At 71.7% G+C, this 47,659-nt stretch carries 42 protein-coding genes; 19 read left to right on the top strand and 23 right to left on the bottom strand.

Annotated features, from left to right (window positions below; translation table 11 throughout):
• From ACFYOY_RS11785 to ACFYOY_RS11770, 4 genes are all read right to left on the bottom strand, one after another.
• On the bottom strand, positions 1-392 hold a 392-nt coding region (locus tag ACFYOY_RS11785; RefSeq protein WP_388586266.1), incomplete at its 3' end, for an Hsp70 family protein.
• Positions 393-567: 175 nt separating this feature from the next.
• The gene (locus ACFYOY_RS11780; protein ID WP_388586263.1) at positions 568-3,021 is read right to left on the bottom strand and encodes a SpoIIE family protein phosphatase; all 2,454 of its coding nucleotides are present in this window, start codon (positions 3,019-3,021) and stop codon (positions 568-570) included.
• A gap of 19 nt (positions 3,022-3,040) precedes the next feature.
• The gene (locus ACFYOY_RS11775; protein ID WP_351898910.1) at positions 3,041-4,243 is read right to left on the bottom strand and encodes a PP2C family protein-serine/threonine phosphatase; all 1,203 of its coding nucleotides are present in this window, start codon (positions 4,241-4,243) and stop codon (positions 3,041-3,043) included.
• 42 nt (positions 4,244-4,285) lie between these two features.
• Entirely contained in the window at positions 4,286-5,329 is a 1,044-nt protein-coding gene (locus ACFYOY_RS11770) for a DMT family transporter (RefSeq protein ID WP_388586259.1), read from the bottom strand.
• Positions 5,330-5,503: 174 nt separating this feature from the next.
• On the opposite strand from ACFYOY_RS11770, the gene ACFYOY_RS11765 reads away from it, so the two are divergent.
• Positions 5,504-6,124 carry a TetR/AcrR family transcriptional regulator gene (locus ACFYOY_RS11765; protein ID WP_351898923.1) on the top strand — a complete coding sequence of 207 codons (621 nt, stop codon included), beginning with the start codon at positions 5,504-5,506 and terminating at the stop codon, positions 6,122-6,124.
• 49 nt (positions 6,125-6,173) lie between these two features.
• Here ACFYOY_RS11765 and ACFYOY_RS11760 read toward each other — a convergent pair whose 3' ends face one another.
• The 3 genes from ACFYOY_RS11760 to ACFYOY_RS11750 all read right to left on the bottom strand — a co-directional run bounded on the left by ACFYOY_RS11760 (position 6,174) and on the right by ACFYOY_RS11750 (position 8,893).
• Positions 6,174-7,013, bottom strand: a complete 840-nt coding sequence (locus tag ACFYOY_RS11760) for a glycosyltransferase family 2 protein (RefSeq protein ID WP_388586302.1) — start codon at positions 7,011-7,013, stop codon at positions 6,174-6,176.
• A 239-nt stretch (positions 7,014-7,252) separates the two neighbouring features.
• Positions 7,253-7,867, bottom strand: a complete 615-nt coding sequence (locus tag ACFYOY_RS11755) for a hypothetical protein (protein ID WP_351898934.1) — start codon at positions 7,865-7,867, stop codon at positions 7,253-7,255.
• Positions 7,868-8,119: 252 nt separating this feature from the next.
• Complete coding sequence (locus ACFYOY_RS11750) at positions 8,120-8,893, bottom strand: SDR family oxidoreductase (protein WP_388586256.1); 774 nt, start codon at positions 8,891-8,893, stop codon at positions 8,120-8,122.
• 173 nt (positions 8,894-9,066) lie between these two features.
• Between ACFYOY_RS11750 and ACFYOY_RS11745 the strand changes: the two genes are divergently transcribed.
• Positions 9,067-10,689: an alkaline phosphatase D family protein gene (locus ACFYOY_RS11745; protein WP_351898946.1), complete on the top strand. Its 1,623-nt coding sequence runs from the start codon at positions 9,067-9,069 to the stop codon at positions 10,687-10,689.
• Positions 10,690-10,766: 77 nt separating this feature from the next.
• Here ACFYOY_RS11745 and ACFYOY_RS11740 read toward each other — a convergent pair whose 3' ends face one another.
• Positions 10,767-11,780 (bottom strand): Gfo/Idh/MocA family oxidoreductase, encoded by a 1,014-nt coding sequence (locus ACFYOY_RS11740; RefSeq protein ID WP_351898950.1) that lies wholly within the window; start codon positions 11,778-11,780, stop codon positions 10,767-10,769.
• A 91-nt stretch (positions 11,781-11,871) separates the two neighbouring features.
• Between ACFYOY_RS11740 and ACFYOY_RS11735 the strand changes: the two genes are divergently transcribed.
• Both ACFYOY_RS11735 and ACFYOY_RS11730 read left to right on the top strand, forming a co-directional pair.
• On the top strand, positions 11,872-13,203 hold the full coding sequence (locus ACFYOY_RS11735; RefSeq protein WP_388586251.1) for a multidrug effflux MFS transporter: 1,332 nt from the start codon (positions 11,872-11,874) through the stop codon (positions 13,201-13,203).
• A gap of 5 nt (positions 13,204-13,208) precedes the next feature.
• On the top strand, positions 13,209-14,267 hold the full coding sequence (locus ACFYOY_RS11730) for a serine hydrolase domain-containing protein (RefSeq protein WP_351899400.1): 1,059 nt from the start codon (positions 13,209-13,211) through the stop codon (positions 14,265-14,267).
• A gap of 127 nt (positions 14,268-14,394) precedes the next feature.
• Here ACFYOY_RS11730 and ACFYOY_RS11725 read toward each other — a convergent pair whose 3' ends face one another.
• Complete coding sequence (locus ACFYOY_RS11725; RefSeq protein WP_351898956.1) at positions 14,395-15,399, bottom strand: small ribosomal subunit Rsm22 family protein; 1,005 nt, start codon at positions 15,397-15,399, stop codon at positions 14,395-14,397.
• Between the two features lie 70 nt (positions 15,400-15,469).
• Positions 15,470-16,360, bottom strand: a complete 891-nt coding sequence (locus ACFYOY_RS11720; RefSeq protein ID WP_351898959.1) for a glycerophosphodiester phosphodiesterase — start codon at positions 16,358-16,360, stop codon at positions 15,470-15,472.
• A gap of 169 nt (positions 16,361-16,529) precedes the next feature.
• Here ACFYOY_RS11720 and ACFYOY_RS11715 point away from each other — a divergent pair, with 169 nt between their 5' ends.
• Positions 16,530-17,264, top strand: coding sequence for a bifunctional DNA primase/polymerase (locus tag ACFYOY_RS11715; protein WP_351898962.1), 735 nt, complete (start codon positions 16,530-16,532; stop codon positions 17,262-17,264).
• A gap of 115 nt (positions 17,265-17,379) precedes the next feature.
• Here ACFYOY_RS11715 and ACFYOY_RS11710 read toward each other — a convergent pair whose 3' ends face one another.
• The 5 genes from ACFYOY_RS11710 to ACFYOY_RS11690 all read right to left on the bottom strand — a co-directional run bounded on the left by ACFYOY_RS11710 (position 17,380) and on the right by ACFYOY_RS11690 (position 22,307).
• Positions 17,380-18,285, bottom strand: coding sequence for a hypothetical protein (locus ACFYOY_RS11710; RefSeq protein WP_351898965.1), 906 nt, complete (start codon positions 18,283-18,285; stop codon positions 17,380-17,382).
• Positions 18,236-19,213, bottom strand: a complete 978-nt coding sequence (gene efeU / locus ACFYOY_RS11705; RefSeq protein ID WP_351898968.1) for an iron uptake transporter permease EfeU — start codon at positions 19,211-19,213, stop codon at positions 18,236-18,238. Before efeU ends, ACFYOY_RS11710 begins: the two co-directional genes overlap by 50 nt.
• A gap of 60 nt (positions 19,214-19,273) precedes the next feature.
• Entirely contained in the window at positions 19,274-20,533 is a 1,260-nt protein-coding gene (efeB, locus tag ACFYOY_RS11700) for an iron uptake transporter deferrochelatase/peroxidase subunit (protein ID WP_388586246.1), read from the bottom strand.
• Between the two features lie 11 nt (positions 20,534-20,544).
• On the bottom strand, positions 20,545-21,678 hold the full coding sequence (gene efeO / locus ACFYOY_RS11695; RefSeq protein ID WP_351898974.1) for an iron uptake system protein EfeO: 1,134 nt from the start codon (positions 21,676-21,678) through the stop codon (positions 20,545-20,547).
• 269 nt (positions 21,679-21,947) lie between these two features.
• Positions 21,948-22,307 (bottom strand): ATP-binding protein, encoded by a 360-nt coding sequence (locus ACFYOY_RS11690; RefSeq protein WP_388586243.1) that lies wholly within the window; start codon positions 22,305-22,307, stop codon positions 21,948-21,950.
• 481 nt (positions 22,308-22,788) lie between these two features.
• Between ACFYOY_RS11690 and ACFYOY_RS11685 the strand changes: the two genes are divergently transcribed.
• Together ACFYOY_RS11685 and ACFYOY_RS11680 are read left to right on the top strand one after the other, a co-directional pair.
• Positions 22,789-23,778 (top strand): hypothetical protein, encoded by a 990-nt coding sequence (locus ACFYOY_RS11685; RefSeq protein ID WP_388586240.1) that lies wholly within the window; start codon positions 22,789-22,791, stop codon positions 23,776-23,778.
• Complete coding sequence (locus ACFYOY_RS11680) at positions 23,763-24,302, top strand: N-acetyltransferase (RefSeq protein WP_351898982.1); 540 nt, start codon at positions 23,763-23,765, stop codon at positions 24,300-24,302. The genes ACFYOY_RS11685 and ACFYOY_RS11680 overlap by 16 nt, the downstream gene beginning before the upstream one ends.
• Positions 24,303-24,371: 69 nt before the next feature.
• Here ACFYOY_RS11680 and ACFYOY_RS11675 read toward each other — a convergent pair whose 3' ends face one another.
• Positions 24,372-25,016, bottom strand: coding sequence for a biliverdin-producing heme oxygenase (locus ACFYOY_RS11675; RefSeq protein ID WP_351898985.1), 645 nt, complete (start codon positions 25,014-25,016; stop codon positions 24,372-24,374).
• Between the two features lie 148 nt (positions 25,017-25,164).
• Positions 25,165-26,022, bottom strand: a complete 858-nt coding sequence (gene map / locus ACFYOY_RS11670; protein WP_351898988.1) for a type I methionyl aminopeptidase — start codon at positions 26,020-26,022, stop codon at positions 25,165-25,167.
• Positions 26,023-26,110: 88 nt separating this feature from the next.
• On the opposite strand from map, the gene ACFYOY_RS11665 reads away from it, so the two are divergent.
• A complete protein-coding gene (locus ACFYOY_RS11665; protein WP_351898991.1) occupies positions 26,111-26,335 on the top strand; it encodes a hypothetical protein in 225 nt (74 codons plus the stop codon).
• A gap of 319 nt (positions 26,336-26,654) precedes the next feature.
• Here the strand turns inward: ACFYOY_RS11665 and ACFYOY_RS11660 are convergent, their stop codons facing one another.
• Positions 26,655-27,974 (bottom strand): MFS transporter, encoded by a 1,320-nt coding sequence (locus ACFYOY_RS11660; RefSeq protein ID WP_388586236.1) that lies wholly within the window; start codon positions 27,972-27,974, stop codon positions 26,655-26,657.
• Between the two features lie 450 nt (positions 27,975-28,424).
• Positions 28,425-29,030: a hypothetical protein gene (locus tag ACFYOY_RS11655; RefSeq protein WP_351898996.1), complete on the bottom strand. Its 606-nt coding sequence runs from the start codon at positions 29,028-29,030 to the stop codon at positions 28,425-28,427.
• A gap of 261 nt (positions 29,031-29,291) precedes the next feature.
• Between ACFYOY_RS11655 and ACFYOY_RS11650 the strand changes: the two genes are divergently transcribed.
• From ACFYOY_RS11650 to ACFYOY_RS11625, 6 genes are all read left to right on the top strand, one after another.
• Positions 29,292-30,419: a sialidase family protein gene (locus tag ACFYOY_RS11650; protein ID WP_351898998.1), complete on the top strand. Its 1,128-nt coding sequence runs from the start codon at positions 29,292-29,294 to the stop codon at positions 30,417-30,419.
• Positions 30,416-31,771: an ABC transporter substrate-binding protein gene (locus tag ACFYOY_RS11645; RefSeq protein WP_388586233.1), complete on the top strand. Its 1,356-nt coding sequence runs from the start codon at positions 30,416-30,418 to the stop codon at positions 31,769-31,771. The genes ACFYOY_RS11650 and ACFYOY_RS11645 overlap by 4 nt, the downstream gene beginning before the upstream one ends.
• Before the next feature lie 5 nt (positions 31,772-31,776).
• Complete coding sequence (locus ACFYOY_RS11640) at positions 31,777-32,709, top strand: carbohydrate ABC transporter permease (RefSeq protein ID WP_388586231.1); 933 nt, start codon at positions 31,777-31,779, stop codon at positions 32,707-32,709.
• Positions 32,706-33,689: a carbohydrate ABC transporter permease gene (locus ACFYOY_RS11635; protein WP_351899008.1), complete on the top strand. Its 984-nt coding sequence runs from the start codon at positions 32,706-32,708 to the stop codon at positions 33,687-33,689. Before ACFYOY_RS11640 ends, ACFYOY_RS11635 begins: the two co-directional genes overlap by 4 nt.
• Positions 33,690-33,736: 47 nt before the next feature.
• Positions 33,737-34,474 carry an NADPH-dependent F420 reductase gene (npdG, locus tag ACFYOY_RS11630; RefSeq protein WP_351899011.1) on the top strand — a complete coding sequence of 246 codons (738 nt, stop codon included), beginning with the start codon at positions 33,737-33,739 and terminating at the stop codon, positions 34,472-34,474.
• Positions 34,475-34,577: 103 nt separating this feature from the next.
• Positions 34,578-34,799 carry a hypothetical protein gene (locus tag ACFYOY_RS11625; protein WP_351899014.1) on the top strand — a complete coding sequence of 74 codons (222 nt, stop codon included), beginning with the start codon at positions 34,578-34,580 and terminating at the stop codon, positions 34,797-34,799.
• Here the strand turns inward: ACFYOY_RS11625 and ACFYOY_RS11620 are convergent.
• On the bottom strand, positions 34,796-35,593 hold the full coding sequence (locus ACFYOY_RS11620; protein WP_351899020.1) for a site-2 protease family protein: 798 nt from the start codon (positions 35,591-35,593) through the stop codon (positions 34,796-34,798). The two genes, ACFYOY_RS11625 and ACFYOY_RS11620, sit on opposite strands and share 4 nt — an antisense overlap.
• Positions 35,594-35,813: 220 nt before the next feature.
• Between ACFYOY_RS11620 and ACFYOY_RS11615 the strand changes: the two genes are divergently transcribed.
• Positions 35,814-39,233: a BTAD domain-containing putative transcriptional regulator gene (locus tag ACFYOY_RS11615; RefSeq protein ID WP_351899027.1), complete on the top strand. Its 3,420-nt coding sequence runs from the start codon at positions 35,814-35,816 to the stop codon at positions 39,231-39,233.
• A 121-nt stretch (positions 39,234-39,354) separates the two neighbouring features.
• Here the strand turns inward: ACFYOY_RS11615 and ACFYOY_RS11610 are convergent, their stop codons facing one another.
• From ACFYOY_RS11610 to panB, 3 genes are all read right to left on the bottom strand, one after another.
• On the bottom strand, positions 39,355-40,179 hold the full coding sequence (locus ACFYOY_RS11610; protein ID WP_351899033.1) for an ABC transporter permease: 825 nt from the start codon (positions 40,177-40,179) through the stop codon (positions 39,355-39,357).
• Positions 40,176-41,186, bottom strand: a complete 1,011-nt coding sequence (locus tag ACFYOY_RS11605) for an ATP-binding cassette domain-containing protein (protein WP_351899039.1) — start codon at positions 41,184-41,186, stop codon at positions 40,176-40,178. Before ACFYOY_RS11605 ends, ACFYOY_RS11610 begins: the two co-directional genes overlap by 4 nt.
• A 132-nt stretch (positions 41,187-41,318) precedes the next feature.
• Positions 41,319-42,179: a 3-methyl-2-oxobutanoate hydroxymethyltransferase gene (gene panB / locus ACFYOY_RS11600; RefSeq protein WP_351899045.1), complete on the bottom strand. Its 861-nt coding sequence runs from the start codon at positions 42,177-42,179 to the stop codon at positions 41,319-41,321.
• 220 nt (positions 42,180-42,399) lie between these two features.
• Here panB and ACFYOY_RS11595 point away from each other — a divergent pair, with 220 nt between their 5' ends.
• The 4 genes from ACFYOY_RS11595 to ACFYOY_RS11580 all read left to right on the top strand — a co-directional run bounded on the left by ACFYOY_RS11595 (position 42,400) and on the right by ACFYOY_RS11580 (position 47,247).
• Positions 42,400-44,025 carry an MFS transporter gene (locus ACFYOY_RS11595; RefSeq protein WP_351899050.1) on the top strand — a complete coding sequence of 542 codons (1,626 nt, stop codon included), beginning with the start codon at positions 42,400-42,402 and terminating at the stop codon, positions 44,023-44,025.
• Positions 44,022-44,630: a TetR/AcrR family transcriptional regulator gene (locus ACFYOY_RS11590; RefSeq protein ID WP_059143148.1), complete on the top strand. Its 609-nt coding sequence runs from the start codon at positions 44,022-44,024 to the stop codon at positions 44,628-44,630. The genes ACFYOY_RS11595 and ACFYOY_RS11590 overlap by 4 nt, the downstream gene beginning before the upstream one ends.
• Positions 44,631-44,804: 174 nt before the next feature.
• The gene (locus ACFYOY_RS11585) at positions 44,805-45,830 is read left to right on the top strand and encodes an endonuclease/exonuclease/phosphatase family protein (RefSeq protein WP_351899060.1); all 1,026 of its coding nucleotides are present in this window, start codon (positions 44,805-44,807) and stop codon (positions 45,828-45,830) included.
• Between the two features lie 211 nt (positions 45,831-46,041).
• Entirely contained in the window at positions 46,042-47,247 is a 1,206-nt protein-coding gene (locus ACFYOY_RS11580) for an MFS transporter (protein WP_351899067.1), read from the top strand.
• The last annotated feature ends 412 nt before the right edge of the window (positions 47,248-47,659 follow it).

The raw sequence follows: 47,659 nt of genomic DNA, 5'->3' as shown, positions 1-47,659 counted from the left end.
TCGCCCAGCTGCTTCCCCGCATCGTCGGCCAGCTTGCGCAGCACCTGGGCACTGATCTCCTCCGGCGAGTACAGCTTCCCGCGCACCGAGAAGCGGGCCAGGCCCTGCTCGTCCGGGACGACGTCGTAAGCCACCGCCCTGGCCTCACCGGACACCTCGTCGTAGTGCCGGCCGATGAACCGCTTGGCCGAGTAGATGGTGCCCTTGGGATTGAGAATCGCCTGGCGCCGGGCCAGCTGCCCCACCAGCCGTTCACCGGTGTCGGTGAAGGCCACCACCGACGGCGTGGTGCGGCTTCCCTCGGAATTCGGAACGACCGAGGACTCACCACCCTCCCACACGGCGATCACCGAGTTGGTGGTACCCAGATCGATTCCGACTGCCTTGGCCATGGCAACTCCTTCCGAGGGCGGCCGCGGGCTGCACTCATGGCCCGGTCGGCCGCGGGAGCGGGATCGGTTAGCAGGCCCTCTAGATAAAGAGTGACAAATCGGACCGCGGCTGGTCCAGCGCCCAGAGGCCGAATATCGGCGCCCCGAGTGCACCCACGGGACAGGGCATCCGTGGTCAGTCCGGGGCGAGGTCCTGCTCGACCCAGATCGTCTTGCCCTCCGCGCCCTGCCGGGTGCCCCAGCGCGTCGCCATCTGCGCGACCAGCATCAGGCCACGGCCGCCCTCGTCGAAGACCCGGGCCCGCCGCAGATGGGGCGCCGTGCTGCTGGCGTCGGAGACCTCGCAGATGAGGCAGCGGTCGCGGATCAGCCGCAGCCGGATGGGTGGGCGGCCGTAGCGGATCGCGTTGGTGACCAGTTCGCTGACGATCAGCTCGGTGGTGAAGAGCGCCTCCTCAAGACCCCAGGCGAGCAGTTGCCCGGTGGTGTTCCGGCGGGCCTCGGCGACGGCGGCCGCGTCCGCGGGGATGTCCCAGGTGGTGACCCGGTCGGAGGCGAGTGGCCGGGTGCGGGCGAGGAGCAGGGCGATGTCGTCGTCGGGACGGGCCGGGAGCAGGGCCCGCAGGACGTTGTCGCAGAGCGCCTCCAGGGACGGGGCGGGCCGGCTGAGGACCTCGCGCAGCGTCTCCAGCCCCTCGCCGATCTCGCGGTCGCGGCCGTCGATCAGGCCGTTGGTGTACAGGGCGAGCAGACTGCCCTCGGGCAGCTCCGTGTCCATGACCTCGAAGGGCAGCCCGCCCAGCCCCAGCGGCGGACCGGTGGGCAGGTCGAGAAGATCGGCGGTGCCCTCCGGGCCGGCCACCAGCGGTGCGGGATGGCCCGCCGCGGCGATGGCGCAGTGGCGGGAGACCGGGTCGTAGACCGCGTACACACAGGTGGCGCCGAACGGCCCGAAGCTCTCGGGCTGCTGGTCCGAGGACAGCCGGGTGACCAGGTCGTCGAGATGGGTCAGCAGTTCCCCGGGCGGCAGATCGATATCGGCCAGGGTGCGCACGGCCGAGCGCAGCCGCCCCATGGTGGCGGCCGCCTGGATGCCGCGCCCCACGACATCGCCGACCACCACGGCGGCGCGGGCGCCGGACAGCGGAATCGCGTCGAACCAGTCGCCGCCCACCCCGGCCGAGGCCCCCGCGGGCAGATAGCGCGAGGCGATCTCCAGCGCCGTCAACTCGGGCAACTCCTGCGGCAGCAGGCTGCGCTGCAGGGTTTCGGCCGTCCTGCGTTCCCGCAGATAGCGGCGGGCGTTGTCGACACAGACGGCCGCCCGGGCGGTGAGCTCCTCGGCCAGCATCGTGTCGTCCTCGCTGAAAGGCGCCGATGTGCGGTGGCGGGCGAAGAAGGCCGCACCGAGGGTGACCCCGCGGGCGCGCATCGGCGCCACGATCACCGAATGCGCTCCGTGTTCGCGGATACGGGTGGCCCGGCCGGGGTCCCTGGACTCCCAGTGCGCCAGCAGGTGCTCGGTCACCTGGTGCCGCGCGGCCCGGCCCTCGATCAGGCACGCCGCCGTGGGGGAGTGCTGGGGATGCGTGGCCAGGCCCCCGACGTCGACCACCGCCTCCGGGGTGCCCTCGAGGATGGACCGGTGGGCCGCGCGCCGCAGGGTGATGGGCTCGCGCAGCGGCCCCGCCGGGGGCTCGTCGCCCTGGTGGAGGAAGGTGAGCAGATCGACACTGGCGAAGTCGGCGAACCGGGGGACCGCCACCTCGGCCAGCTCCCGGGCGATCCGGTCCAGGTCCAGAGTGCTGCCCAGCCGCGCCCCCGCCTCACTGAGCAGCAGCAGCCGCTGCCGGGCCTCCTGCTCGGCGGTGGTGTCGCGGGCCGCGAAGCATACGCCGCACAGCCCGCCGGTCCGGCCCGCCAGCGGGGCCAGGGAGACCGACCAGGCGTGCTCATGGCTCTCGCCCGGCCTCCGCAGGCGCGTCTCCAGTTCGAGCCGTTCGCCGCTCTCCAGCACCTGCCGCATGGCCCGCTCGACCCGCTCGCTCTCCCCGCGGCCGACCAGCTCCGTCAGCCGCAGCCCGCGCATCTGGTCCTCGCTGCGGGCGGTGGCGGCCTGCATATCGGCGTTGGCCCGCGCCAGCCGCAGCTCGGTGTCGAAGAGCGCCAGGACGCACGGGCACTGGGCGAACGCGCGGTCCGCCGGTGCGCCCGGCTCCTGGGAGAGCGATTCCCGGGGGAGCGGCTCCCGGGGGAGCGGCTCCCGGGGCGCGGCGCAGACCAGCAGCCAGCCCGCGGATCCATCGCCCACCGGGCCCCGCTGGGCCAGCAGCTCGACCTCCACCCGATGGCCGTCCCGGTGGCACAGCGCGACCCGTCCGCTCCAGCGGGGCTCGTCCGCCCGGCACGGTCCGGCGCCGCCCGCGGCGTCCCCGAGGGTCTTCTCGGCGTGCAGCTCGCCCGCCGCCCGTCCCACGACGTCCTCGGCGCCATAACCCAGCAGCCGCCACGCGCCCTCGCTCCACCCGGTCACCACGCCGTGGTCGTCGACCGTGGCCGTGGCCAGGTCGGGGGCGCCGGGCAGGGGGTTCGGCCGGACGCGGCGGGTGGCGGGGTCGGGGGGCGTCATCGGATATCGCCTCGACGGCTCAGGGATCCGGCGGTCGCCACTCGATCATCAAAATCGTGGCGTCGTCGCTGAGTCGGCCGTGCCCGTGGTCGAGGATGGCGTGGATGAGCAGCCGGAGCACTTCGGGGGCGTTCTCCCCGGCGGCCGTCGAGCGGATGATGTGGTCGGCGAAGCGCTCCAGGCCGAACTGCTCGCCTCCCTCGTCGCGCGACTCCACGACCCCGTCGGTGTACAGCAGGATCCGGTCGCCGGGCTCCAGGGCCGTCTCATGGATCCGACGGGGGGCCTCCGACAGCCGCGTGGGCAGCCCCAGCGGCGGTTCCGAGGTCCGCTCCAGCTCCTTGTCCAGCAGCCGCTGGCGGCGGATGACCAGCGGGGTGGGATGGCCGCAGTTGGACCAGCGCAGCGCCCCGCTCGGCATGTGCAGCCGGAGGAAGACGCCCGTGCAGAACTGGTCCGGAAGCCATTTGGCCAGGGCCTCGTCCACGGTGGTGACCAGCTCCGCCAGGTCCGCGCCGGTGCGCCGGGCGTTGCGGCTGCCCGCCATCGCCACGGAGGTGGTCAGCCCGGACGCCAGATCGTGGCCCATGGCGTCGAGGATCGTGGCGTGCAGGACGTCCTCGGTGAACGAATGGTCGAAGGCATCGCCGCCCAGCTCGTACGCGGGCTCCAGAACGGCCGTCGAGATCACCCGGCCGGTGCCGATCGAACGTGGCGGGAGGAAGGCCCGCACCATCTCCGTGGGCAGCTCCATGGTCCGGGTCCGGGTGCGCCGCGCGAAGGTGTCGATGGACGTGCGCTTGGACGTGATGACCAGGGAGAGGAGCGAGGCCAGCGTCCGGCAGCGCCAGAGCGTGAGTCCGTCCAGGGAGTCCATCCTCAGCTTCAGCACCCCCAGCCGCTCCGCGCCGTTCATCAGCGGCAGCCACACGTCCAGCCCGCCGTCGTCGTCCTCCTTGACCCGTACGGTGCCGGTCCGGTAGGCGAATCCGGCCAGGGAGTCGTCGAGGTCCAGACGCCGTACGTCCTCGTCGAGCGGTATCAGCAGCCGCTGCTGGAGGTCGATCAGGTAGACGACCGCATGGCCCATGTGCATGGCCGCGGTGTAGCGGTCCAGGGCTCCCGGGAGCTCCGCGGGTGAAGCCTCGTGGGACGCCCGGAGCAGCTCGTCCAGCGACTGCTCGGCAGTCTCGGCCGAGGTCGACACGCTCGCGTCCACCATGCGGTCCACCTTACGGCGGCGGGCCGCCCGGCGCCCGGACGATCACGGAGGCGTGGGCACCGGCTCCCGCGCCGACTCCCGTACGGGTTCCCGCACGGGTTCCCGGGGGACGGTGGCGGGCTCGCGCACGGCCCCATCGGGTGCGCGGCTCTCCGGTACGGCTGCCTCGCGTGCGGTGGCCCGCCGTACGGTCGCGGCGGCTTCCCGTACGGCTACGGCGTCCCCGCGCACGTCCGCGCTCGCCTGGGGAGCCCGGGAGAGCAGGACCACGCCGCGGGCGGCCGCCGCCGCGCCGGCGGCGGCCAGGGCCCAGCCCGCCGGGCCGCCCCGGAAGCGCTCGTCCAGCAGGACGATCCCGATGGCGGCGGCCGCCACCGGGTTGGCGAGGGTCAGGGTGGCAAGCGGTGCGCCGAGGCCGCTGCCGTAGGCGCTCTGGGCCAGTAGCAGGCCGCTCACCGCGAAGACCGCGACCAGGACGGCCACGATCACGGCCCGCCAGGACACCAGGGCCGCCCCGGGGGCGCGGGAGTCGGCGAGCGCGACCGTGAGGGTCTGGGTGAGCGCCGAGGCGACGCCGGAGGCGACCCCGGACGCGGTGGCGTACCGCAGACCCCGGCCCGGCGTCCCGCGCCCTCTGCGCCCCGGCCGGACGCACAGCCCGATGAACGCCAGGACGACGCCCGCGAGCGCGACCGCCTGCGGCAGGCTGAGCGTGTCGCGCGGGGTCTCCCCTGCGGTGACCGGCAGGAGGGCGCCGAGGCCGAGCAGTGCGAGGGCCACACCCCGCCACTCGTTCCGGGCCACTCGCCGCCCCGCGAGCCGCGCGCCCAGCGGGACGGCCGCGACCAGGGTCAGCGCGCCGAGCGGCTGGACCAGGGTGAGCGGTCCGTACCGCAGCGCGGCCACATGCAGCAGGGCACCGGTGGAGTTGAGGCCGACCGCACCCCACCAGGCGCCGCGCAGCAGCAGGCGCGGCGTACGGCCGGGCCGCCCGTCGGCGGCCAGCCGCTCCTGGGCCACCGCGGCGGTCGCGTAGGCGACGGCCGAGGCGAGCGCGAGCGCGACGGCTATGACGGTCGGGTTCATCCACCGTGCCTTCCTCTGGGCGCCCATCTGCCTGGCGCCATCGGCACACAAACGTATCGATACGAGAGTGTACCGGTTCGGAACTGTATCGGTACATGGGTGTATCGGTACGCGGATGTGTCGGTACACTGCGTGGTCGGGGGGCCGGAGTCCGGTGACCGAGGAGGAGAGCCGATGGCGACGCAAGGCCCGGAGACGGCCGCGCCGCAGCGCCGTTCAAAGATCAGCCCCGAGCGGGAGCAGGAGTTCTACCAGGCGGTCCTCGATCTGCTCCAGGAGGGCGGCTATGAGGCCCTCACCATCGAGGCGGTCGCCGCCCGCACCCGCGCCAGCCGCTCCACCCTCTACCGGCAGTGGTGCACCAAGCCCCAGCTCGTCGTCGCCGCGCTGCGCTCGTGCAAGCGCCCCTTCGCGCTGGAGGGCATCGACACCGGCTCCCTCGCGGGCGATCTGCGCGCCGTCGCGGCGGCGGTGGGGGAGGCGGGGGAGGTGTGTGGCGGTGACACGGCGCTGGTGTACGCCGTTGGGCACGCCGCGCTGCAGGACCCCGATCTGCTCCAGGCGCTGCGCGCCGCGCTGATCGAGCATGAGGTGAAGACGATCCAGGCGATGGTCCGCCGGGGCGTGGAGCGCGGCGAGGTGGCCGCGGACAACCCGGCCGTCGAGTTCGTCCCCACCCAGCTGATCGGCGCGATGCGGGTCCGCCACCTGCTGGAGGGCCGGTTCGCCGACCGCGACTATCTGACGCGCTTCCTCGAAGCGTCGGTCTTCCCCGCCCTCGGGCTGGCCCCATAGGGCCGCCGGCCACGCCGCCGGGCCGTCAGTCCTTCAGTCCGCCACCCCGTCAGATCACGGGCGGGCGGCCCAGTTTGGTCATGTGCCACACCGTGCGCCAGCGCATCGGGCGGCGGCGACCGCAGGAGGTGCGCAGGCCCTCCAGGAAGCCGCCCGCCCAGGCCCGCAGCCCCGTCAGGGAGCGGGTGCGGGCGAGCGTGAGCAGCGTCCAGGTGCCGAGGTAGAGCGGGACCAGCGGCAGCGGCAGGTGGCGGCGGGCAAGCCAGACCCGGTTGCGGGCGGTCATCCGGTGGTAGACGGCGTGCCGGGCGGGGGAGGTCCGGGGGTGCTGGAGCAGCAGCTCGGGGGCGTAGACGACCTTCCAGTGCGCGTCGAGCGCCCGCCAGGCGAGGTCGGTCTCCTCATGGGTGAAGAAGAATGCGTCCGGCCAGCCGCCGATCTGCTCCAGCATCGCCACCGACAGGGCGTGGCCGCCGCCGAGGAAGGTGGTCACCTCGCCGCCGCGCATCGGATCGGAGGCGCGCAGCCGGGGTACGTGGCGGCGCTGGGTCTCACCCGTCTCGTCGGCGATGCGGAAGCTCACGATGCCCAGGCGCGGGTCCTCGGCGTACAGATCCCGCACCCTGCGGAAGACGTCGGCGTCCACCAGCAGCCCGTCGTCGTCGAGGTCGATGACGACGTCCACGTCGCCGAAGTCGCGCAGCCGCCGCCAGGCGACGTTACGGCCGCCCGAGACGCCGAGGTTCTCCTCCAGCTCGACCGCGGTCACCTCGGCGGGGAACTCCGGGAGCGGGGAGCCGTTGCCGACGACCACGATGCGGGCCGGGGCCACGTCCTGCTTCGCGACCGACTCCAGCAGGGCGGCCACCTCTCTGGGCCGGTTGCCCATGGTCAGGACGGCGATACCCAGGCGTGGTTCGGAGACGGCGGACACGGTGGGACTCCAAAGCTCGGGTGCGATGCCCGCGATCGTATCCGTTCACCCGGAAGGACACTTCCGTACGGCTGATGTTCATCAAGGACCGAGCGGCCGACCTCAAAGACCGAGCAGAACGAAAAGACCGAGCAGAACGAAAAGACCGAGCAGAATACAAAGACTGAGCAGAATACAAAGACTGAGCGGAGCGATCAGCCGTCGAGCGCGGCGACCGCCTCCTTGGCTGCGCTGATGGCGCCCTTACGGATCGCATCGCCGTCGGCGGCCTTATGGCTCTCGAAGTCGCCGCCGTTGTAGGTCACGGTGACCGTGGCATTGTCCTGGTGGACCGTCACCACCGCCTCGCGTATGCCCTGGTTGTCGTCCTCAGTGGTCTTCTCGGTCACCGACGCGTCGTCGCCGAGGCCGGGCACCGCGCTGCCGCCCTCGCTCCCGCTCTTCTTCCCGGCGGTGCTCTTGACGTCGTAGGCGATGTCCAGCCAGCGGTACTCGAAGTCGTCCAGGGCGTGCCAGGAGCAGCCCGTGCGGCGGCCCAGGTCGCTGGACTTCAGCTCGTTCCCGGCCGCTTTGGCGCCCGGCACCAGGTCCTTGATCGTCGACTCCGGGAGGGTGGTGCACGCCTCCGCGGGCGGCTTGGCGTAGCGCGGCGCGGCGGCGCCGGTGGCCGGGGCCGAGGTCTGCGGGGAGGGGCCCGCCGGGGTGGCGCCCGCGTCCGAGTCGTCCGACGTCGTCATGGCCACCCCCGCGGCGGCGAGGACGGCGACGGGCAGCAGACGGGCGACCAAGGTGAGCGGCAGAGAACGCACGGCGGTCTCTCTTCGTTCGGATGGCGGTCGTGGGGCGGTGGTGAAAGGTGTGGCGCGGTGGGAAACGACCCTGCCATATGGAGCGGGCCTCGAACAGTCCGGGGGTGGGAGAGGGTGCCGGTCCGGGGGTGGGTGAGCGGGTGCGTCGGCCGTGGGGTCGGAGCCGCTGTGCCGATGGAGTGAATTGCCCGGATCCTCACATTATCTCCACAATTGGAGGGTTATCTAAGACGGGTGACGACCTCTCATCCGTCAGCCGCGGCCGATGTACGGCATCGCCGTCGCCATGACCGTCGCGAACTGCACGTTGGCCTCAAGCGGCAGCGACGCCATATGCCGCACCGTGCGCGCCACGTCCGCGACGTCCATCACGGGCTCGACCGCCACCTCCCCGTTCGCCTGCGGTACACCGGCGGACATCCGCTCGGTCATCTCGGTCGCCGCATTGCCGATGTCGATCTGCCCGCAGGCGATGCGGTGCCGGCGCCCGTCCAGCGACAGCGACTTGGTGAGCCCCGTGATGGCGTGTTTGGTGGCGGTGTACGCCACGCTGTCCGGCCTGGGCACGTGTGCCGAGATGGAACCGTTGTTGATGATACGTCCGCCGTGCGGCTCCTGATCCCGCATCAGCCGGAACGCCGCCTGGGCGCACAGGAACGCGCCCGTCAGATTGGTGTCCACGACCGACCGCCAGTCCTCGTGGGCCAGGTCCTCCAGGGCCACACCGCGCGGGCCGAAGCTCCCCGCGTTGTTGAACAGCAGATCGAGCCGTCCGAACCGCTCCCGCACCGCCGCGAAGAGCGCCTCCACCCGCTCCGGCCTGGCCACATCCGTCGGCACCACGGGGGCCGGTGGACCGCCACCGGCCAGCCGCGCCGTCTCGGCCAGCGCCTCCTCGCGGCGCCCCGCCAGTACCACCGACCAACCCGACTCCAGGAGTTCGAGCGCCACCGCCCGGCCGACCCCGGAGCCCGCGCCCGTCACCACCGCCACTCTCGACACCACCGACACACGACCGTCGCTCATGGCGCCGCAGCGTACGCCACGTCAGTTCGCCGCGTGGAGGAGTCGATTCGCCGCAATGGTCCCTTCCGGCAATGGACCTCACCCAGCGGTCATATCGATGTCGTGTGCACGCAAGCGGCCGGCCGTCCCCCGACACTGCAATTCCCCTGACGCCACGAGCCAGGGGAGAGCACATGGCACACGACTCGCACCAGCAGGCCATACGGGACGCTGCCGCACGACTGGGACGCCGCCGCTTCCTCACCGTCACCGGGGCCGCCGCCGCACTCGCGTTCACCACCAACCTGCCCAGCGCCCACGCCGCGCAGGTGTCTCCGCGCGCGCTCGCCGACAACCCCTTCACGCTCGGCGTGGCCTCCGGCGACCCGCTGCCCGGCGCGGTCGTGCTGTGGACCAGGCTGGCGCCCCGCCCGTACGAGCCCGCCAACGGTCTGCCCGAGGAGGGCACCGTCAAGGTCGACTGGGAGATCGCCCGCGACGAGAAGTTCCGGCGCGTCGCCCGCCGGGGGACCACCTCCGCGCACGCCGAGTTCAACTACACGGTGCACGTGGACGCGGGCGGGCTCGAGCCGGACCGCGTCTACTGGTACCGCTTCCGGGCCGGGAACTGGACCAGCCCGGTGGGCCGCACCCGCACCACCCCCGCCCTGGGCGCCAAGGTCCGGGACGTGCGGTTCGGCCTGGTGTCCTGCCAGGCGTACCACGACGGCTACTTCACCGCCTACCGCCACCTGGCGGACGAGGACCTGGATGCCGTCTTCCACGTGGGCGACTACCAGTACGAGTACGCGGTCAACTCCGTGGGCGGCGCCCGCAAATACACCGACCGCACCCTCCCCGCGGTGTTCAACGCCGAGACGATGACCCTCGAGGACTACCGGCTGCGCTACGCGCTCTACAAGTCCGACGAGGACCTCCAGGCCGCCCACGCCGCCTTCCCCTGGTACGTCACCTGGGACGACCACGAGACCGAGAACAACTACGCGGGCGACATCGACGAGAACGGCGGCCCCTCGGACGAGTTCCTGATCCGCCGGGCCGCCGCCTACCGGGCCTACTGGGAGAACATGCCGCTGCGGATGCCCCAGCAGCCGGACGGCGCCGACATGCGGCTCTACCGCCGCTTCCACTACGGCAAGCTGGCCCAGTTCGACATCCTCGACACCCGGCAGTACCGCTCCAACCAGGCGTACGGCGACGGCTGGCAGTACCCGGGCCCGGAGTCCGAGGACCCCGCGCGCACCCTCACCGGCTCCGCCCAGGAGCGCTGGCTGTTGAGCGGCTTCCAGAGCTCCACCGCCACCTGGAACGTGCTGCCGCAGCAGGTCACCTTCTCCCAGCGGAAGAACACCACGGCCGCGCGCTCCCAGCTCTCCATGGACTCCTGGGACGGCTACCCCGCCTCCCGGGAGCGGATCCTGACCGGTGTCGAGCAGGCGGGCCTGGAGAACTTCGTGGTGCTCACCGGCGATGTCCATGTGCACTACGCCTTCGACATCAAGAAGGACTTCGACGACCCGGGCTCCCGGACCCTGGGCGTGGAGTTCGTCGGCACATCCGTCAGCAGCGGCAAGGACGGCGCCGACAAGCCCGACAACTGGGCCACCTACATGGCCGCCAACCCGCATATGAAGTTCTACAACGGCCGGCGCGGCTATGTGACGGTCTCGCTGGACGAGGAGCGGGCACGGGCCGACTACAAGACCGTCTCCGCGGTCACCACCCCGGGCGCGCCGCTCACCACGGCGGCGTCATTCGTCAGCGAGGCCGGGAACCCCGGCCTGAAGCAGGTCTGACGAACGGGCGGGCCCGGCGCGCACCCCAAGCGCCGGGCCCGCCCGGTTCACACCTCGTACCGCGTCCTCACACCTCGTCACCCCACGCCCTCGTCCTCGCCCGGATACCGCACTCCGAGCCGCTCCCGCGCCGCGTCCAGGGTCCGCATCACCGCCAGTGTGCCGTCCAGCGGCACCAGCGGGGACTCCGTCTCGCCCGCGCGCAGGCAGCGCATCACCTCCGCCGCCTCCCGCTGGTAGGAGCGCAGCCCGTCCACCGCCGTGATCTCCTCCGGATCCCGGCCCGGCCGGTGCAGTACAAAGCGCTCGGGGTGGAAGAAGCCGCGCGGGAACTCGATCCGCCCCGCCGTGCCCGTCACCGCCGCCGTCATCGGCGTATCCGCGGTGATGGAGCAGGAGAGCAGCGCCACCGCCCCGCTGTCCCAGCCCAGCGCCAGGCCCGTGTTCACATCCACGCCCTCGGGGGAGAGCTGCCCCACCGCCCGTACCTCGTCCGGCTCGCCGAGCAGCAACTGTGCGAAGGACACCGGATAGACGCCGAGATCCAGCAGGGCGCCGCCGCCCAGCGCCGGATCGCGCAGCCGGTGGTCCGGGTCGATCGGGCCGGGCAGCCCGAAGTCCGCGTGGACCGCCCGGACCTCGCCGATCGCGCCGTCGTGGACCAGCTCGGTCATCCGGCGGACGACCGGATCGCAGTACGTCCACATCGCCTCCATCAGGAAGCGGCCCCGGGCCCGGGCGAGGTCCACCAGCTCCTCGGCCTGCCGGACATTGAGCGTGAACGGCTTCTCGCACAGCACCGCCCGCCCCGCCTCCAGACACAGTCCGGCCGCCTCCCGATGGGCCGAGTGCGGGGTGGCGACATAGATCACATCGATGTCGTCATCGGCGGCCAGCTCCGCCCAGCCGCCGTAGGCGCGGGATATCCCGAACCGCTCCGCGAACCGCTTGGCCGACTCCGGCCGGCGCGAACCGACCGCGATGACCTGCGCGTCCGCCATCTCCAGCAGATCCGTGGTGAACGAGGCGGCGATCCCACCGGTCGCCAGAATCCCCCACCGCACGGCCCTTGACCCGCTTGCCCCGGCCATCCCGACCCCGTTCCCCCCTGTCCACAGGAGTTCGACTCCATTCGAATTGCTGAGAGCATAGAGACGCATCAACGACTCATGGAAGGTACGCATGCAGCAGCCCGGCCAACCGGCCGCCGCTCCCACCCGGGCCGACCGGCCCGGAACATCGTCCCCCGACATCTCCCGCACCTCCGCTGCCGCCCCTCCCGGGCTCACCGCGCAGCGCCGTACGAGCCTCCTCGTCACCTTGATCCTCGGCGGGCTCACCGCACTCCCGCCGCTGTCCATGGACATGTACCTCCCGGCCCTGCCGGAGGTCACCGACGGGTTCCACAGCTCGGCCGCCACCGCCCAGCTCACCCTCACCGCCTGTCTGATGGGCATGGCGCTGGGCCAGCTCGCCGTCGGCCCGATGAGCGACCGGTGGGGGCGCCGCCGTCCGCTCCTCATCGGCATGGTGATCTACGTCATCGCCACCGCCATCTGCGCCTTCGCCCCCACCGCCGGGCTGCTCATCGGCTTCCGGCTGCTCCAGGGGCTCGCGGGCGCGGCCGGTATCGTGATCGCCCGCGCCGTGGTCCGGGACCTCTACGACGGCATCGCGATGGCCCGCTTCTTCTCCACCCTGATGCTGATCTCGGGGGTGGCGCCCATCGTGGCCCCGCTCATCGGCGGCCAGATCCTGCGCTTCACGAACTGGCGCGGGGTCTTCGTGGTGCTCACCGTGATCGGCACCCTGCTCACCCTGGTGGTCTGGCGGTGGCTGGGGGAGACGCTGCCGCCCGAGCGGCGCCAGGACGGAGGGCTCGGCCAGACCCTGCGCACCATGCGCGGGCTGCTCTCCGACCGCGTCTTCACCGGCTACATGCTCGCGGGCAGCTTCGCCTTCGCGGCGCTCTTCGCCTATGTCGCCGGGTCGTCCTTCATCGTCCAGGAGATCTACGGCGCCTCACCGCAGACCTTCAGCCTGCTCTTCGGGCTGAACTCGATAGGCCTGATCGCCACCGGTCAGCTCAACGGCCGGGTGCTGGTCGGCCGGGTCAGCATGGACAAGGTGCTGATGGTCGGGCTGGTCGTGATCACCGTCGCGGCGGCCGCGCTGCTCGTGCTGGCCTCCGGGGTCTTCGGGAAGGCCGGTCTCGTCCCGGTGGCGGGGAGCCTGTTCGTGCTGATGTCCGCGATGGGCCTGGCCATGCCGAACACCAACGCCCAGGCCCTGAACCGCACCCCGCACGCCGCCGGTTCCGCGTCCGCCCTGCTGGGCACCTCCACCTTCCTGCTGGGCGCCGTCGCCTCCCCGCTGGTGGGGATCGCGGGGGAGACCACGGCGGTGCCGATGGCCGTCGTCCAGCTCGTCTGCGCGCTCGCGGCCATCGCCTGCTTCGTGGGATTCTGCCGTCCGTGGCAGCGACGTACCAAGCAGAGCGTGACCGTGGTCTGACCCGGCTGCTGGAGATCGTCAGGGCGCTTCCCGAGGGGGAGCGCCCTTGGTGTTCGGGGGCGGCGCTGGCCGCCGGGACCGCATCGGGCCCGCTGGCCGAGGAGTCCTTCGGCTGGGCGGTGCGCTACGCGGCGTACGACGAGCGGGCCGACCGGGGCGTGGAGCTGCCGCGCGAGCGTTGGGTGCCGGTGCGCCGCGACACCCTCTTCGACCTCGCCTCGCTCACCAAGCTGTGCACCACGATCGTGGCGCTGCGGGCCGCCGAGCGCGGGCTGATCGCGCTGGACGGGCGGGTCGCCGGGTACGCCCCGGAGTGCACGGCCGCCGCCGAGCACGGCATCACGGTGCGGCAGCTGCTCACCCACACCTCGGGGCTGATTCCCGAACTGCCGCTGTACGAGGAGGACGGGGCGGAGCGGCGGCTGGCCCGGCTCGCGGCCGAGCCGCCGGTCACCCCGCCCGGCACCGCCCGCCGCTACTCCGACCTCAACTTCCTGCTGCTGCAGCGGGTGCTGGAGCGGACCGCGGGGCGTGGGCTGGACCGGCTCGTCCAGGAGACGGTCACCGGCCCGCTGGGCATGGCCGCCACCCGCTTCAACCCTCCCGCCTCCTGGCTGCCCCGGATCGCGGCCACCGAGGACCAGCGGCGGCCCTGGGGCAAGGTGGACCGGGGGATGCTGCGAGGCGTGGTGCACGACGAGAACGCGTGGGCGCTGGGCGGGGTCGCGGGCCATGCCGGGCTCTTCTCGACCGCCGGGGACCTGGCGGTGCTGTGCCGGGCGCTGCTGGCCGGCGGCGGGCCCGTACTGTCGCCGGAGTCCACCGAGCTGATGCTGACCGCGCCGGGGCTGGGCTTCGAGGTCGACCAGCCGTGGTTCATGGGCGAGTTGGCGGGGCGCGGCGCCGCGGGGCACACCGGGTTCACCGGAACGAGCCTGGTCGTGGACCGGGCCCGCGGGGTCTATCTGGTGCTGCTCGCCACCACCGTGCATCCGCGACGCCGCCCCGGCGACAGCGCGCCCCGCGCGGCGGCGGCCACGGCGCTGGCGCGGGCGGTGGGCTGAGAGAGCCCCGGGCCCCGGGGTTCACGGGCTCCTGGTCTTCCCAGGCCGCACGGCGTCTTACGGGGTGTCCGGCCCCCGCCGGGGCTCCGCCCCCGGGCCCCGCTCCTCAAACGCCGGAGGGACTGGATTACTCCTCCGGCGGCCAGACATCGCCCCAGGACACATCGCGGGCGGCCCGGTACAGCGGCCCCTGACGCTTGGTCACCGTGGTACGGCCCAGCCCCTCCTCCGGGGCGCACAGGTCCAGCAGCACCTGGCCCTTGCGGATCTGGGGGCGGCGCACCACCCGCGCCCCGGCGGGCGCGGCGTCGAACCGTACGGCCGCGACATAGCTGAACTTCTCGTCCTCGTACGGCAGCGAACCGCCCTTGACCTGCCGGTGGAGGGAGGAGCGGCGGACCCGGGCGGCGAAGTGGCACCAGTCGGCGCCGGGCTCGATCGGACAGGCCGCGCCGTGCGGGCAGGGGGCGACGATGCGCAGCCCGGCCGCCAGCAGCCGGTCCCGCGCCTCGCGGATCCGCAGATAGCCGTCCGGGGTGCCCGGTTCGATCAGCACCACGGCCTGGGCCGCGCGCGCCGCCTCGGCCACCACGGCCCGCCGGTCGGCCTCGGTCAGCTCGCCCAGCACATAACTGACCGTGACCAGGTCGGTCCCGTCCGGAAGCGCGAGCCCGTCCCCTATGGCCCGGCGCTGCCAGCGGGCGGTGCGCAGCGCCTCGGAGGGCGCCTGCCCGGCCAGCTCGCGGCCGAGGGCCAGCGCGGGCTCGGCCCAGTCCAGGACGGTGGTGGTGTGCCCGCCGCGCGGCCAGGTGGCGGCCACCGCCCAGCTCGCCGCGCCCGTACCGCCGCCGATGTCGATATGCGAGGCCGGGGCCCATGCGGGCGTCCGGGCGCGGAAGGCGGCGAGGGCGGCGCGCACCGCCTCGAAGGTCGCGGGCATCCGGTACGCGGCGTAGGCGGCGACGTCGGAGCGGTCGCGCAGCACGGGCGCGTCGGTCGGGGTGCGCCCCCGGTAGTGGCCGATCAGCCGGTCGACCGCCTGGGCCGCCTGGCGGGGCGGCAGACCGTCGAGCAGGCCGGCGAGCGCGGTCTGGGGCGTCTCGTCGGTAAGGGCGGCGTCGGGGGCGTGCATTCGGCGGATTCTACCGGCCGGAAGGGGAATCCCCGGCGCGCCGTCGGGGCCATCGCCGCCCGGCCCGGGGTCAGCCGCGCGCCCGCCGTACGGGTGTGGAGACCAGCAGGGCCGGTGCGTCCGTGATGATGCCGTCGCACCCCAGCCGCAGCATCCGGTCCCGCTGTGCCGGGGTCTCCACGGTGTGCGCCCAGACCCGCGGTATCCCGGAGGCGACGGCCCGCCGCACATCCTTCTCGCGCGCCCGGTAGTCGACGTCCAGCAGATCGACGATGCCGCGCCAGTCGCGCGGGGTGTCGGTGCGCATCTGCCGGGCGGACCGCCATAGCTGGGTCATCAGGCCCTTACGGTGGGCCTCGCGGGCCACCTCGGGGCGGTTGCTGTTGACGTAGACGGAGTGGATCAGACCTCGGTCGCGGATCATCCGCGCCAGCCGCGGCAGGCTTTCGGGGTCCTTGGCCTCCACCATCAAGGTGATCCGGCCGCCGAAGCGGTCCAGCGCCTCGGCGACGGTGGGCGGCCGCTCGGGCCGCCAGGTGCCGCGCAGGGAGGGGTCGGGGCGCAGCCGGACGCCGCGCCACTGGGCGGCGGTCAGAGCCCGTACGGGCCCGGTCCGGTCGGTGGTGCGGTCCAGCGTCGCGTCGTGCATCACCACGAGCGTGCCGTCCCGCAGCATGCGGGTGTCGAAGTCGAGGACCTGGACGTCATGCCGGCTGAAGGCACTGGCCAGCCCGGACATGCTGTTCTCGGGCACTTCCAGGGCGCCGCCGCGGTGTGCGGTGTAGACGACGGCGGGCTTCCCGGCCGACGGCGCCGTGAGCGCTTGCTGCAGCCGCGCCGGATCGGTGGCCGGGGGTATGAGGCGTCGTACGGACGGACGAGCGGTGGGGTGGGCCGCGACGGCCGCCGGTATGGACAGGCCGAGCACTACGACGGCGGTCAGAAAATGCCTGCTGATCATAGATGGAACGCTAGGGGCGTGATGTCTTGTATGCCCTGATATCGACACCCGGTCGGGGTGGTCTCACCCACCCCGGATGCGGACACCGGCCACTTCCGGAGCAGGATGGTGGCAGCATTGATCGGGTACCGGCCGTACCGCCGGTACCGGCGGTGAAGCGAGGCGGTAGATGGAACGCAAGGGCAGGTTCTCCCAGTGGCTGCGTCGGCCGAGGAGCGGAGCGGGCGGCGACCACGACACGGGAGCGGGCGCCGGCGGCGTCCGCGAGGACCTGCTCATGGCCGCCGCGGCGGCGGGATTCCCGCTCGCGCCGGCCGCCCACCCCTCCGGCTACGGCTGTTCCTGTGACCGCATCGGCTGTCCCACCCCGGGCCGCCACCCCGTCTCGTTCGCCTGGCAGACCCAGGCGACCACCGACCCGGACAAGGTCGCGCAGTGGCTGCGCGCCGATCCGCAGGCCAACTTCATCACCGCCACCGGCATCGTCCACGATGTGCTCGATGTGCCCGCGGACGCCGGGCGGCTGGCCCTGGAGCGGCTGGGCGCGGCCGAGGTCGAGGTCGGGCCCGTGGCCACGAGCAGCGGCGATCTCCAGCAGGGGCGGATGCTGTTCTTCACCGCCACCCGGGGCACGCCGGATGACGAGGACGAGTGGTGGCCCTGTGAGCTGGACTGCCACCCGGAGACGATGGACGAGCATCCGGGGCTGCGGTGGCATTGCCGGGGCAGCTATGTGCTGATGCCGCCTGCCCGGCTTCCGGGCGACGGGCATGTGGGGTGGCTGCTCGGGCCGGAGCGGCCGCTGCCGGATCCGCTGACGTTGCTGGAGACGCTTACGGATGCGTGTGCCCGCTTCGCGGGCGAGGATCAGGATCAGGCGGCTGCTTGGCCCATTGGGCGGTAGGGCGCTTTAGGTTTCGCTGTCGGGTGCGGGCCGGTGGCCGGGCTGTGCCCACCCGTTCCGCCGGGGGGCACCTCCCAGCGGTAGCTGGGGGAGGAACGATTGCCCACAACCTCGCCTATTCGCCCTTCGCCGCTGTTACGCCTTCCAGGCGGTTGAGGAAGACCACCTTCGGGTCCGCCGCATCCTTGGCCGGGACCCGCACCGCCGACTCCGAGACCCTCGTCAGCGTCACCGCCTTCTTCGCCTCGCCCGTCATCAGCGCCTTGATCTGCGGATCCGGGTTGGGCCGGAAGCCCTTCGCCATCGTCTGCTTCTGCCGGTGGTGCGAGGAGAAGAACACGATCGCCCCGCCGTCCGAGGTGCGCAGCCCCACCGGGGCGTCCTGCGCGCCCTGCGCCGGGGTGTCGATGTACTCCGTCCAGAACTTCGGGGTGCGCAGGAACTTCTTCCGGGTGTTCCGCAGCCCCGAGGTCGACTGGCCGTCGGCGAAGACCGAGCCCTCGCCCGTCATCAGGTAGTCGGTGTACTCCGCGCTCAGCTTGTCCGGCCGGGTCGCCAGCTTCGGGGCCGGCCCCTCCGTCGGGACCGGCTTGGCCCAGCCGTCCTTGTCGGTTGCGAAATCCGGCACCTCGTCCTGGCTGAGGATCGACAGATACGCGGCCTTCCACGGCTCGTCCGCACCGCCACGGGTGAAGACGAACAGCCAGCGGTTGTCATCGCGGTTGCTGTCGGTGTCCGCGACGAAGAACTTCGGCCAGCCCACCTGCTTGGGGATGCGGTAGGTGACGTCGGACAGCTCCAGCGCCGGGTACTTGGGGTTGCCGTTCGGGGAGCTCGCGTGCTGGGCCTTGAGGTCGGCGGTGGTGATGGCCTCCAGCGGGCCCGTCTCCACCTGGCTCGCCACCGCCGGATCCAGCTCCCGGTACGCCTTGTTGTACGCGTCGGTGAACTGCTTGAGCGCCCCCGGCGCCTCAGCCTTGTCCACCGACGGAATGTTCTCCCGCTCGCCGTGGACCGTCATGCACCCCGTCAGCGTCATCCCCAGCGTCAGTACCGCCGCTGCGGTCGGGGCTGTCAACTGCCGACGGGGCGGCCTGCGTGTCATGGGGCTCCGGCTCCCGATTCCTGGGGGCTGCTGTGGACGGCGACACCCTACCGGGACGCAGGAACAGCGCGAGCGTGGGGACCAGATAGAGCGCCCACATCCACACCTGAAGCCAGGTCGGGTCCGGCTGGAAGTTGAAGACGCCCTTGAGCACCGTGCCGTACCAGGAGTCCGGCGCGATGGTGGAGCTGATGTCGAAGGCCAGTGAGTGCAGCCCGGGCAGCCAGTCGGCCTCCTGCAGATCGTGGAAGCCGTACGCGAGCACCCCCGCGGCCACCACGACCAGCATCGCGCCCGTCCAGGTGAAGAACTTCGCCAGGTTGATCCGGAGCGCGCCCCGGTAGAACAGCCAGCCCAGCACCACCGCGGTGACCAGGCCCAGTACCACGCCGATCAGCGGATCCGCCGTACCGTCGTTGCTCGCCCGCACCGCCGTCCATACGAACAGCGCGGTCTCCAGGCCCTCCCGGCCGACCGCCAGGAAGGCCGTGGCCACCAGCGCCCCGGTGCCCACCGCGAGCGCCGCGTCCAGCTTGCTGTGCAGCTCGGACTTCAGATGGCGGGCGGTGCGCCGCATCCAGAACACCATCCAGGTCACCAGGCCCACCGACAGGATCGACAGCGAGCCGCCCAGCGCCTCCTGCGCCTCGAAGGTCAGCTCCTGCGAGCCGAACTCCAGCGCCGCGCCGAAGGACATGCTCAAGCCAACCGCGACGGCGATCCCGAGCCACACCGGGCGCAGCGCGTCCCGGCGCCCGGTCTTGACCAGATAGGCGACCAGGATGCACACCACCAGGCTGGCTTCGAGCCCTTCGCGCAGACCGATCAGGTAATTGCCGAACACGGGGTTCGCCTTCCTTGTCGAGGGTTCCTGGAGGAGGTCGAGGGTTCCTGGCGGAGTCCGTCAGGAGAACAGCGCTCTGCCCCACCAGTCGTCCGCGTCCCGGACGCCCGGCGGGACGGCGAAGAGCGCCGAACCCACGTGCTGGATGTACTCGTTGAGCGCGTCGGTCCGTGCCAGCCGCCGCTGTACGGGCACGAATCCGTCCCGTACGTCGTGCTGGTAGGCGAGGAAGAACAGCCCCGCGTCCAGCCGACCCAGACCGTCCGTGCCATCGGTGAAGGAGTAGCCGCGGCGTAGGATCCGGGCCCCGCCGTTGGAGTCCGGATGCGCGAGGCGGACATGCGCGGTGGGCAGCATCGCCTTCAGATTCGGCTCGTCGCGCTCATGCTGCTTGCCCTGCGGCGCGCCCTCGCCCTTGTCCCGGCCGAAGACGTCCTCCTGCTCCTTGAGCGAGGTGCGGTCCCAGGTCTCGATGTGCATCCGGATGCGGCGCGCCACCAGGTACGAGCCGCCGGCCAGCCACGTCGGGCCCGCCTTCCCGCTCACCCACACATGCTTGTCCAGGGCGGCGGTGTCGGTGCCCGCGATGTTCCGGGTGCCGTCCTTGAAGCCCATCATGTTGCGCGGGGTCTGCGCGTCCGGCGTGGTCGAGGAGGTCTTGCCGAAGCCCAGCTGCGACCAGCGGATGGCCACCTTGCCCATGCCGATCCGGGCCAGGTTGCGGATGGCGTGCACGGCCACCTGCGGGTCGTCGGCGCACGCCTGCACACACAGATCGCCGTCGCTGCGCGCCGGGTCGAGGTTGTCGCCGGGGAAGGCGGGCAGGTCGATCAGCGCCTCGGGGCGGCGGTCGGCGATGCCGAAGCGGTCCTTGCCCTTCTTGTCCTTGAACAGCGTGGGCCCGAAGCCGATGGTGAGGGTGAGCCGGGACGCCTTGAGCCCCAGCGCCTCACCGGTGTCGTCCGGCGGGGCCTCCGCCAGGTCGCTCACCGCGCCGCCGCCGACCGCGTGCCCCTGGGTCATCCGGGCCGCCGCCTTCGTCCACTCCTTCAGCAGCGCGATCAGCTCGGCGCGGTCGTCGGTGGTGACGTCGAACGCCGCGAAGTGCAGCCGGTCCTGCACCGCGGTGGCGATCCCCGCCTGGTGCGCCCCGTAGAAGGGCACCGCGGCGCCGCTGTCGGCGACCGTCTGGGTGTCGTCCGCGTCGTCGCTCAGCGCGGCCACGGTGCCCCCGGCGGCCGCGGCGCCGAGCGCGAGCCCGGCGCCGCCCCAGCCGATCAGCGCCCGGCGGGAGGGAGCCGTGTTGGCCTCGTCGGTCATGTCCGGCCCCCTCACTTGGTGACGACGGCGGCGGCGAGCCGGGAGAGCGGCTCGGCGAGCGCGTTGACCGCGTCGGACAGCTTCTTGCGCTCGGACTCCGAGACGGTGTCGTACGACACGAAGCCCTCGCCCTTGCGGTACTTGTCCAGCAGTTTCCCGACGGCCGCGAACTGCTTGTCGAGCTCCTTGGCCAGCTCCGGGTCGTGTCCGGCCGCCACCGGCTTGAGCAGCTTGTACGAGGTCTCGGCACCCTCGACGTTGCCCTTGAAGTCCACCAGGTCGGTGTGGCTGTAGCGCTCCTCCTCACCGGTGACCTTGCCGGTCTGCACCTCGTCCAGCAGCTCCTTGGCGCCGTTGGCCATGCCGGTGGGGGTGATGTCGGCGGTGCCGACGCGCTTCTGCCAGTCCTTCAGGTCCTTGATGAGCTGGTCGGCGAGGTCATGGTCGGCCGCGTTGATCTTCTTGGTCTGCCACAGCGACTTCTCCAGCCGGTGCCAGCCGGTCCACTTCTGGCCCTTCTCCAGGCCGTCCTCGCGCACATCGACCTTGGGGTCGATATCGCCGAAGGACTCGGCGACCGGCTCGGTGCGCTCCCAGCCGATGCGCGAGGGGGCGTAGAGCTTCTTGGCGCCCTCGAGGTCGTCCTTCTTGACCGCGTCGGCGAACTTCTGGACCGCGGGCAGCGTGTCATCGGCCTGCTTCTGTACGTACGTCCGGTACGCGGCCACCGCCTTGTCCAGCTTCGGATCGCGCTGGGCCGGCTTGCCCTCGCCGGTGGCGGACACCTTCTGGCGGATGCCGTGGCCCTTCATCCCGGGCTTGCAAGCGATCTCGTACGAACCGGCCTTGACCTCGGCGTTGATCGAGGCGCGGGTGCCGGGGCCGATGTTCTCCCGCTCGGTGACGATCCGGTCGCCCGGGGCGTAGACGTAGACCTCGGTGACCTTGGAGCCCTTGTTCTCCACAGCGAATTTCACATGCCCGGCGGGGAAAGAGGTCTTGGAGACCTCGCACGCGCTGTCGGAGGCGGTGACCTGGATGGCGTCCGAGTCCTTGGCGTCGGACTTCTGGGCGCATCCGGCGACGGCGGTGATCGTCGTCAGTGCCGATATCGCGGCGACAACAGGGGTGCGAGCGACTCGCATGCAGGCTCCAGACGGAATCAGGACAGGCAGGACAGGGCGGACGTTCGGCGGGCGGATAAGGCTGGCCTAACTTAACTGAGCCTTGCCTGTGTCGATCCTGTGTAAGGTCAAGAGGTGCTCTAGGAGCGGCAAAGATTTGGTCAAGTTGGCTGATTTGATCCGGTTCGCAGTCCGGGAAGAGTGACGCACGCCTCTTATCAGGGCTTGGAGGGCGGGCCGCTGGGGTCGTCGTCCGGTACGGGGCCCGGACCACCAGCGACCTCGGATGATCAATCGCACGTCATCTCGCCCCAGACCTGCTTGCCCCAGCGGTATCGGTCCGTCTCCCATCGGTCGGTGAGGGCGTCGACCGACAGCAGCCCCCGGCCTCGGGTGTTGTCGCCATTGGAGTCCGTCCGCAGGTAGGGGATGTTGCGGGACCGGTCCACGACGCCGAGGCGGACCAATTTCTCGGACGGTCGGGTGACGATGACGCGGATCGACTCCAGGCGGGCGTGGTCCACGGCGTTGGAGACCAGTTCGGTGATCACCAGGGCGGCGTCCTCGATCAGGTCCTCCTGTCCCCAGGCGGCCAGTGCGGTCCGTACCAGCTTGCGGGCGGCTTCCGCGCTCTCCGGTACGCGGCGCATGGTCTGGGAGCATCCGGGGTGCCCCGTGGGGCGAGGTGTAGCGGTCACGGACATCAGGACCTCAGTGGGTGCGAAGTGAGCGGCCTTGTCCGAGTGAACGACGGCTCGTCGCGCGCGGGGAGGTAATACCCATCGGGTGTGCAAACCGCCCAACCGGAAATTCTCGACGGACTCCGCTCACGGAGGGGGCTCGCATGGCTACGGTGGGTGTGTGGAGGGGGACGAAAACCTCATCGGCGCCATGCGCGAGAGCGGGCTCACCCAGGCCGGGTTGGCGGACGCGGTGAACACTCATCTGCACCGCGACGGCTACGAAGGCACGGTCAGCGATCGGACGGTCCGTAACTGGCTGACCGGAAAGACCCGTTGGCCACAGTCTCGGCAGCGGGCAGCCTTAGAGGCAGTATTCGGATGTACGGCCGAAGAACTGGGATTCGTCCCACCGGCCCGAAGACGCCCCGCCACAGAACCGGAGGATCCCGTGAGGCGCAGGAACTTCCTGACCGCCACCACAGGTACGACGGCCGCGGTCGCCGTCCCTCTCATCGCACAGCACTCCGTAGGCACCTCGGACGTGATCCGTCTCCGTTCCGGTGTGGATGCCCTGGTGACCCTGGACGCCGCACGGGGAGGTCACGACGAACTGGAGCGTATGGCCCTGGCCGGGGCGGCCGAGACGCTGGAGAAGCAGAAGCTGGGCGCCTCCCAGCGCATCCGCCAGCGGCTGTTCAGCGTGGCCGCCGACTACATGTCCCTGGCCGCTTGGTCCGCCGTCGACGCCAAGCGAACCGACCGGGCCCGGAGTCTGCTGGACCGGTCGCTCTATCTGGCCGGGATGGCCAAGGACTCCATCGCCGAGCTGAAAGCCTGGAACTTGTACTCCATTCTCGCCCGCCAGCGTGATGCGTACACCGAGGGCGTCGACTCCGGCTATGCGGCTCAGGCGACGGCCATCGCCCGTCGGGACCCGTTCTACGGCTCTCTGGCCCATGCCCGGACAGCGCTCGCCCACTCCACCCTGGGCGACCGACAGGCCGCCTTACGCTCCCTCGGGTGCGCCCAAGAGGCCCTGAGTAAAGCTTCCATGGATGCCCCCAGGCCGAGCTGGACCGCCTTCTACGGGCCTGCCGAGCTCCTGGCCATGACGGCCATCGTCCGGGACCGGATCGGCGAACCCGCGGAGGCGGAGGCCGCCTCGCACAAGGCGCTGGCCACCATCCCCGAGCAGTTCCGCCGCAACCGTGCCCTGGCCACCGCACGGCTCGCCCTGACCCAGCTTCACCAACGCGACATCGACCAGGCGTGCGCCACCGCCTCCATGGTCTTCGAGTTGATGGCCGGGGGCCCGCTGCCTGGCCGAATGCGCTCACTTCTCGGCGACTACTACCGCGACTTGATCACTCTTGCCCCGGACGCAGGCGTCGCCCGCGAGTGGGGAGACCGCTACCGAACGGAATGGAGCCGAGCTTGAGTGCCGCAGGTCTGGACGTCCGCCGTTTCACCCACGCGGACCTTCCGGAGATCCGCCAGACGCTGATCGACGTGCACGCCGACGCGTATGCGGATGAGATGGACGACGAGTTCAACCAGCGCTTCCCCTGGTTCGTGGACCACTGGGGCGGGCACCCGGAGTTCTCCTGTGTGATCGCGTTCGACGGCGACAAGGCGGTGGGCTTCGCCTACGGCGCCCCGGCCGTTCCGGGTCGCGAATGGTGGCGCGAACACCTCGATCCGGCGCCCGCGAAGGACCTGACCTTCTCGTACTCCGAGCTGGCCGTGATCCCGGAGTGGCGGAAGCAGGGTGTGGCCGAACGGCTGACCCGCACATTGATGGAAAAGCGGGACGAGGATCTCGTAGTGCTGCTCGTGGACCCCGAGCACCCCCGGGTGCAGGCCCTGTACGAGACCTGGGGCTTCCGCAAGGTGGGGAAGCGCCAGCCCTTCCCGGACTCCCCGGTCTACGCCGTCATGCTCGCCGAGCTCCCCCTGTCCTGACCTCGAACGCGCAAGAGCGCCCCCGACCTCCACGAGGGAGATCGGGGGCGCTCCGCCCAGCCGCTCCGCTCAGGCGCTGAGCCGGAACTCCTCGGCCAGCTCCCGGAAGATCCCCGCGTTCAGCGCGTAGGCGCGCTTGCACTCCTCCACGACGCGCTGCTTCTCCAGATCGTCCACCGGCAGCGCGTCCAGCAGCGCGCGGTACTCCCGCTTGAAGGCCGCGGGGTTGGCTATCGACTCGAAGACGTAGAACCGCACCCCGTCGCCCTTACGGTCGAAGCCCCAGGTCTTCTCCGCCGTGTCCCGGACGATCTGGCCGCCGGACAGATCGCCCATGTAGCGGGTGTAGTGGTGGGCCACATAGCCCGCCGGCCAGTCACGGGCGCACTCCGCCACCCGCGCCGCGTACGCCGCCGTGGCGGGCAGCGCGGTGAGGCCGCTGTGCCAGTCCGGGCCGCCGAGGTGGACCAGATCGCGCTCCAGCTCGGCCAGCCGGGCCAGCTCGGGCCGGAGGAACGGGCCCGCCACGGGGTCCGCCGCGAGCGCGTCGGCCGGGGACTCCAGGGCGCGGTAGACGAACCACAGCTGCTCGGAATAGCGGCGGTAGGCCGCCACTCCCAGCCGCCCACCGAGCAGATCGCTCATGAACGACGAGCTCCCGACGTCCGAGTGCGCTTCCCGTGAGGCGTTGCGGATCAGGGCGGAGAACTCCACGGTGGACCTCCGGGGCCGAGGTGTGTAGGTTAGGCTTACCTAAGTAGAGATCAATGCCTACGTCAATGCTTTCCCGACAGGCTGTCGGTAAAACGGCCGCCGAAAAATCGGCCCCCGGCACACGACATCTTCGAACCGCCCCCGGCCGCTACGGCAGGGTGAGGATCTCCGCCCCGGTCTCGGTCACCACCAGTGTGTGCTCGAACTGCGCCGTCCGCTTGCGGTCCTTGGTGACCACGGTCCAGCCGTCCTCCCACATGTCGTACTCATGGGTGCCGAGCGTCAGCATCGGCTCGATGGTGAAGGTCATCCCCGGCTTGATCTCGGTGGTGTGGTGCGGGCTGTCGTAGTGCGGCACGATCAGGCCGGAGTGGAACGAGGAGTTGATCCCGTGGCCGGTGAAGTCGCGGACCACCCCGTAGTCGAAGCGCTTGGCGTACGACTCGATGACCCGGCCGATGATGTTGATCCGGCGGCCCGGCTTGACGGCCTTGATCGCGCGGTTGAGGGACTCCCGGGTGCGCTCGACGAGCAGCCGCGACTCCTCGTCCACCTCGCCGCACAGGTAGGTGGCGTTGTTGTCCCCGTGCACCCCGCCGATGTAGGCGGTGACGTCGAGGTTCACGATGTCGCCGTCCTTGAGGACGGTGGTGTCCGGGATGCCGTGGCAGATGACCTCGTTGACCGAGCTGCACAGCGACTTGGGGAACCCGCGGTAGCCCAGCGTCGAGGGGTACGCCCCGTGGTCGCACATGTACTCATGGGCCACCCGGTCCAGCTCGTCCGTGGTGACCCCCGGCGCGATCAGCTTGGCGGCCTCCTCCATCGCCCGTGCGGCGATACGCCCCGCGATCCGCATGCGCTCGATCGTCTCGGCGTCCTGGACCTCGGGCCCGTCATAAGGTGTCGGGCTCGCCTTACCGACATACTCCGGGCGCGGGATCGAGGCGGGGACGGGGCGGGTGGGGGAGAGCGTCCCCGGGACTAGAAGCGACTGGCCAGACATATCAGCGAGTGTATCGGCGGCGCATGGGGCAGCATGGCCGCAAGGGCCCTTCGGGCCACTGGGGAACGAGCGGAGGCCGGAGGCCGGGATGGCGCTGTTCAAGAGAGGAACCGCCGGCAAGCCCGGTGAGTGGTACTACTGCATCCGGCACCAAAAGGTCGAGGAGGGCCCGGAGTGCCGCGCCGCCGACCGCCTCGGCCCGTACGCCTCCCCGGAGGAGGCCGCCCGCGCGATGGAGACCGCGCGCGAGCGCAATGAGGAGTGGCGGAACGACCCGCGCTGGCGCGACGACGAGCCCCCGGCGACGGGCTGAGTCGCCCTGGGGGCGGGGGCTTTCTCGGGTGCCGCGAGCGGGCGCCGTCGGCCTTCCCGGGTGCCGTCAGCCGTCTCGGGTGCCGGGAGCCTTGCTGGGTGCCGTGAGCGGGCGCGGGCCTTGCCCGGCCGCGGGCCTTCCCCGGCTGCGGAGGGCTTCCCCGGTGCGGGGTGCCGAGGAATCAGCCCGGCTCGGAGTGCCGAGCCGCCGACCGCCTCGGTCCGTACGGTTCCCCGGAGGAGGCCGCCGCGCGATGGAGACGGCGCGTGAGCGCAACGAGGAGTGGCGGCGCGCCGGGAATCGGCCCGGCGCCCGGTGATCAGCCAGTGGCGGGGCGGAGCTCGCGCGCCTCGCGCGCTTGGCGGGCGTGTTCGTCCGTGCGGGCGTCGTAGGCCATCAGCCGGGGCAGTGCCAGGGCCAGCAGGCCGACCGAGGCCACACAGGCAAGCCCGCCGGACCACACCGAGGCCCGTACGCCCACCCAGCCCGCCATCGACCCGGCCCGGACCTGGCCCAGCTGGGGGCCGGTGGCGTAGGAGAGCAGCTCGATACCGGCCAGCCGGCCGCGCAGCTTCTCGGGAATCGTCTGGTTCCACAGCGTGGCGCGGAACAGCCCGCTGACCATGTCCCCGCCGCCCGCCACCGCCAGGCACAGCAGCACCAGCCAGACGTTGGACAGCCATCCGGCCGCCGCCATGGCCAGGCCCCAGACGGCCGCGCCCGCGACCACCATCCGGCCGTGGCGGTGCACCCGGGACGTCCAGCCGCTGGTCGCGCTGACCACCACCGAGCCGATCGAACCCGCCGCGTACATCAGGCCCAGCGCCCAGGGCGCGTCCAGATCGTCGGCGAGGAAGGGGAAGATCGCGTTCGGGAAGGCGAAGAACATGGCGGCCATGTCCACCGCGTACGTGCCCAGCAGCTCCTTGCGCCGCCAGGCGTAGCGCGCGCCCTCGCCGATCGCGCGCAGCGAGGGCGGCTCGGCGTCGTGCGCGGGCGGTGCGGAGGCCAGCCGGAGGGCCAGGAGCCCGGAGACGAGGAAGGTCAGCAGATCGAGGCCGTAGGCGAGCGGCAGCCCGGCGTACGCCACGACGACCCCGGCGAGTGAGGGCCCCGCGATCGCGGACAGCTGCCAGCGCAGCGCGTTGAGCGCGGCGGCCGCGGTCAGCTGGGCGTGCGGGACGATCCGGGCCACCACCGCGTCGATGGCGGGGCGCTGCAGCCCGGTCAGCGCACTGGCCAGCGCGGCCACGACATACAGCGGCCACAGCATGGGATCCGGCAGCAGGCTGTTGACCAGCAGCAGCGCGGCGAGCAGCCCGAGCCCCGCCTCGGTGAGCAGGATCAGCCGCCGCCGGTCGACGGAGTCGGCCAGCGCACCGCCGTACAGCCCGAAGACGATCAGGGGCACCAGCTCGACCGCCCCGATCGCGCCGACCGCGGCGGCGGAGCCGGTCAACTCCTTGATCTGCAGCGGCAGCGCCACCATCGTCAGGAAGCTGCCGAAGGCGGTCACCAGCCCCGCGGTCCACAGCAGCCGGAAGTCGCGGGAGGAGTGCCAGGGCGCGAGATCGGGCAACAGCGCGCGGGAACGCGGCGCGCGGCGCGCCGGGGGGTCGTCCTGGTCGGTCAGGGTCACGAGGCGACATCGTCCGGCCGGGCGGCGAAGCGGGGCAACCGAATTACGGCCCGTGGGACGCCGACTGGCCGTGGCCGCCTCACGGCCGAGCGGTGTCGAGCGCTGTCGCGCGGTGCCGGGTGGTGTGAGCCCTACGGGCCGCGCGGGCCCTCATGGGCCGAGGCCGCCTTACGGCCCGAGCGGTGCCTTACAGGCGGCGTGTACGCCTTACGGCCCGCGCGGGCGCCTCATGGGCCGTGGCTGCGTTACGGTCCGTGCAGCGCCCTACGGACCGAGCAGCGTTTCGCCGAGCGGCGCCTTACGGCCTGAGCGGCGTCTTGCAGGCGGCAGCGTACGCCTCACGGGCGGCGTGTACGCCTTACGGACCGTGCGGGCGCCTACGGCCCGCATCGCGCCGTCACCAGCCCGCATCGCAGGGCGCGCTCACCAGCCCCGAAACCCCAAGCCCCCTCACCAATGCGTCGGCGGAGGCGCCGCCAAGTGCTCCGCCAGCCGGGCCAGCCGGTCCTGGAAGCGGCGGCGGCCGGGACGCGGCAGGCTGTTTTCGCCGGTGGCCGCGCTGACCAGGTGCTGGAGGGTGTCGAGGTCGAGCTCGCCGCCCTCGGGGGCGGAGAGCGCGTCATGGGCCAGGGCGTGCAGCTCGGCGTCGCCGCCGTCGAGGGCGAGCACGGTGGCCCCGCCCCGGCGGGCGTCGTTGACCCGCTCCAGCAGCCCGGACCCGGGGTCGCCCGGCGCGACCACCAGCAGGGTCTCCCCGCGGCCCGCCCGCTCCAGCCGCCCCAGCCCGACCGCCAGATGCGCGGGGACGGCGGCGCCCTCCGGCACCCGGTGGCGGACGAGCGTGGGGGACAGCTCGGGCAGTCCGGACCAGGCCGCCTCGTCGTCGAGATGCGCGGCCAGATGCCACGGTTCGTATCTCTCGCTGCCGACCAGCAGCAGTCCGCCCTCACGCGGTCCGACCGAGGCCCGTAGCGAGCCCGCGAAGCGGCGGGTGGCCTGGAGCCATTCGGTTCCGGCGAGGACCTCGCGCAGCAGTGCAACCCTTACGGCGTCCATGGCATCCGCATCCTGCCGCGGCCCGCGCCCCGGCGGGCGCGATTCGATCCCGGCTCACCCGTTCGGGGCATATGCGGCGGGCATGCCGTAGACCCGTGCCGCGCCCGGCGCCCACACGCCCTCCGTTCCCGTCTCCAACTGTTCATGCGCCGTCTCTTGACGCTCTGTAAGGCAAACCCTAAGGTCGCCGCACACAAGGGACGTCCTACGTCCCATTTTTCTGACTCGGCACTCGATTGCGACGGGGCATCGGGAGGTCTGATGGCAGTCGGCGCGGGGGCGGCACGCTCGTACGAGGTGTCCGTTCCGTTCCGGGCGGGGACCGAGGGCTATGCGAGCTACCGGATCCCGGCAGTGGTGCTGACCCACGCCGGAACGCTCCTCGCCTTCGCCGAAGGCAGGGTGAACTCCTCCGCCGACGACGGCCATATCGACCTCGTGCTCAAGCGGTCCGCCGACGGCGGACGGACCTGGGGCGCCTTACAGGTCGTCGCCCGCAACGGCGACGGAACGGCGGGCAACCCCGCCCCCGTCGTCCTCGACGGCGGCCCCCACGACGGCCGCGTCCTGCTGGTACACGTCCGCAGCGCCGCCTCCGCCACCGAGGACCGGATCCGGCGCGGCGAGGTGAGCCCGGCCGACGGGCGGCGGGTGTGGCTGACGTACAGCGATGACGACGGCGTGAGCTGGAGCGAGGCCCGCGAGATCACCGCGAGCACCAAGCGGCCCGAATGGCGCTGGTACGCCACCACCCCGGGCCATGCCCTCCAGCTCCGGTACGGCCCCCACGCGGGCCGGATCGTCATCCCCGGCAACCACTCCCTGCCCCCGAGCGTCCCCGGCGACGACGGCACCGAGGGGCGGTACAACGGCGGACACGATCTGCTCAGCGACGACGACGGCGCCACCTGGCGGATCGGGTACGTGGACGACAACCCCGACGGCTACGTCAACGTCAACGAGACCACCGCCGCCCAACTCCCCGACGGCCGCGTCTACTTCAACACCCGCACCGACGCGACCGCGCCCGGCACCCGCGCCGACGCCCACTCCGGCGACGGCGGCGCCACCCTGGACCTCCCCTTCCGGCCGCAGGCCGGTCTGGTCGCCCCCGTGGTCGAGGGCAGTGTGCTGCACCTCGGCGAGCCGGACGCGCTGCTCTTCTCCGGCCCCGCCGACCCCGCGTACCGGGCGCTGATGACGGTCCGCACCAGCCATGACGGCGGTGTCACCTGGCGGCCCACGCACACCGTGAACGGTCTGCCCGCCGCCTACTCCGACCTGGTCCGACTCGAGGACGCCACGGTCGGACTGCTCTACGAGACCGGCGACTTCAGCGCCTACTCGACCATCACATTCCGGCGCATTCCGATGGAGGAGCTGGTATGAGCGATACCGCAAGAAACGGGAACACCTGGATGTCCGGCGCGCCGCGCCGCGCCGTCCTCGGCGGTGCGGCCGCCGCGGCGGCCGGGTTCGCCCTCGCGGGCTGCGGCTCGGACGACGACGGGGGCGGGGACCCCAAGGGCCGCAAGAAGGGCGAGAAGATCACCCTGACCTTCTGGTCCTGGGTCCCGGGCATCGACAAGCCCGTCGCCCTGTGGAACAGCAAGAACCCCGAGGTGCGGGTCAAGGTCGAGAAGGTCTCGGCCGTCGACGGCGCCCAGTACGCCAAGATGCACGCCGCCATCAAGGCGGGCAATCCGCCGGACCTCGGCCAGATCGAGTACCCGGTCGTGCCCAGCTTCCTCGTCGACAACGGGCTGCTTGACCTGACCAAGTACGGGGTCGCCGACCACAAGGACAAGTTCATCGGCTGGCAGTGGCAGCAGTCCGTCTTCGGCAAGGCCGTCTACGCCGTACCGCAGGCGTCCGGTCCGATGGGCCTGTTCATCCGTCAGGACCTCTTCGAGAAGTGGGGCATAGAGCCGCCCGCCACCTGGGACGAGTACGAGGCGGCGGCCACCGCGATCCGTAAGAAGGGCGCCTGGATCGAGACCTTCTCGGCCACCAACGGCAACCGCTTCGCGGGGCTCGCCTGGCAGGCCGGGGCGCGCTGGTTCGGCACCGAGGGCGACACCTGGACCGTCTCCATCGACGACGAGCCCACCCGTAAGGTCGCCGACTACTGGTACGGACTGGTCCGCCAGAAGCTGATCAAGACCATCCCGGACCGGCAGAACGCCTGGTACAAGGATGTCCAGACCGGCGACATGGCCTCCTGGCTCGGCGCCAGCTGGGGCGACGCCCTGCTGGTGGGCAACGCCCCCAAGACCGCGGGCAAATGGCGCGTGGTGCCCATGCCGCAGTGGAAGAAGGGCGATGCCGCCTACGCCAACTGGGGCGGTTCCACCACCGCGGTCTTCGCCAAGAGCAAGTACCCCAAGGACGCGCTGGCCTTCGCGATCTGGCTCAACACCGACCCCGAGTCGATCAAGCTCCTGATCGAGAACGGCTATGGCACCCCGGGCGCCAAGCAGGGCTACACCACCTCCCAGCTCGATGTGCACAAGGACTTCTTCGGCGGCCAGGAGTACAGCAAGGTCTTCGACGAGGCGAGCAAGGGCGTGGACACCAGCTGGAAGTGGGGCCCCGCCACCGACACCCTCTACCAGCGGCTCGGCGACGCCTTCACGGCGGCCATCGGGGACGGGTCCGACTTCCGCTCCGTGCTGAAGAAGGTGCAGAGCCAGACGATCACCGATCTGAAGGAAAAGGGCCTCCAGGTGAAGGCCGGGTGAGGCGGATGAGAGGAGCCCCCCGCCGCCTCACCAGGACCGAGGCACGCAGCGCCCGGGCGGCGTCCGGGTTCCTGCTGCCCTTCCTCGCGCTCTTCCTGCTGTGCTTCATCGCCCCCATCGCCTACGCCCTCTACGAGAGCCTGCTGAAGGTCGAGCGCACCGGACCGCTCGGCCTCGGCGGGGAGACCAAGCAGGTGTGGGCGGGCCTGTCCAACTACGCCCACGCCCTGGAGGACGACCGGTTCACGGCGGGCTTCGGACGGGTGCTGCTCTTCGGCGCCGTCCAGATCCCGTTGATGATCGCGTTCGCCACCGCGCTCGCGCTGCTGCTCGACGCGGCCTCGGCGCGCTGGGTCGGCTTCTTCCGGACCGCCTTCTTCCTGCCGTACGGCGTGCCCGGTGTGATCGCGTCGATCCTGTGGGGCTTCCTCTATGTCCCCGGGATCAGCCCACTGGTGGAGATGGCCGATTCGATGGGCTGGGACGTGGACTTCCTGGGCCGCGGGGCGGTCCTGTGGTCCATCGCCAACATCGTCACCTGGCAGTTCACCGGCTACAACATGCTGGTGCTGATCGCCCAGCTCAAGGCCGTACCCGGAGAGCTGTACGAGGCGGCGCGGATCGACGGGGCCAATGCCTGGCAGGTGGCCCGGCACATCAAACTCCCCCTGATCCGCCCCGCGCTCGTGCTCACCACCGTCTTCAGCCTCATCGGCACCCTGCAGCTCTTCGCCGAACCCAAGGTGCTCAAACCGCTGAGCAACTCCATCGACTCCGGCTACACCCCCAACCTGGCCGCCTACAACGAGGCGTTCACCAGCAACAACCAGCACATCGCGGCGGCCGAGGCGGTCCTGCTCGCCCTCGTCGCCTGCGTGCTGTCCTTCGGATTCCTGAGACTCGTGGGCCGGCGGGGGAAGGACGGCGACAACGGATGAACGAGGCGAACGACCTGGCGGGCGCGGTCGCGAGCGAGCCCGCGGACGAGGTCGCACCCGGTCAGGGGCGGCCCGAGGCGGTCCCGCCCGGTGATCGGCCCGGTGCGGGCCGCCGCGCGGCGAGGGGCCGGGTGGGGACGGAACCCCCCTTGCGGCACCGGATCATCACCGTCTCGCTGCTCACCGTCGCCGCCATCTACTTCCTGACCCCCGTCTACTGGCTCGTCGTCTCCTCCACCAAGTCCAGCAGCGATCTCTTCGGCACCTTCGGCTTCTGGTTCCATGACCCGCACCCGCTCGACTATCTGCACCGGGTGCTCACCTACGACGACGGCATCTACGTCCGGTGGTTCGCCAACAGCCTGATGTACGCGGGCGTCGGCGCGCTCGCCGCCACCCTGCTGTCGGCCGCCGCCGGCTACGCCCTGGCGAAGTTCCGCTTCCCCGGCCGGGAGGGCATCTTCAACGTCATCCTGGCCGGAGTACTGATCCCGGGCACGGCGCTCGCCCTCCCGCTCTATCTCCTCTTCAGCGAGATCGGCCTGGCCAACACCTACTGGGCCGTACTGATCCCCAGCATCGTCAGCCCCTTCGGGGTCTATCTGTGCCGGATCTACGCGGCCGCCGCCGTCCCGGACTCCCTCCTGGAGGCGGCGCGGATCGACGGCGCGGGGGAGGCCCGGATCTTCTCCACGCTGGGGCTGCGGCTGATGACCCCGGCGCTGGTCACCGTCTTCCTGTTCCAGTTCGTGCACATCTGGAACAACTTCTTTCTGCCGCTGGTCATGCTCTCCGACTCCGATCTCTACCCGATCCAGCTCGGCCTGACGTCCTGGCAGGGGTACGCGGACCGGCAGCCGGAGCTGTACCAGTACACGGTCGGCGGGGCGTTCCTGTCCGTCCTGCCGCTGATGGTGCTGATGGGCGTACTCCAGAGGTACTGGCGCACAGGGCTGACGGAGGGGAGTGTCAAAGCGTAAGAGACGTCACCATGAAGGTGGCCGCGGTGCGTGACAGGATCACTGTCATGACTACCCCTGATGCCACGAACTCCGCGTCCGACGCCCCCGCGAAGAAGGCCCCCGCCAAGGACCCCTGGGACCTCCCCGATGTGTCCGGCCTGACCGTCGGCGTCCTGGGCGGCACCGGCGACCAGGGCCGCGGCCTCGCCTACCGGCTGGCCAGGGCCGGCCAGAAGGTGATCATCGGCTCGCGCGCCGCCGAGCGCGCGCAGACCGCGGCGCGGGAGCTGGGCGGCGCGGAGCTCGGCATCGAGGGCGCGGACAACGCCGAGTGCTCGCGCCGCAGCGACATCGTCATCGTCGCGGTCCCGTGGGACGGCCACGCCAAGACGCTGGACTCGCTGCGCGAGGAGCTCAGCGGCAAGCTGGTCATCGACTGCGTCAACCCGCTGGGCTTCGACAAGAAGGGCGCGTACGCCCTGACGCCGGAGGAGGGCAGCGCCGCCGAGCAGGCCGCCGCCCTGCTGCCGGACTCGCGGGTCACCGCGGCCTTCCACCACCTGTCGGCCGTACTGCTGCAGGACCCCGAGGTCGAGCAGATCGACACCGATGTGATGGTCCTGGGCGAGTCGCGCGCCGACACCGACCTGGTCCAGGCGCTCGCGGCCCGCATCCCCGGCATGCGCGGCGTCTTCGCGGGCCGGCTGCGCAACGCCCACCAGGTGGAGTCCCTGGTGGCCAATCTGATCTCGGTCAACCGCCGCTACAAGGCCCATGCGGGCCTGCGCGTCACCGACGTCTGAGGGCGCCGCCGCCCGACCGGCACATCCGGGGCGCCCCGCCCTCGCGGCGGTGCATGGGGGACAATGTCGGGGAGTGCCACACCCCCCGACAGGAGCCGACCCCATGCCCCGCCTCGCCCTCTGCACCCTGGCCGTCTGCGTCCTCGCGATCGCCGCGGCCGTCGTGTCCTTCGCGCGGGGGAGCTGGCTCGGGATCGTCTGGATCCTGGTCGCCGGTATCTCGTCCAATATGGCCTGGTACTACGTCCGCAAGGCCCGGGCCGACCGCGCGGCCGACCGGGAGAGCACGAGCGCCACGGGGCTGAGGCCACCGGGCAGGGCCTAGAAGTCGAGGCGGGGGATATCGGGCTCGCCCTGCCAGAAGCGGAAGAACTCCTGGCCCCAGTAGGTGTCCCACTCCGATACGCCCAGGGCCCGCATCACCGCGTCGATCGCCCCGAAGAACGCCTCGTTGACCTCGGGTATCCACAGGATCCCGAAGACCGCGAGCAGCCCGAACGGTGCGTACGGCTCGACCTGGCGCCGGATGCGGTGCGACAGCCAGGGCTCGATCACCCCGTAGCCGTCCAGTCCCGGCACCGGCAGGAAGTTCAAAATCGCCGCCGTGACCTGCAGCAACGCCAGGAAGGCGAGGGCGAAGCGGAAGAGCTCGGGCACCTGGTCCGTGGCGTCGAGCCAGAAGGGGGCGGTCAGCGCGGCCGCGAACAGCACGTTCGTCAGTGGGCCCGCGGCCGAGATCAGGCTGTGCTTCCAGCGGCCCTGGATCCGGTGCCGCTCGATGAACACCGCCCCGCCCGGCAGCCCGATCCCGCCCATGATCACGAAGACCACGGGCAGCACGATGCTCAGCGCCACATGCGTGTACTTCAGCGGGTTGAGGGTCAGATAGCCCTTCGCGCCGATCGACAGATCCCCGCCGTGCAGTGCGGTGCGCGCATGGGCGTACTCATGCAGGCACAGGGAGACGACCCAGCCGGAGACGACGAACAGGAAGACGGCGAAGCCGGGGCTCGCGGAGTACTCCGTCCACACCGCCCACGCGGACACGACCATGATCGCGGACAGTCCGAGGAAGACGGGGCTGATGCGCCGCTCGCGGCGGCTGATGGCGGTGGTCATCGAGTGGGGTCTCCATACGGGCTGGTGAGCGCTGAGGGGGAAACGTCGAACAGGGGGCGCGCAGTTCCGGGCCAGGGTAAACGGGAGAACCGCCGGGCCAGGGGAAACGGGGAAACGGCCGGGGCAGGCGAAACCGGAGAATGGCCGGGCCGGGGTCAACGGGAGAACGGCCGGGGCAGGCGCGGTCGGCCGGGAGACGGGCATCCATCAGAATGGGGCCGTGCGCTACGGCATCCTCGGCACCACCCAGGCCCGCCACGACGACGGCACCCCCGTGGACGTCGGCGGGGCGCGGCTGCGTGCGCTGCTGGCGGCGCTCGCGCTGGCGCCCGGGCAGGCGCGGACCACCGGGGCGCTCATCGGGGAGATCTGGGTCACCGATCCGCCCGCCGACGGGCACGGCGCGCTGCAGGCGCTGGTCGGACGGCTGCGGCGGGCGCTCGGCAAGGACGCCGTGGAGTCCGTTCCGGGCGGATACCGGCTGAGCGCCGACCCCGACGACGTCGATCTGCACCGCTTCGAGCGGCTCGCGGAGGAGGGCGCCCACGCCCTCGCCGACGGCGATCCGGCCAAGGCCGTCGATCTGCTCGACGCCGCCCTCGCGCTGTGGCGCGGGCCGGCGCTCAGCGATCTGCCCGACGCCACCGCGCCCGCCGCCCGCGCCGAGGCGCGACGGCTGGACGCGCGGCGCGCCCGGCTCGCCGCCGACCTCGCCCTCGGCCGCCCCGCCCAGGCCCTCCCCGCGCTCACCGGGCTCTGCGACGGCCACCCCCTGGACGAGCCGCTGCACGCGCTGCGCATCCGCGCCCTGCGGGACGTGGGGCGGGTGGCGGAGGCGCTGGCCGCGTACGAGGTGATCCGTACGGAGATCGCCGAGCGGCTGGGCGCCGATCCGGGGCCGGAGCTGCGGGGGCTGTACGCCGAGCTGCTGGCGGCGGCCGATGAGGGCTCTCCCGTACCGCCCGGCCCCGTTCCGCCGCGCCCCGCCCCCGTCCGTACCGGCGGTGGCAATCTACGGGCCCGGCTGACCAGCTTCGTCGGCCGCGAGGCCGATCTGGCGACCCTGCGCGGCGATCTGTCCGGCCACCGGCTGATCACCCTCCTCGGGCCCGGCGGCGCCGGGAAGACGCGGCTGTCGCAGGAGGCCGCCGAATCGTTCGCGCCCGACTGGCCGGACGGGGTGTGGCTGGCCGAGCTCGCGCCCGTCGACGACCCCGAGACCGTTCCGGAGACGGTGCTCAGCGCGGTCGGGGGGCGCGAGACGGTCCTCCTCGGCACGTCGCCCGAAGGGCTGCGCGCCGCGACCGACCCGGCCGTGCGCGATCCGCGCGCCCGGCTCATCGAGCACTGCGCCCCGCGCCGGATGCTGATCGTGCTCGACAACTGCGAACACCTCGTCGCGGCCGCGGCCCACCTCGCCGAGTCCCTGCTGGCCCAGTGTCCCGGGGTCACGATCCTGGCCACCAGCCGCGAACCCCTCGCCGTCCCGGGCGAGTTGGTGCGTCCCGTGGAGCCGCTGCCCGACCCCGTCGCGCTGCGGCTGCTCCAGGACCGGGGCGCGGCGGCCCGGCCCGGTTTCCGTACCGAGGACGATCCGGCCGCGTGCGCCGAGATCTGCCGGCGCCTCGACGGACTGCCCCTGGCGATCGAACTGGCCGCGGCGCGGCTGCGGCTGCTCACCCCACGGCAGCTCGCCGACCGCCTCGACGACCGTTTCCGCCTCCTGACCAGCGGCAGCCGCACGGCGCTGCCCCGCCAGCAGACCCTGCGAGCCGTCGTCGACTGGTCCTGGGACCTGCTCGACGCCCCCGAACGCACCGTGCTCGCCCGGCTGTCCGTCTTCGCCGGCGGCTGCGGTCTGACCGAGGCGGAGGCGGTGTGCGCGGACGCGGCCGAGGCGGTGCGCGGATACCCCGAAGAAGGCGCAAAAGGCGCAGAAGACGTAGAGCGCGCGGAACACGAACAGCGCGCCGGGCGCACCGGGGCCGTGGAGCCCCGCGATGTGGCCGCGCTGCTCGGCTCCCTTGTCGATAAATCGCTGGTCGTCACCGCGCCCGGACCGGAGCCCGGGACGGACGGGGAGATGCGGTACCGGCTGCTGGAGACCGTCGCCGAGTACGCGGCGGAGCGGCTGGACGAGTCCGGTGAGCGGGCCGCGGTCGAACAGCGCCATCTGGTCGCCTACCGGGAGCTGGCCCGTACCGCCGATCCGCTGCTGCGCGGCCCCGCGCAGCGCCACTGGCTGGTCCGGCTGGAGACGGAGCACGAGAATCTGCGCACCGCGCTGCGCCGGGCCGTGGCCGCCCGCGACGAGCAGGAGGCGCTGTGCCTGGTGCTCTCGCTCGGCTGGTTCTGGCATCTGCGCGGCCACCGCGGCGAGGCACGCCATTGGGCGACCGCCGCGGCCGACCTCGGGCCGAGCCCCTTCGCACCGCCCGTGGTCCCCGCGCCGCCGCTGTACGTCAGCTGCACGGCCGCCCCGCCGCCGATGGAGCCCGAGCTGCTGGCGGAGGCGCGGCGGGGCGTGCGGCTGTACGCGCTGGCCAACATCGACGGCGACCTCCAGGCCATGGTGGGCGACGACTCCCAGCGCGAGTTGGAGGGCATCGTCTCCGCCTACCGGCCGGGGCTGCCCCAGACCTGCCGTCTCCCGGGCACCCTGTGGTTCTTCGCGGTGATCCTCAAGGGGGACTTCGTGCTGCTGCGGGAGATGACCGACGAGGCGGTGCGCACCTGCCGGGAGCTGGACTACGCATGGGAGCTGGCGTTCACCCTCCAGCTGCGCGCCAAGATCTACCGGGAGCGGAGCCGCGAGCACCAGGGCGCGACCCGCGACGCCGACGAAAGCCTGGCGATCTTCCGCAGGCTCGGTGACGTATGGGGCGAGGCGGAGGCGCTGGCCGGCCGCGGCGAGACCTGGGAGAAGCGCGGCGAGGGCGCGGCCGCGGCCGCGGACTACCGCGCGGCGATCCGCTGCGCCCAGGAGCTCGGAGCCCATGATCAGGTGCTGTACCTCCGGTCCCGGCTGGCCGGGCTGTTCATGGAGTTCGGGGACGAGGAGAAGGCCGCCGAGGGCGAGCGGATGCTGCGCGAGGTGGTCGAGCAGGGGCAGCATGTGGGCGCCGAGGCGCTGTCGTACGCCCGGATCCACCTGGCGCAGCGCTACGGCACCACGGGCCGCCTCGCCGAGGCGCGGACCCTTCTGGTCACCTTGCGCGGGGAGTTCGAGAACCGGGCGCTGCGCATGTTCGAGGGCATGGTGGAGGGGATGCTGGCCTGGCTGGACCTGCTGGAGGGACGGCCGGGCGAGGCCCTGGTGACCGTGCGCGGTGCGCTGGCGAAGACCGCCGGCCGGATGACGGAGATGGTCGCGCCGTTCCTCCAGGTGACACATCTGCTGACCGCGGCCGAGGCACTGAGCGGCCTCGGTGGCGCGGAACGGGCCGGAACCGCGGCGCGGCTGGTGGGGGCGTACGACGCGCTGCGCGATCCCCAGCAGTACCGGATCTCCGCCAGTGAGCGGGCGCGCCGGGAGCGGACCGAGGCCGCGGTGCGGGCCGGGCTCGGGGACGCCGCGTACGAGCGGACCCGCGCCGAGGGCAGCGGCCTCACCCTGGACGAGGCCGTCGCGCTGGTCTGAGCGGGCCGGTGAGCAGGTCGGGAAAGGACGGGGAAGGAAGGACGGGGAGTGAGCCACGACGGCCGGCCGGGCGCCCCCCCCCGTAGGGTGCGCCCGGCCGGTGGCTCGAGACCGTGGACCGTCAGGTCGTCTTGTTGCGGAACTTGCGCACCGCGAGCGGCGCCACGAGCACCGTGATGGCCACCGTCCAGCTCAGGGTCACCGTCACCGGTTCGGCTATCGCGCCATGGCCGCTGGTCAGCGCCCGTGCGGCGTCCGCGAGCCGGGACAGCGGGTTGTACTCGGTGAAGGACCGCAGCCAGTCCGGCATGGTGGCGGTCGGGGCGAAGATGGACGAGCCGAACTGCAGGGGCATTATCACCAGGAAGCCCATGCCGCTGACCGCCTGCGGGGTGGGCAGCGACATGCCCAGCAGCATGAAGATCCAGGTCAGCGAGGATCCGAAGAGCACGGCCAGCGCCACCGCGGCCAGCAGCTCCAGCGGCCCGGTCTTGAGCTCGAAGCCCATGATGAAGCCCATGATCAGCAGGATGATGGTGGACACCAGCATCCGGCCGCACTCCACGACCAGCTTGGCGATCAGCACCGAGGAGCGGGCGATCGGCAGCGTCCGGAAGCGGTCCATGACGCCCTTGTTGAAGTCGTCATTGACGCCGCTGCCGATCGACATCGCGATGTTGAGCCCGCCCATCGCCATCAGGCCGGGGATGAAGTAGTTGACGTACTCGGAGCGGTTGCCGCCCGTCATCGCGCCGCCGAAGACATAGGTGAACAGCAGCGCGAAGACGATCGGCATCGCCAGGGCGTCGAACATCGCGAACGGTTCGTACCTGATCTGCAGGGCGTTGCGCCGCACCAGCGCGCCGATGTGGCGCAGATTGGCGCGGGGGCCGATCCGGCCGTCGCTCTTTCCCCGCACGGGCGCGGTCATCGTGGCCGTACTCACGCGGCGACCTCTTCCAGCGTCTTGTGGTCCTGCGGTGCGGACGCCTTCCGGCCGGTGATGGCCAGGAAGACCTCGTCCAGGCTGGGCATATGGGTGTCGATCCCGGCGATCGCGAAACCGCGCTCACTGAGCAGACCGATCAAGGCGGTGAGCTGCTCGTCGCTGGCGATGGGCACACTGACCTGGCCCTCCTCCACGTCGGCGGTCGCGCCGCCGATGCCGTCGAGACCCGCCTGGGTGATGGCGCCGACCATGCGGTGCACCTCGCCGGGGTCGGACGGACGGATCTGCAGGGTGCGGCCGCCGATCTTGGCCTTGAGCTCGTGCACCCGGCCCTCGGCGATGACCCTGCCCCGGTCGATCACCGTCAGGTTGTCGGCGAGCTGCTCGGCCTCCTCCATGTACTGGGTGGTGAGCAGCACGGTGGCCCCCTCGGTGACCATCCGCCTGACCTCGTCCCACACCTCGTTGCGGGAGTGCGGGTCCAGACCGGTCGTCGGCTCGTCCAGATAGAGGACCGAGGGCCGGCCGATCATGGACGCGGCCAGGTCGAGCCGGCGGCGCATACCGCCGGAGTAGGTGCGCACGCGTCGCTTGCCGGCCTCGGTGAGCGAGAACCGCTCGAGCAGGGCGTCCGCCCGCGCACGGGCCTCCTTGCGGGAGAGATCGAGCAGCCGCCCGATCATGTAGAGGTTCTCCCAGCCGGGGAGCTTCTCGTCGACCGAGGCGTACTGCCCGGTCAGCCCGATGGTGCGGCGCAACTGCCGGGGCTGGCGCACCACGTCGTACCCGGCCACCACCGCGGTGCCGGCGTCCGGCACCAGCAGGGTGGACAGACAGCGGACAAGTGTCGTCTTACCGGCGCCGTTGGGGCCGAGCACACCCAGGACGGTGCCCTCCGGCACGTCCAGATCCACTCCGTCGACGGCCTTGGTGTCACCGAAGTGCTTGACCAGCCCCCGAACTTCGACGGCGTTGCCGTCCCTGATCCTCTGTTCCCGCGTCATGCCGCCCAGGATGACAGCCGCCGCCGACAGACCGCCGACAAGCGGCAGACAGCCCGCCGACGGGGGAAGATCGGCGGGCTGTCGTTGTACCGCAGTGGCTCGGGGTGCCTGGTGGCCAGTGACTCGTGGTGCCTAGTGGAAGGAGTGCTCCTCGGCGGGGTAGGCCCCGCCGACGACGTCCTCCGCGAAGGCCCGCGCCGCGTCGCCCAGGCCCTGGCGCAGCTGTGCGTACTGCTTGACGAAGCGCGGCACCCGGCCGTCCGTCATGCCCGCCATGTCGGTCCACACCAGGACCTGGGCGTCGCACGCGGACCCGGCGCCGATGCCGATGGTGGGGATGTGCAGCGAGCGGGTCACCTCGGCGGCCAGCTCGGCCGGGACCAGCTCCAGGACGACCGCGAAGGCGCCCGCGTCCTGCACCGCCTTGGCGTCCCGCAGCAGCTGCTGGGCCGCCTCCTCGCCGCGCCCCTGGACCGGATAGCCGCCGTAGGCGTTGACGGACTGCGGGGTCAGGCCCACATGCGCCATGACCGGGATGCCGGACTGGACCAGCAGCTCGATCTGATGGGCGGAGCGCTCCCCGCCCTCCAGCTTCACGGCGCCCACGCCCGCCTCCTTGACCAGGCGGGTGGCGTTGCGCAGCGCCTGCACCGGGCCCTCCTGGTAGGAGCCGAAGGGCAGGTCGCCGACGACGAGGGCGCGCCGGGTGCCGCGGACCACGGCGGCGGAGAGCAGCGCGATCTCGTCCATGGTGACGGGGACGGTGGACTCGTAGCCCAGGTGGCAGTTGCCCATCGAGTCGCCGACCAGTAGCACCGGGATGCCCGCCTGGTCGAAGACGGACGCGGTCATCGCGTCGTAGGCGGTGAGCATCGGCCACTTCTCGGCGCGCTCCTTGGCGGCCGCGATGTCACGGACGGTGATGCGGCGGGAGCTCGTGCCCCCGTAGAGGGCCTTCTCGGACTGCTTCTGCGCAGGACTGACGTGCGTCATCGCTACGGCTCCTGTTCATCATCTCGAGGCGCCCTGACGGCGTCCCCGGACCAACCCCATGCTGGCACGGCTCCTGCCGGGGCGAAAGTGGGCCCGGATCCCGCGGGCGGTGGCCTTGACCACCTTTCCGCGGGCCCTTTCTCCGGGCCGTCGGCCAAAAGCCTCGCAAAGATCTTCCAATACGATACGGTCTCGTATCGTAAGGCCTAGCCTGGGCGGCATGGCCTCCCCATCCAGCACCCAGGGCGCCCCGGACGGGTCCGGCGTCCCCGAGGCGATCTACCGCAGACGCTGGGCGATCCTCGTCGTCCTGATGTTCAGCGTCCTGGTGGTCGTCCTCGACAACTCGATACTCAACGTGGCGATGAAGACCATCGCCTCTCCCAAGCCCACCGGGCTCGGGGCCACCCAGAGCCAGCTCGAGTGGGCGATCAACTCCTACACGCTGGTCTTCGCCGGGCTGCTGTTCACCGCGGGGATCCTCGGCGACCGGATCGGCCGTAAGAAGGTCCTGCTCGGCGGGATGGTGGTGTTCGGCGCGGGCTCGGTGCTCGCCGCCTTCTCCGGTTCGCCCGGTGAACTCATCGGCTTCCGTGCGCTCATGGGGCTGGGTGCCGCCTTCGTGATGCCCGCGACCCTCGCCATCCTGGTGAATGTCTTCGAACGCGAGGAACAGGCCAAGGCCATCGGCATCTGGGTCGCCGCGGTGGGGCTGGCCATCGCCATCGGCCCGATCACCGGCGGACTGCTGCTGGAGCACTTCTGGTGGGGCTCGGTCTTCTTCGTCAATGTGCCGATCGTGATCGTCGGACTGATCGCGATGGTGCTGCTCGTCCCCGACTCCAGGGACCCCGCGCCCGGCCGGGTCGACCCACCGGGCGTGCTGCTGTCCGTCGTCGGGCTCGTGCTGCTCGTCTACGGCATCATCAAGGGCGGCCAGCTCGCCGACTTCACCGACGCCCAGGTGCTGGGCTCCATCGCCGCCGGGTTCGCCGTCCTGGTCCTGTTCGTGCTGCACGAGAAGCGCAGCCACCACCCGGCCATCGATATCGGCTACTTCCGCAACCCGGCCTTCTCCGCCGCCATCGGCGCCGTCGCCCTGGTCTTCTTCGCCCTCATGGGCGTGACCTTCTTCATGGTCTTCTACACCCAGAGCGTGCGAGGCTACAGCGCGCTCGAAGCCGGGCTGCTGATCCTGCCGCTGGCCGTGGCGCAGCTGATCTTCGCCCCGCGCGCCCGGCTGGTCGTCGAGCGGTTCGGCGCCCGCGCGGTGTGCACCGGCGGCATGCTGCTGGTGGCCGCCACCATGTCGGGGTTCCTGCTGCTGGGCGTGGACACCCCGATCGTCGTGCTGGAGCTGCTGTTCTTCGCCCAGGGCGCCGGAATGGCGCATATCATGCCGCCGGTGACCACCGCGATCATGCAGGCGCTGCCGCGCCAGAAGGCCGGCTCCGGCTCGGCGCTCAACAACACCTTCCGGCAGGTCGGCGGCGCGCTCGGGGTCGCCGTGCTCGGCTCGGTGCTCTCCTCCACCTACCGCGAGGGCATCCGGGACACCCTGGCCGCCGTGCCCGGGCTGCCCGACTCCGTACGGCACTCGGCGGGCGAGTCCGTCGAGGCCACCCTGGGGGTGGCCGAGAAGCTGGGGCCCAGGGGCCAGGAGCTGGTGGGCCCCGCGCAGGACGCCTTCGTCCACGCCATGCATGTCACCGCCCTCGGCTCGGCGGGCGTCGCCCTCTTCGGCGCGCTGGTCGTGCTGGCCTTCCTGCCCGGCAAGGGCGCCTCGGACGAGGCACCCGACAGCGGGCGGCCGCGCCCGCGGAAGGAGGCGTCGGCCGACCGATGACCGCACCGGAGAGCTCCGCGCCCAAACTCCGCGGCCGCCCCCGCAGCCCCGCCGCCGACGCCGCGATCATCGAGGCCGCGCTGCGCCTGCTGGAGGAGGGCGCCTCGGTCGGCGGACTGTCGATCGAGGGGATCGCCCGCGAGGCGGGTGTCGGCAAGGCCACCGTCTACCGCCGCTGGCCCGGTAAGGACGCGCTGATGCTCGATGTGCTGCGCTCCCTTGAGGAGCCCAGCCCCGAGCCGGCCGGGGTCTCGGTGCGCGACGACCTCGTCACCGTCCTGGAGTTCATGCGCCGCCGCGGGCTCGCCAAGCGCCACTCCGCCCTGCTGCGCAGCGTCATCACCCAGATGCACGCGCACAAGGAGCTGTGGCGGGCCTACGACGAGAATGTCATAGCGGCCCGCCGCGCGACCCTGCGCGCCGTGCTGCGGCGGGGTCGGGAGAGCGGTGAGATCCGTGCCGATGTGGATCTGGAGCTGCTCGCCGATCTCTTCACCGGCCCGATGCTCGCCCGCGCCATGCTCCACGAGTGGAAGGAACTCCCCGACGGGCTGGCCGAGCGGATCGTCGACACGGTCCTGGAAGGCGTCTCTCCGCGCCGCTGAGCGGTTTGTGCCTGTTGTGTCACAACACCCCCTCCCGGGCCGGGGTGTGGAACTCCCGGCCGCCGACCCGACGTCCTCGGACGGGAGACGCCCCCCGGGGGCGTCCGGAAAAGCCCTGGTCATCACCTAGGGTCGTAGCCAAGGCGCGGCAGTTGAGGCAGTGAGGGACGACGAATGACGCAGGCGTACACGCAGGAGACACGACAGCCCGGGGACGCGCCCGGGCGATCGGGTTCCCGGATCGGCCGCCTGCTCGACCGGCTCCGGAACGATCGCGGCATCTGGCGGCGCGGACTGGTGCTGGCGGCGATCGCGATCCTGCTCGCCCTGGTCATGATCTTCCACGCCGACATCCCCAACCGGGTGGGCAACCTCGGCTCCCTGCTGGAGACCTTCCTGCCGTGGCTGGGCCTGGCCCTTCCGGTGCTGCTGGTGCTCGGCCTGGTGCGGCGGTCGGCGAGCGCCGTGCTCGCGCTGGTGCTGCCCGTCGCCGTCTGGCTGAACCTCTTCGGCGGGCTGATGTTCTCCGACAAGTCCGGCAGCGGCGGTGAGCTGACCGTCGTCACCCACAACGTCAACGCGGAGAACGCCGACCCGACGGGCACCGCCGAGGACGTGGCCGGCTCGGGCGCCGATGTGGTGGCGCTGGAGGAGCTGACGGGCGCGGCCGTGCCCACGTACGAGCGGGCCCTGGCGGGCACTTACCGCTACCACACCGTGCAGGGCACGGTGGGGCTGTGGAGCAAGTACCCGCTGTCCGGCACCAAGCCGGTGGACATCAAGCTGGGCTGGACACGGGCGCTGCGCACCACCGTCGCCACACCGCGCGGTGAGGTCGGTGTCTATGTGGCCCATCTGCCCTCGGTGCGGGTGAAGTTCAACGCCGGCTTCACCGCCGGGCAGCGCGACGCCAGCGCCGAGGCGCTGGGCCAGGCCATCTCCCGGGAGCGGCTCCGCAAGGTGATCCTGCTCGGCGATCTGAACGGCACCATGAACGACCGGGCGCTCGCCCCCGTCACCGCGCAGATGCGGTCCGCCCAGGGCGCGGCGGGCGACGGCTTCGGCTTCAGCTGGCCCGCCTCGTTCCCGATGGCGCGGATCGACCAGATCATGGTGCGGGGCGTGGATCCGGTCTCGGCGTGGGCGCTGCCCAAGACCGGCAGCGATCACCTTCCGCTGGCGGCGTCGGTCGACTACTGAGCCCGCGGATGAACCCCGGCGGGTGAACCCAGTCGGATGAACCCCCGTCGGATGAACCCTGGCGGGTGACCCAGCTCACGGTCCATCCGGGGAGATCTTACGTCCTGTTCATCTTGGGGATCTCCTCGGGAACATCCGGCGTGAGAGACTTTGTTCAGCTAGAGAACATATGCATCCTCTGCACGTTTCTCCTTCGTTTGAAAGGTCTCTCATGCCCCTGGCCCTGCTCGCCCTTGCTGTGAGCGCCTTCGGCATTGGTACTACCGAGTTCGTGATGATGGGCTTGCTGCCCAATGTCGCCGGCGATCTGGACACCTCGGTGCCCACGGCCGGATACCTCGTCTCCGCCTATGCCATCGGGGTCGTGGTGGGCGCTCCACTGCTGACCGCCCTCGGTTCCCGGATCCCGCGCAAGCGGATGCTCGTGTTGCTCATGGCGCTCTTCACGGTGGGCAACCTCGCCTCCGCCCTCGCTCCCAACTTCGGGCTGCTGATCGCGGGCCGAGTGCTCGCCGGGCTGCCCCACGGCGCGTTCTTCGGCGTCGGCGCGGTGGTTGCCTCGCGGCTGGTGTCCGAGGGCCGGCGGGCCCGCGCGGTCGCCACCATGTTCCTCGGGCTGACCATCGCCAATATCGTCGGTGTCCCCGTGGCCACCCTGCTCGGCCAGAACCTCGGCTGGCGCGCGACCTTCCTGGTGGTCTCCGCGATCGGCGTGGTCGCCATGGCCGCCCTCGCCCGGCTCGTCCCGCAGGTCTCCCATGAGGAGCACGGCGGCCTGCGCCAGGAGCTCGGCGCGCTGCGTAACCGGCAGGTCATCCTGGGACTGCTCACCGCCGTCTTCGGCTTCGCCGGCGTCTTCGCCGTCTACAGCTACCTCGCCTCGATGATGACGGAGGTCACCGGGTTCGGTGAGTCGACGGTCACCCTGGTGCTGGCGCTGTTCGGTATCGGCATGACGCTGGGCGCCCTGATCGCCGGTCCGCTGACCGACCGGGCGCTGCGGCCGACGCTCTACGGCTCGCTGGCGGCGCTCGCGGTCACGCTCGTGGCCTTCGACTTCACGGTGCATGTGAAGTGGGCGGCGCTGGTGTCGGTCGTGGTGCTGGGCGCGGTCGGCTTCATGACCACCACCCCGCTGCAGATGCTGGTGATGAACAAGGCCCAGCACGCCCCGACGCTGGCCTCCGCCTCCAACCACTCCGCGTTCAACCTGGCCAACGCCGGTGGCGCGTGGCTCGGCGGCGCCGCCATCGCGGCGGGCTGGGGCTGGACCTCCCCGACGCTGGTCGGCGCGGTGCTCGCGGTGATCGGTCTCGCGATCGCGCTGATCGCGGGGCTGACCGACCGGGCCCCGGCGAGCGGCTCGCGGGTCGTCGCGAGCAGCGAGTCGATGCCGCAAATGTCCGAGGTGCGCTGAGCTGAGCTGAGCGTTCCGCTGGGGCGTGACGCCTGCGGCGGGCTGTTCCCCTCCCCGCCCCTTCCCACAACTGGGGCTCCGCCCCAGCCCCCGGGGTCCCAGGGGCGGAGCGCCTGCCACGCGGTGGAGTCCCTGCCGTGCGGTGGAGCCGCACGGTGGGCTCCGTCCCAGTTCCGGGAAGGGGCGGGGAGAGGGGAAGCATCGATATGCAGCTCCGCCGCGTGGTCCGCCGGACACCCCCGTAAGCGCTCCGGTGCCCGAGCCCCCGTCGGTCGTCTGCGGCGCCGTCGTGGCTGGTTTCGCCCCGCGGTGGAGCCACCGCGGTGGAGCCGCATATCGAGACAGCCCCGCGCCCCTTCAGAGCGCCTTGCGCATCGCGGCCGGGACGAGGCCCCCGCCATCGGGCGAGGGC

This window comes from Streptomyces sp. NPDC007875, from assembly GCF_042868035.1.
Taxonomy (GTDB): Bacteria; Actinomycetota; Actinomycetes; order Streptomycetales; family Streptomycetaceae; genus Streptomyces; species Streptomyces antimycoticus.
Note: the sequence above shows the minus strand (reverse complement) of the source record. Positions and strands in the feature narration are given on the sequence as shown.

Bases quoted from the DNA above. Each gene is read 5' to 3' on its own strand.
- ACFYOY_RS11620 (WP_351899020.1), bottom strand. From the start codon at position 35,593: ATGACCACCGCCATCAGCCGCCGCGAGCGGCGCATCAGCCCCGTCTTC.
- ACFYOY_RS11585 (WP_351899060.1), top strand. From the start codon at position 44,805: ATGACGCAGGCGTACACGCAGGAGACACGACAGCCCGGGGACGCGCCC.
- efeB (WP_388586246.1), bottom strand. From the start codon at position 20,533: ATGACCGACGAGGCCAACACGGCTCCCTCCCGCCGGGCGCTGATCGGC.
- ACFYOY_RS11640 (WP_388586231.1), top strand. From the start codon at position 31,777: ATGAGAGGAGCCCCCCGCCGCCTCACCAGGACCGAGGCACGCAGCGCC.
- ACFYOY_RS11770 (WP_388586259.1), bottom strand. From the start codon at position 5,329: ATGAACCCGACCGTCATAGCCGTCGCGCTCGCGCTCGCCTCGGCCGTC.
- efeO (WP_351898974.1), bottom strand. From the start codon at position 21,678: ATGCGAGTCGCTCGCACCCCTGTTGTCGCCGCGATATCGGCACTGACG.
- ACFYOY_RS11780 (WP_388586263.1), bottom strand. From the start codon at position 3,021: ATGACGCCCCCCGACCCCGCCACCCGCCGCGTCCGGCCGAACCCCCTG.
- ACFYOY_RS11605 (WP_351899039.1), bottom strand. From the start codon at position 41,186: ATGACGCGGGAACAGAGGATCAGGGACGGCAACGCCGTCGAAGTTCGG.
- ACFYOY_RS11690 (WP_388586243.1), bottom strand. From the start codon at position 22,307: ATGCGCCGCGTACCGGAGAGCGCGGAAGCCGCCCGCAAGCTGGTACGG.
- ACFYOY_RS11765 (WP_351898923.1), top strand. From the start codon at position 5,504: ATGGCGACGCAAGGCCCGGAGACGGCCGCGCCGCAGCGCCGTTCAAAG.
- ACFYOY_RS11680 (WP_351898982.1), top strand. From the start codon at position 23,763: ATGGAGCCGAGCTTGAGTGCCGCAGGTCTGGACGTCCGCCGTTTCACC.
- ACFYOY_RS11665 (WP_351898991.1), top strand. From the start codon at position 26,111: ATGGCGCTGTTCAAGAGAGGAACCGCCGGCAAGCCCGGTGAGTGGTAC.
- npdG (WP_351899011.1), top strand. From the start codon at position 33,737: ATGACTACCCCTGATGCCACGAACTCCGCGTCCGACGCCCCCGCGAAG.
- ACFYOY_RS11745 (WP_351898946.1), top strand. From the start codon at position 9,067: ATGGCACACGACTCGCACCAGCAGGCCATACGGGACGCTGCCGCACGA.
- ACFYOY_RS11580 (WP_351899067.1), top strand. From the start codon at position 46,042: ATGCCCCTGGCCCTGCTCGCCCTTGCTGTGAGCGCCTTCGGCATTGGT.
- ACFYOY_RS11760 (WP_388586302.1), bottom strand. From the start codon at position 7,013: ATGGGCAACCGGCCCAGAGAGGTGGCCGCCCTGCTGGAGTCGGTCGCG.
- map (WP_351898988.1), bottom strand. From the start codon at position 26,022: ATGTCTGGCCAGTCGCTTCTAGTCCCGGGGACGCTCTCCCCCACCCGC.
- ACFYOY_RS11590 (WP_059143148.1), top strand. From the start codon at position 44,022: ATGACCGCACCGGAGAGCTCCGCGCCCAAACTCCGCGGCCGCCCCCGC.
- ACFYOY_RS11635 (WP_351899008.1), top strand. From the start codon at position 32,706: ATGAACGAGGCGAACGACCTGGCGGGCGCGGTCGCGAGCGAGCCCGCG.
- ACFYOY_RS11650 (WP_351898998.1), top strand. From the start codon at position 29,292: ATGGCAGTCGGCGCGGGGGCGGCACGCTCGTACGAGGTGTCCGTTCCG.
- ACFYOY_RS11735 (WP_388586251.1), top strand. From the start codon at position 11,872: ATGCAGCAGCCCGGCCAACCGGCCGCCGCTCCCACCCGGGCCGACCGG.
- ACFYOY_RS11645 (WP_388586233.1), top strand. From the start codon at position 30,416: ATGAGCGATACCGCAAGAAACGGGAACACCTGGATGTCCGGCGCGCCG.
- ACFYOY_RS11625 (WP_351899014.1), top strand. From the start codon at position 34,578: ATGCCCCGCCTCGCCCTCTGCACCCTGGCCGTCTGCGTCCTCGCGATC.
- ACFYOY_RS11715 (WP_351898962.1), top strand. From the start codon at position 16,530: ATGGAACGCAAGGGCAGGTTCTCCCAGTGGCTGCGTCGGCCGAGGAGC.
- panB (WP_351899045.1), bottom strand. From the start codon at position 42,179: ATGACGCACGTCAGTCCTGCGCAGAAGCAGTCCGAGAAGGCCCTCTAC.
- ACFYOY_RS11750 (WP_388586256.1), bottom strand. From the start codon at position 8,893: ATGAGCGACGGTCGTGTGTCGGTGGTGTCGAGAGTGGCGGTGGTGACG.
- ACFYOY_RS11710 (WP_351898965.1), bottom strand. From the start codon at position 18,285: ATGACGGTCCACGGCGAGCGGGAGAACATTCCGTCGGTGGACAAGGCT.
- ACFYOY_RS11595 (WP_351899050.1), top strand. From the start codon at position 42,400: ATGGCCTCCCCATCCAGCACCCAGGGCGCCCCGGACGGGTCCGGCGTC.
- ACFYOY_RS11725 (WP_351898956.1), bottom strand. From the start codon at position 15,399: ATGCACGCCCCCGACGCCGCCCTTACCGACGAGACGCCCCAGACCGCG.
- ACFYOY_RS11775 (WP_351898910.1), bottom strand. From the start codon at position 4,243: ATGGTGGACGCGAGCGTGTCGACCTCGGCCGAGACTGCCGAGCAGTCG.
- ACFYOY_RS11720 (WP_351898959.1), bottom strand. From the start codon at position 16,360: ATGATCAGCAGGCATTTTCTGACCGCCGTCGTAGTGCTCGGCCTGTCC.
- ACFYOY_RS11740 (WP_351898950.1), bottom strand. From the start codon at position 11,780: ATGGCCGGGGCAAGCGGGTCAAGGGCCGTGCGGTGGGGGATTCTGGCG.
- ACFYOY_RS11655 (WP_351898996.1), bottom strand. From the start codon at position 29,030: ATGGACGCCGTAAGGGTTGCACTGCTGCGCGAGGTCCTCGCCGGAACC.